General features: G+C 72.5%; 47 protein-coding genes (1 of these 47 cut by a window edge). 26 read left to right on the forward strand and 21 right to left on the reverse strand.

Features of this window, described 5'->3' with window-relative positions:
• Positions 1-68: 68 nt before the first annotated feature.
• Complete coding sequence (locus tag ACFVHO_RS21220) at positions 69-1,532, reverse strand: amino acid permease (protein ID WP_385716653.1); 1,464 nt, start codon at positions 1,530-1,532, stop codon at positions 69-71.
• A gap of 183 nt (positions 1,533-1,715) precedes the next feature.
• Complete coding sequence (locus ACFVHO_RS21225) at positions 1,716-3,536, reverse strand: AMP-dependent synthetase/ligase (protein ID WP_385716655.1); 1,821 nt, start codon at positions 3,534-3,536, stop codon at positions 1,716-1,718.
• Between the two features lie 134 nt (positions 3,537-3,670).
• Here ACFVHO_RS21225 and ACFVHO_RS21230 point away from each other — a divergent pair, with 134 nt between their 5' ends.
• The gene (locus ACFVHO_RS21230; RefSeq protein WP_385716657.1) at positions 3,671-4,453 is read left to right on the forward strand and encodes a MerR family transcriptional regulator; all 783 of its coding nucleotides are present in this window, start codon (positions 3,671-3,673) and stop codon (positions 4,451-4,453) included.
• Positions 4,454-4,483: 30 nt separating this feature from the next.
• On the opposite strand, the gene ACFVHO_RS21235 is transcribed toward ACFVHO_RS21230, so the two are convergent.
• From ACFVHO_RS21235 to ACFVHO_RS21260, 6 genes are all read right to left on the reverse strand, one after another.
• Positions 4,484-6,676 carry a 3-hydroxyacyl-CoA dehydrogenase NAD-binding domain-containing protein gene (locus ACFVHO_RS21235; protein WP_385716660.1) on the reverse strand — a complete coding sequence of 731 codons (2,193 nt, stop codon included), beginning with the start codon at positions 6,674-6,676 and terminating at the stop codon, positions 4,484-4,486.
• A 257-nt stretch (positions 6,677-6,933) separates the two neighbouring features.
• Positions 6,934-8,154: an acetyl-CoA C-acetyltransferase gene (locus ACFVHO_RS21240; RefSeq protein WP_385716663.1), complete on the reverse strand. Its 1,221-nt coding sequence runs from the start codon at positions 8,152-8,154 to the stop codon at positions 6,934-6,936.
• Between the two features lie 100 nt (positions 8,155-8,254).
• Positions 8,255-9,397, reverse strand: coding sequence for an acyl-CoA dehydrogenase family protein (locus ACFVHO_RS21245; protein ID WP_385716666.1), 1,143 nt, complete (start codon positions 9,395-9,397; stop codon positions 8,255-8,257).
• A 21-nt stretch (positions 9,398-9,418) separates the two neighbouring features.
• Entirely contained in the window at positions 9,419-10,444 is a 1,026-nt protein-coding gene (locus ACFVHO_RS21250) for an LLM class F420-dependent oxidoreductase (RefSeq protein ID WP_385716669.1), read from the reverse strand.
• On the reverse strand, positions 10,444-11,643 hold the full coding sequence (locus ACFVHO_RS21255) for a CaiB/BaiF CoA transferase family protein (protein ID WP_385716672.1): 1,200 nt from the start codon (positions 11,641-11,643) through the stop codon (positions 10,444-10,446). Before ACFVHO_RS21255 ends, ACFVHO_RS21250 begins: the two co-directional genes overlap by 1 nt.
• Before the next feature lie 178 nt (positions 11,644-11,821).
• Complete coding sequence (locus tag ACFVHO_RS21260; protein ID WP_385716675.1) at positions 11,822-12,235, reverse strand: MmcQ/YjbR family DNA-binding protein; 414 nt, start codon at positions 12,233-12,235, stop codon at positions 11,822-11,824.
• Between the two features lie 82 nt (positions 12,236-12,317).
• On the opposite strand from ACFVHO_RS21260, the gene ACFVHO_RS21265 reads away from it, so the two are divergent.
• Positions 12,318-13,505, forward strand: a complete 1,188-nt coding sequence (locus tag ACFVHO_RS21265; RefSeq protein WP_385716678.1) for a saccharopine dehydrogenase family protein — start codon at positions 12,318-12,320, stop codon at positions 13,503-13,505.
• Between the two features lie 104 nt (positions 13,506-13,609).
• Here ACFVHO_RS21265 and ACFVHO_RS21270 read toward each other — a convergent pair whose 3' ends face one another.
• Positions 13,610-14,317 carry an endonuclease V gene (locus ACFVHO_RS21270; protein ID WP_385716681.1) on the reverse strand — a complete coding sequence of 236 codons (708 nt, stop codon included), beginning with the start codon at positions 14,315-14,317 and terminating at the stop codon, positions 13,610-13,612.
• Between the two features lie 118 nt (positions 14,318-14,435).
• Between ACFVHO_RS21270 and ACFVHO_RS21275 the strand changes: the two genes are divergently transcribed.
• A complete protein-coding gene (locus ACFVHO_RS21275) occupies positions 14,436-14,735 on the forward strand; it encodes a YciI family protein (protein WP_385716684.1) in 300 nt (99 codons plus the stop codon).
• 71 nt (positions 14,736-14,806) lie between these two features.
• On the opposite strand, the gene ACFVHO_RS21280 is transcribed toward ACFVHO_RS21275, so the two are convergent.
• Positions 14,807-15,829 carry a WD40/YVTN/BNR-like repeat-containing protein gene (locus ACFVHO_RS21280; protein ID WP_385716948.1) on the reverse strand — a complete coding sequence of 341 codons (1,023 nt, stop codon included), beginning with the start codon at positions 15,827-15,829 and terminating at the stop codon, positions 14,807-14,809.
• 568 nt (positions 15,830-16,397) lie between these two features.
• On the opposite strand from ACFVHO_RS21280, the gene ACFVHO_RS21285 reads away from it, so the two are divergent.
• Positions 16,398-16,814: an SsgA family sporulation/cell division regulator gene (locus tag ACFVHO_RS21285; protein ID WP_385716687.1), complete on the forward strand. Its 417-nt coding sequence runs from the start codon at positions 16,398-16,400 to the stop codon at positions 16,812-16,814.
• A gap of 84 nt (positions 16,815-16,898) precedes the next feature.
• Here ACFVHO_RS21285 and ACFVHO_RS21290 read toward each other — a convergent pair whose 3' ends face one another.
• Positions 16,899-17,732, reverse strand: a complete 834-nt coding sequence (locus ACFVHO_RS21290) for an isocitrate lyase/phosphoenolpyruvate mutase family protein (protein ID WP_385716690.1) — start codon at positions 17,730-17,732, stop codon at positions 16,899-16,901.
• Positions 17,733-18,335: 603 nt separating this feature from the next.
• Between ACFVHO_RS21290 and ACFVHO_RS21295 the strand changes: the two genes are divergently transcribed.
• From ACFVHO_RS21295 to ACFVHO_RS21310, 4 genes are all read left to right on the forward strand, one after another.
• The gene (locus tag ACFVHO_RS21295) at positions 18,336-20,057 is read left to right on the forward strand and encodes an ABC-F family ATP-binding cassette domain-containing protein (RefSeq protein WP_385716693.1); all 1,722 of its coding nucleotides are present in this window, start codon (positions 18,336-18,338) and stop codon (positions 20,055-20,057) included.
• A gap of 43 nt (positions 20,058-20,100) precedes the next feature.
• Positions 20,101-22,437 (forward strand): ATP-binding cassette domain-containing protein, encoded by a 2,337-nt coding sequence (locus ACFVHO_RS21300; protein WP_385716696.1) that lies wholly within the window; start codon positions 20,101-20,103, stop codon positions 22,435-22,437.
• Positions 22,438-22,604: 167 nt separating this feature from the next.
• Entirely contained in the window at positions 22,605-23,573 is a 969-nt protein-coding gene (locus ACFVHO_RS21305; protein WP_385716699.1) for an acyl-ACP desaturase, read from the forward strand.
• A gap of 94 nt (positions 23,574-23,667) precedes the next feature.
• The gene (locus ACFVHO_RS21310) at positions 23,668-26,139 is read left to right on the forward strand and encodes a hypothetical protein (RefSeq protein WP_385716702.1); all 2,472 of its coding nucleotides are present in this window, start codon (positions 23,668-23,670) and stop codon (positions 26,137-26,139) included.
• 20 nt (positions 26,140-26,159) lie between these two features.
• Here ACFVHO_RS21310 and ACFVHO_RS21315 read toward each other — a convergent pair whose 3' ends face one another.
• Positions 26,160-26,408: a WhiB family transcriptional regulator gene (locus ACFVHO_RS21315; protein WP_385716705.1), complete on the reverse strand. Its 249-nt coding sequence runs from the start codon at positions 26,406-26,408 to the stop codon at positions 26,160-26,162.
• 137 nt (positions 26,409-26,545) lie between these two features.
• On the reverse strand, positions 26,546-27,337 hold the full coding sequence (locus ACFVHO_RS21320) for a VOC family protein (protein ID WP_385716708.1): 792 nt from the start codon (positions 27,335-27,337) through the stop codon (positions 26,546-26,548).
• Between the two features lie 323 nt (positions 27,338-27,660).
• Between ACFVHO_RS21320 and ACFVHO_RS21325 the strand changes: the two genes are divergently transcribed.
• Positions 27,661-28,884 carry a glycoside hydrolase family 64 protein gene (locus ACFVHO_RS21325; RefSeq protein WP_385716711.1) on the forward strand — a complete coding sequence of 408 codons (1,224 nt, stop codon included), beginning with the start codon at positions 27,661-27,663 and terminating at the stop codon, positions 28,882-28,884.
• Between the two features lie 54 nt (positions 28,885-28,938).
• Here the strand turns inward: ACFVHO_RS21325 and ACFVHO_RS21330 are convergent, their stop codons facing one another.
• Positions 28,939-30,009 carry a LacI family DNA-binding transcriptional regulator gene (locus ACFVHO_RS21330; protein ID WP_385716714.1) on the reverse strand — a complete coding sequence of 357 codons (1,071 nt, stop codon included), beginning with the start codon at positions 30,007-30,009 and terminating at the stop codon, positions 28,939-28,941.
• 133 nt (positions 30,010-30,142) lie between these two features.
• Here ACFVHO_RS21330 and ACFVHO_RS21335 point away from each other — a divergent pair, with 133 nt between their 5' ends.
• On the forward strand, positions 30,143-30,688 hold the full coding sequence (locus tag ACFVHO_RS21335; protein WP_385716717.1) for a DUF1707 domain-containing protein: 546 nt from the start codon (positions 30,143-30,145) through the stop codon (positions 30,686-30,688).
• A gap of 19 nt (positions 30,689-30,707) precedes the next feature.
• Here ACFVHO_RS21335 and ACFVHO_RS21340 read toward each other — a convergent pair whose 3' ends face one another.
• Positions 30,708-31,790: a multicopper oxidase domain-containing protein gene (locus ACFVHO_RS21340; RefSeq protein ID WP_385716720.1), complete on the reverse strand. Its 1,083-nt coding sequence runs from the start codon at positions 31,788-31,790 to the stop codon at positions 30,708-30,710.
• A gap of 268 nt (positions 31,791-32,058) precedes the next feature.
• Between ACFVHO_RS21340 and ACFVHO_RS21345 the strand changes: the two genes are divergently transcribed.
• Positions 32,059-34,605 (forward strand): ThuA domain-containing protein, encoded by a 2,547-nt coding sequence (locus ACFVHO_RS21345; protein WP_385716723.1) that lies wholly within the window; start codon positions 32,059-32,061, stop codon positions 34,603-34,605.
• Positions 34,602-36,839 (forward strand): OmpL47-type beta-barrel domain-containing protein, encoded by a 2,238-nt coding sequence (locus tag ACFVHO_RS21350; protein ID WP_385716725.1) that lies wholly within the window; start codon positions 34,602-34,604, stop codon positions 36,837-36,839. The genes ACFVHO_RS21345 and ACFVHO_RS21350 overlap by 4 nt, the downstream gene beginning before the upstream one ends.
• Before the next feature lie 56 nt (positions 36,840-36,895).
• Here ACFVHO_RS21350 and ligD read toward each other — a convergent pair whose 3' ends face one another.
• Positions 36,896-37,915, reverse strand: coding sequence for a non-homologous end-joining DNA ligase (gene ligD / locus ACFVHO_RS21355; RefSeq protein ID WP_385716728.1), 1,020 nt, complete (start codon positions 37,913-37,915; stop codon positions 36,896-36,898).
• 74 nt (positions 37,916-37,989) lie between these two features.
• Between ligD and ACFVHO_RS21360 the strand changes: the two genes are divergently transcribed.
• The 3 genes from ACFVHO_RS21360 (at position 37,990) to ACFVHO_RS21370 (ending at position 42,373) form a co-directional block, all read left to right on the forward strand.
• Complete coding sequence (locus tag ACFVHO_RS21360) at positions 37,990-39,063, forward strand: ATP-dependent DNA ligase (RefSeq protein ID WP_385716731.1); 1,074 nt, start codon at positions 37,990-37,992, stop codon at positions 39,061-39,063.
• Positions 39,064-39,568: 505 nt separating this feature from the next.
• Positions 39,569-41,389 carry an FAD-dependent oxidoreductase gene (locus ACFVHO_RS21365; protein WP_385716734.1) on the forward strand — a complete coding sequence of 607 codons (1,821 nt, stop codon included), beginning with the start codon at positions 39,569-39,571 and terminating at the stop codon, positions 41,387-41,389.
• A gap of 30 nt (positions 41,390-41,419) precedes the next feature.
• Positions 41,420-42,373, forward strand: a complete 954-nt coding sequence (locus ACFVHO_RS21370) for a DUF3048 domain-containing protein (RefSeq protein WP_385716736.1) — start codon at positions 41,420-41,422, stop codon at positions 42,371-42,373.
• Here the strand turns inward: ACFVHO_RS21370 and ACFVHO_RS21375 are convergent.
• Positions 42,360-42,824 carry a MarR family winged helix-turn-helix transcriptional regulator gene (locus ACFVHO_RS21375; RefSeq protein ID WP_385716738.1) on the reverse strand — a complete coding sequence of 155 codons (465 nt, stop codon included), beginning with the start codon at positions 42,822-42,824 and terminating at the stop codon, positions 42,360-42,362. The genes ACFVHO_RS21370 and ACFVHO_RS21375 overlap by 14 nt on opposite strands.
• 193 nt (positions 42,825-43,017) lie before the next feature.
• Here ACFVHO_RS21375 and ACFVHO_RS21380 point away from each other — a divergent pair, with 193 nt between their 5' ends.
• The 5 genes from ACFVHO_RS21380 to pcaB all read left to right on the forward strand — a co-directional run bounded on the left by ACFVHO_RS21380 (position 43,018) and on the right by pcaB (position 47,393).
• Positions 43,018-43,773 carry a CoA transferase subunit A gene (locus ACFVHO_RS21380; RefSeq protein ID WP_385716741.1) on the forward strand — a complete coding sequence of 252 codons (756 nt, stop codon included), beginning with the start codon at positions 43,018-43,020 and terminating at the stop codon, positions 43,771-43,773.
• Entirely contained in the window at positions 43,773-44,504 is a 732-nt protein-coding gene (locus ACFVHO_RS21385; protein WP_385716744.1) for a CoA transferase subunit B, read from the forward strand. The genes ACFVHO_RS21380 and ACFVHO_RS21385 overlap by 1 nt, the downstream gene beginning before the upstream one ends.
• A complete protein-coding gene (gene pcaH, locus ACFVHO_RS21390) occupies positions 44,501-45,181 on the forward strand; it encodes a protocatechuate 3,4-dioxygenase subunit beta (protein WP_385716747.1) in 681 nt (226 codons plus the stop codon). The genes ACFVHO_RS21385 and pcaH overlap by 4 nt, the downstream gene beginning before the upstream one ends.
• Before the next feature lie 77 nt (positions 45,182-45,258).
• Positions 45,259-45,819 (forward strand): protocatechuate 3,4-dioxygenase subunit alpha, encoded by a 561-nt coding sequence (gene pcaG, locus ACFVHO_RS21395; protein ID WP_385716750.1) that lies wholly within the window; start codon positions 45,259-45,261, stop codon positions 45,817-45,819.
• A gap of 143 nt (positions 45,820-45,962) precedes the next feature.
• The gene (gene pcaB, locus ACFVHO_RS21400; RefSeq protein WP_385716951.1) at positions 45,963-47,393 is read left to right on the forward strand and encodes a 3-carboxy-cis,cis-muconate cycloisomerase; all 1,431 of its coding nucleotides are present in this window, start codon (positions 45,963-45,965) and stop codon (positions 47,391-47,393) included.
• Between the two features lie 13 nt (positions 47,394-47,406).
• Here the strand turns inward: pcaB and ACFVHO_RS21405 are convergent, their stop codons facing one another.
• Positions 47,407-47,787: a hypothetical protein gene (locus ACFVHO_RS21405; protein WP_385716753.1), complete on the reverse strand. Its 381-nt coding sequence runs from the start codon at positions 47,785-47,787 to the stop codon at positions 47,407-47,409.
• A 213-nt stretch (positions 47,788-48,000) separates the two neighbouring features.
• Between ACFVHO_RS21405 and ACFVHO_RS21410 the strand changes: the two genes are divergently transcribed.
• Positions 48,001-48,366, forward strand: a complete 366-nt coding sequence (locus tag ACFVHO_RS21410; RefSeq protein WP_385716756.1) for a hypothetical protein — start codon at positions 48,001-48,003, stop codon at positions 48,364-48,366.
• 118 nt (positions 48,367-48,484) lie between these two features.
• Positions 48,485-49,987, forward strand: coding sequence for a SulP family inorganic anion transporter (locus tag ACFVHO_RS21415; RefSeq protein WP_385716759.1), 1,503 nt, complete (start codon positions 48,485-48,487; stop codon positions 49,985-49,987).
• 159 nt (positions 49,988-50,146) lie between these two features.
• On the opposite strand, the gene ACFVHO_RS21420 is transcribed toward ACFVHO_RS21415, so the two are convergent.
• Entirely contained in the window at positions 50,147-51,091 is a 945-nt protein-coding gene (locus ACFVHO_RS21420; protein ID WP_385716762.1) for an SDR family oxidoreductase, read from the reverse strand.
• 67 nt (positions 51,092-51,158) lie between these two features.
• The gene (locus ACFVHO_RS21425) at positions 51,159-51,923 is read right to left on the reverse strand and encodes an SDR family oxidoreductase (RefSeq protein ID WP_385716765.1); all 765 of its coding nucleotides are present in this window, start codon (positions 51,921-51,923) and stop codon (positions 51,159-51,161) included.
• 72 nt (positions 51,924-51,995) lie between these two features.
• Here ACFVHO_RS21425 and ACFVHO_RS21430 point away from each other — a divergent pair, with 72 nt between their 5' ends.
• From ACFVHO_RS21430 to ACFVHO_RS21445, 4 genes are all read left to right on the forward strand, one after another.
• Positions 51,996-52,823 carry an enoyl-CoA hydratase family protein gene (locus ACFVHO_RS21430; protein ID WP_385716768.1) on the forward strand — a complete coding sequence of 276 codons (828 nt, stop codon included), beginning with the start codon at positions 51,996-51,998 and terminating at the stop codon, positions 52,821-52,823.
• Positions 52,820-53,686 (forward strand): CoA transferase subunit A, encoded by an 867-nt coding sequence (locus ACFVHO_RS21435; RefSeq protein WP_385716771.1) that lies wholly within the window; start codon positions 52,820-52,822, stop codon positions 53,684-53,686. Before ACFVHO_RS21430 ends, ACFVHO_RS21435 begins: the two co-directional genes overlap by 4 nt.
• On the forward strand, positions 53,683-54,459 hold the full coding sequence (locus ACFVHO_RS21440) for a CoA-transferase subunit beta (protein ID WP_385716774.1): 777 nt from the start codon (positions 53,683-53,685) through the stop codon (positions 54,457-54,459). The genes ACFVHO_RS21435 and ACFVHO_RS21440 overlap by 4 nt, the downstream gene beginning before the upstream one ends.
• Before the next feature lie 68 nt (positions 54,460-54,527).
• On the forward strand, positions 54,528-55,541 hold the full coding sequence (locus ACFVHO_RS21445; RefSeq protein WP_385716954.1) for an NAD(P)H-dependent flavin oxidoreductase: 1,014 nt from the start codon (positions 54,528-54,530) through the stop codon (positions 55,539-55,541).
• Positions 55,542-55,826: 285 nt separating this feature from the next.
• Here ACFVHO_RS21445 and ACFVHO_RS21450 read toward each other — a convergent pair whose 3' ends face one another.
• Positions 55,827-56,647 carry the 3' end of an ATP-binding protein gene (locus ACFVHO_RS21450; protein WP_385716777.1) on the reverse strand. It continues 1,831 nt past the right edge of the window, so the window shows 821 of its 2,652 coding nt (coding positions 1,832-2,652); its start codon lies off the right edge, out of view; it ends in the stop codon at positions 55,827-55,829.

Genomic DNA, 56,647 nt, shown 5'->3' on the forward strand with positions numbered 1-56,647 from the left:
GTGCCCCGAAGGACACCGCCCGCCGCCGGGGCCACGCGCGAAGGCTCTCGCCGCGCGCGCCGCCGGTGCTACTTGCCGAGCTCGGCCGCCTCGCGGTCCGTGTCGCGGTCCTGCTTGCGGCGGATCGCGTACCAGCCGACGGTGAGCGCGGCCGCCACGATCGGGATGAGGAAGAGCGTCTTGCGGCCCACCTCGGCGTCCTTCCACATCAGGCCGAGCACGGCCAGGAGGAAGGCGATGGTGACGTACTGCGTGACGCCACTGCCCGGCAGCCGGAAGTTCGGCCTGGTCAGGTGGCCCTCCTTGGCCCTGCGGACGAAGGCCAGGTGGCAGACCATGATGCTGATCCAGGTGCCGATGATGCCGAGCGACGCCACGTTCAGGACGATCTCGAACGCCTTGTCCGGCACCACGCGGTTGAGGGCGACGCCGAGGACGCCCACCGAGGCGGTGAGCAGGATGCCGCCGTAGGGCACCTGGTTGCGGTTCATCTTCGCCGTGAACTTGGGCGCCGAGCCCGCCATGGCCATGGAGCGCAGGATGCGGCCGGTGGAGTACAGGCCGGAGTTCAGCGAGGACATGGCGGCGGTGAGGACGACGAAGTTCATCACGTCGCCCGCGCCCGAGACGCCGATCTTGGAGAGCACCGTGACGAACGGGCTCTCGTCGGCGGAGTAGACCGAACCGGGGAGCAGCAGCGCGAGCAGCACGACCGAGCCGACGTAGAACACACCCACGCGCCACATGATCGAGTTCACCGCGCGCGGGACGACCTTCTGCGGGTCCTTGGTCTCACCCGCGGCGACACCGACCAGCTCCAGCGAGGCGTACGCGAAGACGACACCCTGCAGGACGATCACGACCGGCATCAGGCCGTTCGGCAGGAAGCCGCCGTGGTCGGTGATCATGTTCAGGCCCGGGGTCTCGCCGCCCACCTTGTGCTGGGTGGAGACCAGGAAGATGCCGACGAACATGAAGGCGACGAGCGCCGCGACCTTGATGATCGCGAACCAGAACTCCATCTCGCCGAACCACTTCACGGAGATCAGGTTCACGGCGAGGACCACAGCGAGCGCGGCGAGCGCGAGCAGCCACTGCGGGATGTCCGTGAAGAAGCTCCAGTAGTGCGTGTAGAGCGCGATGGCCGTGATGTCGGCGATGCACGTGGTCGACCAGTTGAGGAAGTACATCCAGCCGGCGACGTAGGCGCCCTTCTCGCCGAGGAACTCACGGGCGTAGCTGACGAAGGAGCCGGACGAGGGCCGGTAGAGGACCATCTCGCCGAGGGCGCGTACGACGAAGAAGGCGATGATGCCGCACACGAGGTACGCGACGGCGAGCGCGGGGCCCGCCGAGTGGAGGCGGCCACCCGCCCCGAGGAACAGGCCGGTGCCGATCGCGCCACCGATCGCGATCATGTTGACGTGGCGGCCCTTGAGGTCCTTGCTGTAACCGGCGTCGCCCGCGTCCGCGGGGGCGGCCTGGGACGCAGTGCGGGCGTCCGCGGCCGTGTCTACGGCGTCGTTGCTCACGTGGAAGGTCCACTCTGTGGTGCCCGGAAGAGGTTCCGGGGTCCGGATGTGCTGCGGGCCCGCGGCACCCCTGACGTGCGCGGACCAACGCGACACCTTCCCTCAAGGACGGTTCCGGATGCGGTGGTGCACGTCACATAGCGGCACTTCTCACATGGTGGGCGGAGCCTGTACAGCCCTACGTCACCCGGTGTACAGACCGTCGATGACGTCGGCGTACTTCTCTCTGATGACCCTGCGGCGCAGCTTCAGGGACGGCGTCAGCTCCCCGGACTCCGGGCTCCACTCCTGGTCGAGCAGCCGGTACCTCTTGATCTGCTCGGTGCGGTTGAGGCGCGCGTTGGCCGCCTCGACGGCACGCGCGATCTCGGCGCGCACGGCGGGGTGGTCGGCGAGCACGGCCCCGGCGGTGGTGTCGATGCCGTGTGCGGCGGCCCACGCGGGCGCCATCTCCGCGTCCAGGACGAGCAGCGCCACCAGGTACGAGCGGCCGTCGCCGTGGACGAGGGCCTGGCCGACGAGCGGGTGCTCCTTGAGGGCGTTCTCGACGAGCGCGGGCGCCACGTTCTTGCCCGTGGACGTCACGATCAGCTCCTTCTTGCGGTCGGTGATCCACAGGAAGCCGTCGTCGTCGAGGTGCCCGATGTCGCCGGTCGCGAACCAGCCGTCCGCGTCGCACACGCCGTCCACACCGCTGCCGTCGCCCCGCAGATAGCCCTCGAAGACGTACGGGCCGCGCACCATGACCTCGCCGTCGTCGGCCACGCGCACCTCCATGCCCGCGAGCGGCTTGCCCACGGAGCCCAGCCGGAAGGCCGCGGGGCTGTTGATGGTGACCACGCCCGTCGTCTCGGTCAGCCCCCACGCGTCCATCACGACGAGGCCGAAGCCCGCCCAGAACCGGACCACGTCCACCGGCATCGGCGCCGCCGCGCTGGCCGTCCACAGCAGCCGGTCGAACCCGGCGAGCGCGAGCAGCGGGTCGAGCACCCGCTCCTTGGCCTCGCGGTACGCGGCCGCCAGCTCGGCGGACGGCTCCTCGCCGCGTTCGCGGCAGGCGACGTGGGCGCGGGCCGTCTCGTTCGCGGCGGCCACGGCCCGGCGCCGCTCCTCGGGCAGCCCGGCGAGCGCCGCCCGCACGGCCGCGGCGAGCTTCTCCCACACCCTCGGCACGCCGAAGAACTGGTGGGGGCGCAACTCGCGCACGGTGGCGGCGACCTGGGTCGGCTCGGCGCACAGATAGACGTGGGCGGCGCGGAGCAGCGGCAGATAGATCCCGAGCATGCGCTCGGCGATGTGCGCGAACGGCAGGTAGCAGATGTGGCCGACGTGTTCGGGGAACTCGATCACGGAGTCCAGGGCGATGCCGTTGCCCACGACCATGCCGTGCGTCAGGCGCACGCCCTTGGGGTCGCCGGTGGTGCCCGAGGTGTAGACGACGGTCAGCGGGTCCGTGGCCCGGATCTCGCGCCAGGTCTTGTCGAAGGTGTCCGGGCCGAACAGCCGGGCGCCGGTGGCGTGCAGCGAGCCGTAGGTGCGGTGCGGGCCCGCGGCGGCCGGGTCGACGACCACGAGGCGCTCCAGGGGGACCGCCGGGTCGTCGAGCAGGGGCTCCCAGCGGGGCAGCTCGCGCGCGCCCCCGACGATCGCGACGCGGGCGCCGCTGCACCGGGCGATGTGCGCGATCTGTTCGGGCGCCGACGTGCCGTAGACGGTGACGGGGACCGCGCCCAGGTGGACCAGGGCGAGATCGCTCAGCCAGTGCTCGGGGGTGTTGCCCATCATCATCAGGACCTGCTCGCCGCGTCCCACACCGAGCGCGGCGTACCCGGCGGCGAGGACGGCGGTCTTGCGGCGCACCTCGCTCCAGGTGAGCGTCGTCCAGCCGGTGCCCTCGCGCCAGGAGAGCGCGGGGAGTTCGGGGTGGTCCTCGGCGTTGCGCAGCAGCAGGGCCGGGAAGGTGATGCGGGCCGGGTCTGCGGGAAGCCGCAGGATCGTGGTCATGAAACCGCCTCCTGGCACCGTGGGTCCGTCATCGGCTACGTGGCGTGACTGGCCCGGAGACTTTCACAACAGTGGTGGCACAGCAATACTGTTGCACCGCATTGATGCAGCAGCCGGGGAGGTGAGGAGCCGCGATGACGACGGACACGGGGCGGTCCGCGGCGACGGACGAGCCTTCGGCGGCGGAGGAGTCCTCGACGGCGGAGTCGACGTTCACCGTCGACGAGTTGGCCGCCCGCGCGGGCGTCACCGTCCGCACGATCCGCTTCTACAGCACCAAGGGGCTGTTGCCGCCGCCCGTGATCGGGCCGCGCCGCGTCGGCCACTACGGCCCCGGGCACCTCTCGCGCCTCGCCCTCATCGAGGAGTTGCAGCACCAGGGCATGACGCTCGCCGCGATCGAGCGGTACCTGGAGCAGCTTCCGCCCGACCTGAGCGCCCACGACCTGGCCATTCACCGTGCGGTCGTGGCCTCGTGGGCGCCGGACGCGGCGGAGGACATGGCGCGTGCCGAGCTGGAGCGGCGGGCGGGCCGGGCCCTGTCGGAGGAGGACCTGGACCGGCTCGCGGCGATGGGCGTGGTGGGCCGCGCGGCGGACGCCGAGGACCGGCTGCGGGTGGACACCGGGCTGCTGCGGCTCGGGGTGCAGCTCCTCGACGTGCCGATCGCGCACGAGACGATCCTGGCCTCGCGCACGGTCCTGATGGAGCACGCGCGCTCGGCGGCGCACGAACTGTCGCGGCTCTTCCGGGACGAGGTGGGGGACGCCTGCCGCGAGCGGGAGTCGGACCCCGAGCACGTCGCGGCGATGCGGTCCCTGTCGGCCCACATGCAGCCGATGGTGGTGCAGGCGCTGGTGACGGCGTTCCAGCGGTCGCTAAAGGAAGAGCTGAGGGAGTGGCTCAAGGAGACCTGAGCCACTCCCCCCGCCCGCGTGCGGCGCCGGTCAGGCGTCGCTGAACCTCTCGCCCCGCCCGGCCTTCTCCACGAGCAGCGCGGGCGGCGCGAACCGCTCGCCGTAGCGCTCGGCGAGCTCCCGCGCGCGGGCCACGAACGCGGGCAGCCCGGCGCCGTCGTCGTAGCCGTTGATGTACTGCAGGACGCCGCCCGTCCAGCCGGGGAAGCCGATGCCGAAGATCGAGCCGATGTTGGCGTCGGCGACCGACGTCAGGACGCCTTCCTCCAGGAGGCGCACGGTGTCGAGCGCCTCGGAGAACAGCATCCGCTCCTGCATGTCGCGCAACGGGATCTCGTGCCCCGGCTTGGTGAAGTGCTCCCGCAGGCCGGGCCACAGGCAGGTGCGCTTGCCGTCCTCGCCGTATTCGTAGAAGCCGCCGCCACCGCTGCGGCCGGTGCGCCCGAACTCGTCGATCATGCGGTCGATGACGGTCTCGGAGGGGTGGCCGGGCCAGGTGCCGCCCGCCTCCTCGACGGCCCGCTTGGACTCGTTGCGGATCTTGCGGGGCAGTGTGAGGGTCAGCTCGTCCATGAGGGAGAGGACCTTGGCGGGGTAGCTGGCCTGGGCCGCGGCCTGCTCCACCGACGCGGGCTCGACGCCCTCGCCGACCATCGCGACGCCCTCGTTGATGAAGTGCCCGATGACGCGCGAGGTGAAGAAGCCGCGCGAGTCGTTGACGACGATCGGCGTCTTGTTGATCTGGCGCACCAGGTCGAAGGCGCGGGCCAGGGCCTCGTCGCCGGTGCGCTCGCCCTTGATGATCTCCACGAGCGGCATCTTGTCGACGGGCGAGAAGAAGTGCAGGCCGATGAAGTCGACCGGCCTGGCGACGCCCTCGGCGAGCGCGGTGATGGGCAGCGTGGAGGTGTTGGAGCACAGCAGCGCGTCCGGCTCGACGACGTCCTGGATCTCCTGGAACACCTTGTGCTTGAGCGCCGGGTCCTCGAAGACGGCCTCGATCACGGCGTCGCAGCCCGCCACGTCCCGCGGGTCGGCGGTCGGCGTGATGAGGGCCAGGAGCGCGTCCGCCTTGTCCTGGGTGGTGCGGCCCCGGGAGACGGCCTTGGCGCACAGCTTCTCCGAGTAGCCCTTGCCCTTCTGCGCGGCCTCGGCGGAGACGTCCTTGAGGACGACCTCGATGCCCGCGCGGGCACAGGAGTAGGCGATGCCCGCGCCCATCATCCCGGCGCCGAGCACGGCGACCTTGCGGACGGTCCTCGGCTCGACGCCCTGGGGCCGGTTGGCGCCGGAGTTGACGGCCTGGAGGTCGAAGAAGAACGCCTGGATCATGTTCTTCGCGACCTGGCCGGTGACCAGCTCGGTGAAGTACCGGGCCTCGATGGTCACGGCGGTCTCGAAGTCGACCTGGGAGCCCTCGACGGCGGCCGCGAGGATGTTGCGCGGCGCCGGGTAGGGGGCGCCCGCCAGCTGCTTCTTCAGGTTGGCGGGGAACGCGGGCAGGTTGGCGGCGAACTTCGGGTTCGCCGGGGTGCCGCCGGGGATGCGGTAGCCGGGGACGTCCCAGGGCTGCTGCGACTCGGGGTGGGCGTCGATGAAGGCGCGGGCCTTCTCGATCATCTCCTCGGGGGTGGCGGCCAGTTCGTGCACGAGGCCGTTGTCCAGGGCGCGCTTCGGGTCGTACTGGGTGCCCTGGAGCAGCACCTTCAGGAGCGCGTCGGCGATGCCCATGAGGCGTACGGTGCGGGTGACGCCGCCGCCCGCGGGGAGCAGGCCGAGGGTGACCTCGGGCAGGCCGATCTTGGAGCGGGGCGCGTCGAGCGCGACGCGGTGGTGACTGGCGAGGGCGATCTCGTAACCGCCGCCGAGCGCCGAGCCGTTGATGGCGGCGACGACGGGCTTGCCGAGGGTCTCGATGCGGCGCAGCGCGTTCTTGATGCCGAGGCCCGCCTCGAACGCCTGGCGGGCGTTCTCGGGGCCGACCTGGATCATCTCCTTGAGGTCTCCGCCCGCGAAGAAGGTCTTCTTGGCGGAGGTGTAGATGAACCCGCGGATGGCGTCCTTGTCCGCCTGCACGGCGGCCTCGGCGCGGTCGGCGATCGCGGCGATGGATTCCTTGAACGCCTCGTTCATGGTGTTCGCGGACTGGTTGGGGTCGTCGAGGACGAGGGTGACGACGCCGGTGTCGTCCTGTTCCCAGCGGATGGTGGTGCTCTCGGTCATGTCTCTTGTCTCCGTGAAGTCTGTGGTGGCGGGGAGGCGGAATCCGGGGCGGGCGGCTGGGGATCGTGGCCGACTGACCGCCGGTGGGGGCTGGTCGCGCAGTTCCCCGCGCCCCTGAAAGGCGCACTGCGTGCGCCTTTCAGGGGCGCATGTCGGGGAAGGCTGCGGCGAAGCCGCATGCCTTCAGGGGCGCGGGGAACTGCGCGACCAGCCACAGCCCACCCGCGGTCGGCGACGGACACCAGCCCCACCGGCGCTCAGCCGGAGACCCGTTCCACGATCGTGGCGATGCCCATCCCGCCGCCCACGCACAGCGTGGCCAACCCGTACCGGAGGTCCCTGCGCTCGAGTTCGTCGACGAGCGTGCCCAGGATCATCGCCCCGGTCGCCCCAAGGGGATGCCCCAACGCAATCGCGCCGCCGTTGACGTTGACCTTGTCCAGGGACAGGCCCATGTCCTTGACGAAGCGCAGGACGACGGCCGCGAAGGCCTCGTTGATCTCGACGAGGTCGATGTCGTCGATGCTCAGGCCGGCCTTGGCGAGCGCCTTGCGGGTGGCGGGCGCGGGACCGGTGAGCATGATCAGCGGCTCGGACCCGGAGACGGCCACGGAGACGACGCGGGCGCGGGGGGTGAGGTCGTAGCGCTCGCCGACCTCCTTGGTGCCGATGGCGACGAGCGAGGCGCCGTCGACGATGCCGGAGGAGTTGCCCGCGTGGTGGACGTGGTCGATCTCCTCGATCCAGTGGTACTTCTGCAGCGCGACCGCGTCGAAGCCGCCCAGGTCGCCGATGTCCTTGAAGGACGGCTTCAGCTTGGCGAGCGAGTCGGCCGTGGTGCCGGGGCGCAGGTGCTCGTCGTGGTCGAGGACGACCAGGCCGCTGCGGTCCTTGACCGGGACGACGGACCTCTCGAAGCGGCCTTCCTTCCACGCCGCGGCGGCCCGCTCCTGGGAGAGGGCGGCGTACTCGTCGACGTCGCGGCGGCTGAAGCCCTCGATCGTGGCGATCAGGTCGGCGCCGATGCCCTGGGGCGCGAAGTTCGTGTCCCAGTTGGTCATCGGGTCGGCGAACCAGGCACCGCCGTCGGAGGCCATCGGCACCCGCGACATCGACTCGACGCCGCCCGCGAGCACCAGGTCCTCCCAGCCCGAACGGACCTTCATCGCCGCCAGGTTGACCGCTTCCAGGCCCGAGGCGCAGAAGCGGTTCTCCTGGACACCGGCGACCGTGTCGGGCAGTCCGGCGGCGATGGCGGCGATCCGCGCGATGTCGGAGCCCTGGTCGCCGACGGGGCCGACCACACCGAGCACGATGTCGTCGATGGCGGCCGGGTCGAGGCCGGGGAAGCGGGCCTGGATCTCGTGGATGAGACCGACGACGAGGTCGATCGGCTTGGTGCCGTGCAGGGCACCGTTCGCCTTGCCGCGTCCGCGCGGGGTGCGGATCGCGTCGTACACATACGCTTCGGTGGTCACGCCAGAGCCTTTCGGGGAAGTCGGTCCGGGGAGGTCCGGGGAGGTCGGGAGGGGTGCACGGGGGTGCGCCCGGAGGGGGTGTGCGGGGTGGTGCGGGAGGTCAGCCGAGCAGTGAGCGGCCGATGATCTCCTTCATGATCTCGGTGGTGCCGCCGTAGATGGTCTGGATCCGGCCGTCGGTGAACGCCTTCGCGACGCGGTACTCCGTCATGTAGCCGTAGCCGCCGTGCAGTTGCAGGCAGCGGTCGGCGACCCGCTTCTGCAGCTCGGTGGCCCACCACTTGGCCATGGAGGCGTGCACGGCGTCCAGCGTGCCGGCGGAGTGGTCGGCGATGCACCGGTCCAGGAAGGAGCGGGTGACGGCGCACTCGGTGGCCATCTCCGCTATCTCGAAGCGGATGTGCTGGAGCTTGGCCAGCGGGCGCCCGAAGGCCTCGCGCTCCTTGACGTACGCGGTGGTGATCTCCAGGAGGTACTCGGCGGCGGCGATCCCGGCGACGGCGATGCCCATGCGTTCCTGCGCGAGGTTCGTCATCAGGTGCACGAACGCGCCGTCGAGCTCGCCGAGCAGGTTCTCCTTGGGCACCCGCACGTCGTTGAAGAACAGCTCGGCGGTGTCCTGGGCCTTCTGGCCGATCTTGTCGAGGTTGCGGCCGCGCTCGAAGCCCGTCATGCCGCGCTCGACGACCAGCAGCGACAGGCCGTGCGCGCCGCCCTCGGGGGTGGTCTTGGCGACGACGATGACGAGGTCGGCCAGGATGCCGTTCGAGATGAACGTCTTGGAGCCGTTGAGCAGCCAGTGGTCGCCCTTGTCCTCGGCGGTCGTGCGGATGCCCTGCAGGTCGGAGCCCGCGCCGGGTTCGGTCATGGCGATCGCGGTGATGGTCTCGCCGCTGCAGAAGCCGGGCAGCCAGCGGCGCTTCTGCTCGTCGGTGGCGAGGCCGGTCAGATACGGCCCGATGATGTCGTTGTGCAGGCCGACCGCGAGGCCCGCGGCGCCCGCGCGCGTGAACTCCTCGGCGAGGACGGCCGCGTAGCGGAAGTCGGGGTTGCCGCCGCCTCCGTACTCCTCCGGCACGGCGAGGCCGAGCAGGCCCTGGCGCCCGGCGGCGAGCCAGGCCTCGCGGGACACGACGCCGTCCTTCTCCCACTGCTCGTAGTGCGGAAGGACCTCCTTGGCGAGGAAGGTGCGGACCGTCTCGCGGAAAGCGTCGTGCTCGGCGTCGAAGAGCTGCCGTTCCATGTGTCTGTGACCTCCCGGGCCCTAGAGCCATCCCTTGACGGTTTCGATGAGCCCGGCCGGGTCGGGGCCGACCGGTACGACGTTGAGCATGGTGACGCCCGCGGCGCGGAACACCTCGACGCGTTCGCGGACGTAGCTCGCGGGGCCGCACAGCGACATGAGTTCGCAGAACTCGTCGGGCACGGCGGCCTCGGCCTCCTTCTTGTGCCCGGCCAGGTACAGCTCCTGGATGCGCGCGGCCTCCTTCTCGTAGCCGTATGCGACCGCCAGGTCGTTGTAGAAGTTCTTGCCGACGGCGCCCATGCCGCCGACGTAGAGGGCGATCTGCGGCCGGGCGAGGTCGCGTGCGGCCGCCGCGTCCTCGCCGATGGCGAGCAGTCCGCCCGCGACGACCTGGAGCGGGCCGAGCGCCGGATCGCGCCGGGCGCGGCCCTCGGCGAGGGGCGCGCCCCAGACCTCGTGCGCCTTCTCCGGCAGGAAGAGCGTGGGCAGCCAGCCGTCGGCGATCTCGGCGGTCATGCGGACGTTCGCGGGCCCCAGGGATGCGACGTACAGCGGCACTTCCGGGCGGACGGGCCTGGTGAGGATCTTCAGGGGCTTGCCGAGGCCGCTGCCCTTCTCCGGGGGGAGCGGCATGTCCGTGATGCCGTGGTGGTCGATGACCTCCCGGCGCAGGATCCTGCGGGTCAGCTCGATGGTCTCGCGGGTGCGGCCGAGCGGCTTGTCGTACGCCTTGCCGTGCCAGCCCTCGACCACCTGCGGCCCCGAAGCGCCGAGGCCGACGATCGCGCGGCCGCCGGAGATCGCGTCGAGCCCGGCGGCGGTCTGGGCGATGAGCGCGGGCGTGCGCGAGTAGACGTTGAGGATCCCGGCGCCGATGCGCACGCGCTCGGTGCGGGCGGCCAGATAGCCCATGATCGTGGGCGAGTCGAAGCCGTACGCCTCGGCGACCCAGACGGCGTCGAGGCCCGCCCGTTCCAGGGCCGCGACGGCGTCGGCGCCCGCGCGCGGGTCGCCCGCGTAGGCGAGCGGGGTGGAGATCTCCATCAGGCGCCTTCCTGGGTGGCGTGGTGCGGGGCGGGTGCGTCGTCGGCGGCCGGGTCCTGGCCGCGTGCGTCCGGGGCGAGCAGGTCGGGGACGTCCCAGTCGTGGGCCACGGCCGCCGTGTCGGCGCCGGGATGCGCGGGTCCCGAGCGCACGGACGTGGGCGTCGCGGAGAAGCGCGGCGCGGGCGCGGGCTGGGTGATGCCGCCGTGGTCGGTGAAGGTGCCGCGGGCGGCGAGGTGCGGGTGGTGCGGGGCCTCCCCCAGCGAGAGCACGGGGGCCACGCAGGCGTCGGAGCCCTCGAAGACGGCCGTCCACTCCGCGCGCGTCCGCGTACGGAACTTGGCGGCCACCGCCTCGCGCAGCTCGCCCCAGCGCGCGAGGTCCTTGCGGGCGGGGGCGACGTCGCCGAGGCCCATGAGCGCGACGAACTCGTCGTAGAACTGCTGCTCCAGGGCGCCGACGGCCATGTACTCGCCGTCGGCGGTCGCGTAGGTGCCGTAGAACGGGCAGCCGCCGTCGAGGAGGTTCGCGCCCCTGCGGTCCTGCCAGCCGCCCGCCGCGACCATGCCGCGGATCATCGAGGACAGATGGGACGCGCCGTCGACGATGGCGGCGTCCACGACCTGCCCGGCGCCGGTGGACCGCGCGTGGTGCAGGGCGGCGAGGACGCCGACGACCAGGTACAGCGAGCCGCCCGCGTAGTCCCCGAGGAGGTTCGCGGGGACGGTGGGCGGCTCCCCCGGGGCGCCGATCATGCCGAGCGTGCCGGTGAGGGCGATGTACGCGATGTCGTGCCCGGCGCGCGGGGCGAGCGGGCCGTCCTGCCCCCAGCCGGTCATGCGGCCGTAGACGAGCTTCGGGTTGCGGGCGTGGCAGGGCTCGGGGCCGACGCCGAGGCGCTCGGCGACGCCCGGGCGGTAGCCCTCGATCAGCACGTCCGCACGGGCGACCAGATCGAGGACGCGGGCCGGTCCTTCGGGTGCCTTGAGGTCGACGAGGACGCTGCGCTTGTTGCGGTTGGTGATGTCGTACGCGGGGTCGATGGCGAGTCCACCGCCGCCCGGCCGGTCGACGCGCACGACGTCGGCGCCGAGGTCGGCGAGCAGCATGGCGGCGAACGGGCCGGGACCGATGCCCGCCAGCTCGACCACGCGCACCCCGGCAAGCGGTCCGTGAACGCCCTTGTCCGGCACTGCCATTGAGCCCCCAGCGCTGTGACACAACCGATGTAACACCAGTGATGCTAAGAACGCGTTCCACTCCGCACAAGCCCCTGACGAGCAAGCGCTTAGCCAAGGGGCCGGTCGGCGCCCGTCCGGACGGGGCGCGGCGCCGCCGTCCGCGCGGGGTGCGCGGGGCGTGTGGGGGCGCGCAGCCTCATGTGCCGCGCTCCTCCAGTTCCGCCACGCGCTTCTTCGGCGCGATCGTGCGGTAGCTCTCCTCGACCCAGTCGCACAGGAGGTCCGCGGCCGGGGCGCCCTTGGGCTCCAGCGGGATCGACACCCAGCCGGACCTGCCGAGGCCGTACCCCGCCGGTTCGGCGCCGGGGGCGGTCAGTGCGTGGGCGTGCGCGGCCTCGTCGGTGAGCTTGACGGTGACGCCCATCGGATGGCTGCCGTCGTCGACGCCGAGGAAGACGAACACTTTCTTGTGAACCTTCGCGACGGTCTCGCCCCAGGGGAACTCCTCGGTGGCACCCGGAAGGCCGAGCGCGAACCCGCGCACCCGCTCCCACTTGGCCAGCGCGGCCTTCGACGGTTTCCTCGGCCGCGGTCCTGTCGTGTCCGCCATGGCACCTCCTCGTTCGGGGCCCGCTCGTTCACGCTAGCCTCAGCCACCGACAACGGCGCGGGACACACGGCTGAGAGGTGCCATGACCAGTCATGACAAGGACCGTCCCTACGACATCGTGCTCTTCGGAGCCACGAGTTTCGTGGGGGCGCTGACCGCCGAGTACCTCTCCGCGCACGCCCCCGACACCCTGCGGTGGGCCATCGCCGGGCGGGACGCGGGCAAGCTGCGGCGGCTGCGGGAGCGGCTCGCGGAGGACCGCCCCGGCTGCGCGGAGCTGCCCGTCCTGCACGCGGACGCCACCGATCCGGCGGCCCTGCGGGAGCTGGCCGCGCAGGCGCGCGTGGTGGCGAGCACCGTCGGCCCCTACCTCAGCCACGGGCAGGACCTGGTGGCCGCGTGCGCGGAGTCCGGGACGGACTACGTCGATCTGTGCGGCGAGCCCGAGTTCGTGGACCTCGTGTACGTGCGGCACGACGCCCGCGCGCGGGAGACCGGCGCGCGCCTGGTGCACGCCTGCGGCTTCGACTCGGTACCGCACGACCTGGGCGCGTACTTCACCGTGCGTCAGCTCCCGGAGGACGTGCCGCTGCGCGTCGACGGGTTCATCAGCGCCGACGCGCGCTTCTCCGGCGGTACGTTCTCGTCCGTACTGCAGCAGTTCGCGCGCGGGCCGCAGATGCTGGCCGCCGCGCGGGACCGGCGACGGCACGAGCCGCGGCTCGTGGAGCGCCGCGCGTCCACCCCGGCGAGCGCCCCTCGCTACGCCGGGGAGGTCGGCGCCTGGGCGCTGCCGCTGCCGACCATCGACCCGCAGATCGTGGCGCGGTCCGCGCGGGCGCTGCCGCGCTACGGACCCGACTTCCGCTACCGCCACTACGCCGCCGTGAAGTCCCTCCCCGTCGCCCTCGGCGGAGTGGCGGCCGCGGGCGCGCTGTTCACCGCGGCCCAGGTGCCGCAGGCGCGGCGCTGGCTCTCCGGCCTCCTCAAGCCCGGCGAGGGGCCCGACGCGGCCCGCCGTGCGACCAGTTGGTTCTCCATGCGCTTCGTCGGCGAGGGCGGCGGCAAGCGCGTGTTCACCGAGGTGTGGGGCGGCGACCCCGGCTACGGCGAGACCGCGAAGATCCTCGCCGAGGGCGCGATGTCCCTGGCCCTGGACGAACTGCCCGCCGTCGCGGGCCAGGTGACCACGGCCGTGGCGATGGGCGACGCGCTGACCGAGCGGCTCATCGCCGCGGGGATCGGGTTCCGGGTGGCCGCGGTGCGGTGAGGTGTGCGCGGGGCGGACTGCGCGGCGGATGGTACGTGGCCGGTGCCGCGAAGCCGCAGCGCACCGCACGCCGTGCTCGGCGCGCTGCCCGGTGCCCCGCCCCGTCAGCCGCCCGTCGCCTCCCGCAGGGCCGCCCTGCACAGCGCGTCCGCCCGGCGGGTGGTCTCGGGGAGGCGGTAGCGCGGGGTGAGGTGGAGGGTGTAGGCGCGGGCGTCGGCGAGGGTCACGCGGTGGCCCACCGAGACGAACACCGGCTTGACGCCCTCGCGGGTGCGCAGCGCGCTGCCGACCTCCTCCGCGCCGTCGAGCAGCGGCGCCGCGCTGCCCCGTGCGGCGCCGGGCGCCTCGTACGCGAACGTGAACGGGTTCTTGGCGACGCCGATCGTGGGCCGCCCGGTCAGCACGCCGAGGTGGCTCGCGAGCCCGAAGCGGCGCGGGTGCGCGATGCCGTACCCGTCGCACACGACGAGCCCCGGGTCGGCCGTCAGCGCGTCCAGGGCCGCGCGGACCGCCGGGAGCTCCCGGAACGCCAACAGGCCCGGCACATAGGGAAAGGCGACCCGGCCGACCGCCGTCGCCTCCTCGACGACCTCCAGGCTCGCCCCGTCGAGAACCACGACGGCCGCGGCGACCACGTCCCGCTCGTCGTCGTAGGCGACGTCCACGCCCGTGACGTGTCCGGTGCCGGGCCGGGGCCCGGGCTCGTCGCGCACGACCCGCTCGCGCAGGGCGTCCTGGACGGCGCGGGCCGCGGCCTCGTCAGCGGGCCAGTCGGCGGGCAGGGGCGGGATCGTGGTGGTGGTCGTGTTCATGGTGGGCCGAGCTTAAGGGGTCGGCCCAGGGGTGGCGGCGGGCGGTGGTGGGCGGCGCCGAGCGGGGGCAGGCGGTCCGGGGCCGGTCCTGACGCCGGGCCCGGGTAGCCTCACGATCATGTTTGTCATGGAGCTGACCTACACCGCCCCCGTCGACCGCGTCGACGCCCTGCTCGCGGACCATGTCGCCTGGCTGGACGCGCAGTACGCGGCCGGCGTCTTCATCGCGTCGGGGCGCAAGAACCCGCGCGACGGCGGCGTGATCCTGGCCGTGGGCGAGAGCCGGGAGGAGATCGAGAAGCTGGCGGCGAGCGACCCGTTCACCGTCGGCGGCGTGTGCGCGTACCGCGTCACGGAGTTCCTGGCGACGAAGACGGCACCCGAGCTGGCCCGCTACCGGCAGCAGTTGCCGGGCTGAACCCGGCAACGCCCGCCACGCCTCGTTCCCGCCGCGCCTCGTTCATCCTCCCCCCGGTTCTCCCCCGGTCCTCACCCCCGTTCGAGCCGCGCCACCCGCCCCTTCTCCCCGGCCGCCCAGCAGCCCAGGTCCCGCGCGCAGTCGACGGTGTCGTACGAACCCCCGTCGACCGTCCGCCAGCTGCGGCCGCCGTCCGTCGTGAGGTCCGTGCCCGTGGGCCCGACCGCGAGGGCCGAGCGGCGGGTGTGCGGGAGCCAGGTGACGCCCGAGCGGTACGCGGGGACGGGCTTCGCGGCGGGCCGCCAGGTGCGGCCGCCGTCGGTGGTCGTCGCGGAGGCCCGGGGCGACTGCTGGTCGGCGCGGTAGTCGCCGCCGACCGCGATGCCGTGCGCGCGGTCGCGGAAGGCCAGGCCGAAGACGCCGCGCGCCGGGTCGCCGCCCGGGATCGGGGCGTCCGTGACGGTCCACGTCAGGCCCCGGTCGGCGGAGTGCAGCACCCGCGCGCGGGCCGCGCCGCCGGTCGCCAGCCACACGTCGCGCGGGCCCGAGCTGACCAGGCACTGGCCGCTCGCGGCGAACCCCGACTCGCCCCCCTGCGCCTTCGGCATGCCCTTGTCGGGCAGGACCTTCCAGGAGCGGCCGCCGTCCGCGGTCGACAGGATGCGGTACTTGCCGTTCACGGGGTCGCTCATCGCCAGGCCGTGGCGGCGGTCGAAGAACGTCATGCAGTCGTAGAACGCCTTGGGGTCGGTGTTGTGGAAGGACTCCGTCCAGGTCGCGCCGCCGTCGTCGGTGCGAAGGACCCGGGACGCCTCGCCCTCGCCGATCGCGAGCACCACGGCGCGGCGCCCGTCGAACGCCTCGACGTCCCGGAATTCGAGCGCCGAGGCCCCGGGCGGTGACACGTCGCGCCAGCTCGCGCCGCCGTCGGTCGTGCGCAGCACGGTGCCCTTCGTCCCCGCGGTCCACGCGGTGCTGCGGCTGACGGCGGCGAGACCGCGGAAGCGGGCGTCGGTGCCGGTGGGCTTGAGCGACCAGGCGGGTCGGGCCGGGTGCTGCGCGTCGCCGGTCACGGGTGCGGAAGGTGCGGCGATCCGTTCGCCGGTCGCGGGTGTGGCCGGTCCGGCGATCCGTTCGCCGGTCGAGAGCGCGGCTGATGCGCCGGTCCGCCCGTCGGCCGCGGCCGGGGCGGTGCCCGGCTCGCCCTGCGCGGGCGGCACCGCCGCGACGGACGTCAGGGCGAGCGCCGCCGCGCCGAGACCGGCCCACACCCCACGGCTCGCCCACCGGGACCGCGCCGGGCCCGTCGCCCGCCCCGGACCTTCCGCTCTCCCCGTCCGTGCCGCCCGCCCCGCACGCATTCCACGTACCTCACGCATCGCACGCCCCTCCCGTTCCAGCCGCCCCGTGGCCCTCATGGCGGGCCGAAGCTAACCCACGCCCGGGGCCTCGTCCAGATGGCCGTACTGGGCCTTTCGGCGGTCGCCCGGGTGGGGGTCGGCGGGAACCGGTCGGGGTCCCCGGGTGTCGCGGTGACAGAGGTCACTCGCTCCGGCGGGGTCCTCGCGTGCACGGATCCTCCGTTTCCGACGTCTATTCAAGTGTCCGACCCCGGTCGTGCACACCCAGGTCGTCCAGCCGTCAGAGTTGAGGGAGCAGGCGTTGTCCACTGTCATCGAGCAAGCCGTTGAGGCCCGCCTGGTCGCCGCCGCGCCCCGGATGCCCACCATTCCCGCCACCCTGCACTACGACGGGCGCGACCCCTTCGCCGTACGCATGAGCTTCCCCGCCCCGGCGACGCTGGAGGGCGTGGAGGTCTACTGGACGTTCGCCCGCGAACTGCTCACGCACGGCGTGGAGAACGCGGTGGGCGACGGGGACGTGCGCGTGCGGCCGTACGGCTTCGACCGCACGGTCCTGGAGTTCCACGCCCCCGAGGGCACGGCCATCGTGCATGTGCAGACCGGCGACCTGCGCCGTTTCCTCCAGCGCACGACGGCCCTCGTCCCGGCGGGCCAGGAGCACCTGCACGTCGACCTGGACCAGGACCTGGCCGACCTGATGCGCGACGCGTGCTGAGCCGGGGCCCCGGCCCCGGTCCCGCCCGCGGCGCCTTCGCCGCCCGCCGTACTCCCGCCGTCCCCGCCGCTCCCGCGGCCCGCCTCAGCGGCCGAGAAGGCCGTTGAGCTCCCCGTAGTCGAGCCCGCCCGCGAGCGACGCGTACGTCCCCTCGGTCAGCAGTTCCCGCGCGGCCCCGCGGACCAGGGCGTGCACCGCCTGCGCGATGCCCGAGCCGACGCTGACGCGCGCGACGCCGAGACCGGCGAGCTCCGCGACCGTCGGGGCGCCCGGACCCGCCATCACGTTCAGCGGCCCGTCGACGCCCTCGACCAGTGCCTTGACCGTGTCCGGAGCCACCGCGCCGGGCACGAAGACCCCGTCCGCGCCCGCGGCGAGGAACGCGGCGGCCCGCTCCAGGGTCAGCGCGAGCCGGGCATCGGGACCTTCGCCGACGCCCCTCAGATAGGTGTCGACGCGCGCGTTCACGAACAGCGGCACGCCCGCCGCGTCGGCGCCCTCGCGCGCGGCCGCGATCCGCTCCGCCTGCTCGGCGAGGGGCCGCAGCGGCTCGGCCGCCCCGTACAGCGCGTCCTCGATGTTCACGCCCACCACCCCGGCGGCGAGGGCGGCGCGCACGGTGTCCGCGACGCCCGCCGCGTCCTCGGCGTAGCCGCTCTCGATGTCGGCGGTCACCGGCACGTCGACCCCGGCCGTGATGGCGGCGACGGCGGCGAGCGCCCGGTCCCGGGGCAGCCGGTCGCCGTCGGCGGCGCCGAGGGACCAGGCGAGGCCCGCGCTGGTGGTGGCGATGGCCGCGGCGCCGGCCGACTCGACGACGCGGGCGCTCGCGAGGTCCCAGGCGTTGGGCAGGACGAGCGGGGTGCCGGGGGTGTGCAGGGCGCGGAAGGCGATCGCGGTGGCGTGCTGGTTCGTCATGGGCGGTACTCAAGCAGGGGCGCGGGGCGAGGTCTGGCGGAAATCCGACATGACCGGCGCCCGCTCCGTCGGCCCCACCGGCGGCCGCTCCGCCGACCGCACCGCCGACCCCAGCGGCGTGCCCCCACCGTCGGCGCCCAGGACGGCCACCGCGCGAAAACTCTTTGCGCGGCGGCCGTCCGGCCCGGCACGCTGGTGACGGAAGCCGCCCGGAGCAGGAACTCAACAGCACCGGTGCGGCCCGCTCGCCGAAAAGCCCGTTGACAGACCCCCGCACCGCTTCTACGGTGTATAGCGGTTCTGTTGCCGTCGAATGGAGAAGGACGTTGCTCGTCTGAGGTCTTGAGACACCGCGTCGCAGCTGACGACGGACTCACCGCTTGTCGTGAGTTCCCCGCTGCGCACGATGTGTGCGACCTCGGCGTACGAGCCGTCCGTTCCGGCACCGGGCCTTCTTCCTTTCCGGCCCCCGGCGTGACCGCCTCCCGACGTCCGGCCCGGCATCCCCGGCGCCCCGGCCGCGGGCCGACGCACACACGACCCTCGCGGTGTCCCGCACGAGTTGCCCACACCCGCCGCACCACAAGCAACCGCGAGGCCCGTATGTCCGCGTCCCCCAAGTCCCCCACCACCTCCATCACCTGCACGTCGCTCGCCTTCGCCTGGCCCGACGGCACCGGCGTCTTCGACGGCTTCCAGGCCGCGTTCGGCCCCGGCAGGACCGGTCTGATCGGCCGCAACGGCTCGGGCAAGTCGACCCTCCTGAAGCTGGTCGCGGGCGAACTGACGCCCGGAGACGGCACCGTCCGCACCGCGGGCGACGTCGGCTACCTGCCGCAGAACGTCACCCTGGACACCACCCTGCGCGTGGACGAGGTGCTCGGCATCGCCGCGACCCGCGCCGCCCTGCACGCCATCGAGGCGGGCGACGCGAGCGAGCGGCACTTCACCGCCGTCGGCGACGACTGGGACGTCGAGGAGCGCGCCGCGGCGACCCTCGACCAGCTCGGCCTCGGCCACATCGGCCTCGACCGCACCACGGGCGAGGTGTCCGGCGGCGAGTCGGTGCTGCTCCGCCTGGCCGCGCTGCTCCTGCAGAGGCCCGACATCCTGCTGCTCGACGAGCCCACCAACAACCTCGACCTGCACGCCCGCCGGCGCCTGTACGCGGCTGTCGACGCCTGGTCCGGTGTGCTCGTCGTGGTCAGCCACGACCGGGAGCTGCTCGACCGCGTCGACCAGATCGCCGACCTGCGCGACGGCGAAGTCACCTGGTTCGGAGGCAACTTCAGCGCGTACGAGGAGGCGCTCGCCGTCGAACAGGAGGCGGCCGAGCGCATGGTGCGCGTCGCCGAGTCCGACCTGCGCAAGCAGAAGCGCGAACTGGTCGACGCCCAGGTCAAGTTGGCCCGCCGCAAGCGGTACGGCCAGAAGATGAACGATCAGAAGCGCGAGCCGAAGATCGTGATGGGAGCCCGCAAGCGCGCCGCCCAGGTGTCCGCGGGCAAGCACCGCATCATGCACGAGGAGAAGCTGAGCGAGGCCAAGGAGCGCCTGGACGACGCCGTCGAGGCGGTGCGGGACGACGACGAGATCCGCGTCGACCTGCCGTACACCGCGGTCCCGCCGGGTCGCACCGTCCTGACGCTCCTGGACCTGACGCTCCGTTACGGAGCGCGCGTGAAGGGCGGGTTCGATCTGCGCGGACCCGAGCGGATCGCGCTCGTCGGCCGCAACGGCGCGGGCAAGACGACGCTGCTCAGGACGATCAGCGGCGAACTCGAACCGCTCGGCGGGGAGGCGCGGGCGCACGTCCCGCTGCGTTTCCTGCCGCAGCGTCTCGACGTACTCGACGAAGAGCTGACCGTCGCCGAGAACGTCGCCCGGTTCGCGCCGGACGCCACGAACAACCGGGTCCGGGCGCGCCTGGCCCGCTTCCTTTTCAAGGGCGCGAAGGCCGACCAGCGGGCCGCGACCCTCTCCGGGGGCGAGCGGTTCCGGGCGGCGCTCGCCGCGCTGCTGCTCGCCGAGCCCGCGCCACAGCTCCTGATGCTCGACGAGCCGACGAACAACCTCGACATGGCGAGCGTCCGGCAGCTCTCGACGGCTCTGGAGAGCTACGAGGGGGCGCTGATCGTCGCCAGCCACGACCTGCCGTTCCTGGAGTCGATCGGCATCACACGCTGGCTGGTGCTCGACGGCGAGCTGAAGGAGGTGAACGGAATCGACGCGATCGCGGACGTCATCACCAACGGGTTCGCCGACGAGCCCGACGGGACCGGCGGAACCGGCGGAACCGGCGGAACGTCCGAAGACGCCGCGTAAAACACGACAGAGGCTGTCGGGTATCCCGGCTAGCTTCGCGTGTATGCGAGCAGCCAGTCACCCACCGCACCCGGCGTCGGACCACCAGCACATCACCATCAGCAAAGGCCGTGAGAACAATCTGAAGGAGGTGGACCTGCGCATCCCGAAGGGCCGTCTGACGGTCTTCACCGGGGTGTCCGGGTCCGGGAAGTCGTCGGTCGTCTTCGACACGATCGCCGTCGAGTCGCAGCGCCAGCTCAACGAGACGTTCACCTGGTTCATCCGCAACCGGCTGCCGAAGTACGAGCGGCCGCACGCGGACGCCATCGAGGACCTCGCGCCCGCGATCGTCGTCGACCAGAAGCCGATCGGCGGCCACTCCCGCTCCACCGTCGGCACGATGACCGACATCTACTCGGTGATGCGGGTCCTGTTCTCGCGGCACGGCACCCCGAGCGCGGGCCCGGCCACCGCGTACTCGTTCAACGACCCCAGCGGCATGTGCCCCGAGTGCGCCGGACTCGGCCGCACGGTGCGGCCCGACTACGACCGCATCCTGGACCCCACCAAGTCCCTTGCGGGCGGCGCGGTCCTGTTCCCGCCGTTCGCCGCCGGGACCTGGCAGGGCCAGACGTACACCAACACCACCGACCTCGACACGCACAAGCCGGTCGGTGAATTCACCGCGGCGGAACGGCAGTTCCTGATGCGCGGCGGCGGACGCGGCGCGCAGGCCGCCAAGGTCACCGTCGACACCGCCGGCGGCTCCCACCCCACCGTCTACGAAGGCCTCGCCGACCGCTTCGAGCGGCTGTATCTGCACCGCGACCTGTCGGCGATGTCCCAGAAGACCCGCGACACGGTGCAGCCCTTCCTCGTCGAGGGCCACTGCCCGGCCTGCGACGGCGCCCGCCTGAACCGGGCCGCGCTCGCCACCCGCATCGGCGCCCTGTCCATCGCCGACTGCACGCGCATGGAGGTCACCGACCTGATCGCGGCGCTCGGCCGGATCCACGACCCGGTGGCCGGACCGATCGCCGGGGCCGCCGTCGCCGCGCTCGAACGGATCGAGGCGATCGGCCTCGGCTATCTGAGCCTGGACCGCGAGACGTCCACGCTCTCCGGCGGCGAGGGCCAGCGCCTGAAGATGGTGCGCCACCTGGGCTCCAGCCTCACCGGCATGACGTACATCTTCGACGAGCCGAGCGTCGGCCTGCACCCGCGGGACGTGGGGCGCCTCGGCGACCTGCTGCTTCGGCTGCGCGACAAGGGCAACACCGTGCTCGTCGTCGAGCACGACCCGGACGTGATCGCCCTCGCCGACCACGTCGTCGACATGGGCCCGGCCGCGGGCAGCGACGGCGGCCTCGTCGTGTTCGAGGGCACCCCCGAGGAGCTGCGGGCCGCCGACACCCTCACGGGCCGCTGTCTGCGCCGCACCAGCGGCGTCAAGGAGCACCCGCGCGATCCGGTCGGGGACGAGTGGATCAAGGGGGCCGATCTGCACAACCTCAAGGACGTGAGCGTGCGGGTGCCCACCGGGGTGCTCACGGCCGTCACCGGGGTCGCGGGCTCCGGCAAGAGCACGCTGGTGTCCCGCGCCTTCATCGAGCAGCACCCCGACGCCGTGGCCGTCGACCAGTCGTCCATCGGCATCTCGGGGCGGTCGACGCCGGCGACGTATCTGGGGATCATGGACCGGATCCGGGCGCTCTTCGCGAAGCGGACGGGCACCGAGCCCGGTCTGTTCAGCTTCAACTCCCGGGGCGCGTGCGAGAGTTGCCAGGGCCGTGGGATCATCTACAGCGACCTGGCCTTCATGGACCCGGTCACCACGACGTGCGAGTCCTGCGAGGGGAGGCGCTTCAAGGACGAGGTGCTGCGGCTGACCGTGGGCGGGCGCTCCGTCGTCGATCTCCTGGACATGACCGCCGAGCAGGCACTCGCCTTCTTCGCGGACTTCCCCGACGCGGCGGTACGGCGCCGGCTGCACGCCCTGCGCGACGTCGGCCTGACCTACCTCACCCTCGGGCAGCCCCTGTCCACGCTGTCCGGCGGCGAGCGCCAGCGCATCAAGCTCGCCACCCAGCTGCACCGGACCGGCACCACCTACGTCCTCGACGAACCGACGACCGGTCTGCACATGGCCGACGTGGACGGACTGCTCGCCATGCTGGACCGGCTCGTCGACGCCGGGAACACCGTGCTCGTCGTCGAGCACAACCTGGACGTCGTCAAGCGCGCGGACTGGGTGATCGACCTGGGGCCCGACGGCGGCAAGCACGGCGGGCGGGTCGTCTTCGAGGGGACGCCGCGGGAGCTGCTCGGGGCGCGGGGATCGCACACGGCGGAGCATCTGCGGCGGTCGGTGGGGGCGCCCGGGAACGCGGTGCGCTGACACCGGACCCGGGGGTTCCGCCCGACCCCGGTTTGGGGGGCTCTTTACGGAGGGCTTAACCTACGGGAACGTAACCTACGATGCCGTAGGTAAACCGCTCGCGGTGCCGTGGCTCCCCCCGCGCACCGCACCCCTCCCCCCTCCGCCTCCCGTCCCCAGGAGCCCCCGTGACGATCACCCCTTCCCACCTCGGCAGCACGGACACCTGGACCGACGCCCGGCTCCTGTACGCCCTGGAAGAAGTGGTCGAGAAGGAGCTCAACCGGCACCTGGCCGTCGCCAAGGACTGGATGCCCCACGAGTACGTGCCGTTCTCCGACGCCCGGAACTTCCCCGGCTTCTTCGAGGACGGCGAGGCCTGGGACAAAGGGCAGTCGCCCGTCACGGACATCGGCCGCATCGCCCTCGTGGTGAACCTGCTCACCGAGGACAACCTCCCGAGCTACCACCACGAGATCGCCTCGCTCTTCGGCCGCGACGGCGCCTGGGGCACCTGGGTGCACCGCTGGACCGCCGAGGAAGGCCGTCACGGCATCGTGATGCGTGACTACCTCCTCGCGTCCCGCGCCGTCGACCCCGACCAGCTCGAGCAGTTCCGCATGGCGCACATGAGCGAGGGCTTCGAGTCGGACAACCGGCACTCGATGCTGCACTCCGTGGCGTACGTGGCCTTCCAGGAGCTGGCCACGCGGATCTCCCACCGCAACACCGGCCACCAGTCCGGCGACCCCGTCTGCGACCGGATGCTGGCGCGCATCGCGACCGACGAGAACCTGCACATGGTCTTCTACCGCAACCTGCTCCGGGCCGCCTTCGACCTCGCCCCCGACCTCACGATGTGCGCCGTGCGGGACGTCGTCGTCGGCTTCCGCATGCCCGGACACGGCATCCCCGGCTTCGAGCGCGCCGCCGCGCAGATGGCCATCGGTGAGGTCTACAACCTGCGCATCCACCACGACGACGTGCTGCAGCCGGTGCTGCGCTTCCTCAAGGTCATGGAGGTCCCCGGGCTCGGCCCCGAGGGCGCCCGCGCCCAGGAGGAGCTCGGCCTCTTCATGGGCGGTCTGGACGCGGAGGCCTCGAAGTTCGACGAGCGCCTCGCCGCCCGCAAGGCGCGCATGGCCGCGCGGGGCTGAGCCCGGGCCGTTTACGGCCCCTCCCCGCGGTGCCATGTTGGTCGGAGTTGGGCGGACGGACACAGCCGCCGTCGACCGCAGGGGGTGCACGGAAGTGGCACGGACCCATGAGTGGATGTTCTACGAGGTCATGTGGCGCAGCTGGGCGGACCGGGCACGGGTGCCGTACCCCGTGCCCTGGTGGGCGCAGACCGCCTTCCGGCGCTGGAGCGACGACTTCGACTCGGGCACGTACGAGTCGCGGGAGGCCGCCTTCTCCTCGAACGCGCTCTACCGCTACTGGCACATGGTGGGCGTCAAGGACCACCGCCAGGAGTCCCTGATCGGGCAGGCCGGGGAGATCGAGCCGGTGTACGACAAGTACTGCCTGGCGTTCTTCCTGTACGACCCGGCGACGGGCACCGTCGGTGTGCCGCAGCTCGCGGAGTGCGGCACGGTCACGCAGCGCATGGAGGCGCCGCATGTGCCGGAGGTCGTGACCACGTTCCGCGCGAAGGACGGCCTCGGTTTCACACAGCGGACGTTCGCGGTGCCGGTCGGGGCGCGGCAGCGGGACCTCACGGTGACCCGGCTGAGCGTCACGGGTCCCGGCGGGACGCCGCGCGAGGGCTGGCTGTGCGCCGCCGTGCTGCCCGCGGGGCCGAGCGGTTTCCAGCGGCACGACCGCCGCGACCCCTCCGGCACCGACCGGAGGCTGACGTTCCTGCGGTACCTGCCCGACGAGGCGCGGGTGGAGACGAACAGCGGCTGGGGTCCGGCGTTCGACACGGCACCCGCGTACCACGGGGTGTACGGAAACCCGGACTTCTCGCTCGACCCGGCCACGTATCTGGCGCGCAGCCCGTTCCACGACCTGGCCGTCAGCGGCAAGCTGAACGCCGCGACGCAGGCGCAGGACCAGGTGGCCGGGTTGTGCAGCGCCGCGTTCGCGTGGCCGTTCCGGATCGCGGGCGACGAGACGTTCGAGGTGGACGTGCGCCTCCCCGTCGACCTGTACAGCGGGGCGGGCGACCTCGCCGAGCTCCGGGCCACGCCCGCCGCCGACCTCGCGGAGGCCAACCGGGCGTTCTGGGCGGCGAAGCTCATCGGGCAGGGCGTGCAGCCCCTCCTGCCCGGCCCGGTGGGCCACTTGACGGACCTGTTCCGGCAGGCGCGCTCGCAGCTGCTCGTCCTCTCCGACCACGGGGAGATCCACCCGGGTCCGACGGTGTACGACTCGTTCTGGATCCGTGACTCCTCGGTGGAGGCGACGGCGTGTTCCCTGGTGGGGGACGCGGCGCTCGCGGAGCACCAGTTGGGCACGCACTATCCGGGGCGGTTCAACCGCGGCACGGGCCGGATCGGTCCGTGCGCGGAGTACGGCTTCTACGGCGGGCCGCACGAGCGGGACGACCACGAGTGGGACAGCAACGGCCAGGCGCTGTGGGCGATCGGCCGCTACGACCGCACGGCGGGCCGCGCCGCCGCGTTCGGCGCGAAGCTGTACACGCCGTACGTCATCGACGGCGCCCGCTGGCTGCGCGACAACCGGGACGGCAACGGCCTGCTGCACAGCGGCTGGAGCGCCGAGCACCTGGGCGAGCGCGACAAGCCGCACTACTGGGACGACCTGTGGGGCCTCGCGGGCCTGTACGAGGCGGCGCGTCTCGCCGAGCGCCTCGGCACCCCGGACGTACGGGAACTCTGGGCCGCCTTCGACGACTTGAAGCAGGCCACGGCGGCGTCGATCCGCTGGGTCCTCGCGGAGCAGCGGCGGCGCGGCGAGTGGGAGACGTACATCCCGACCGGGCCCGGCGACGTCGGGCGGCGCGACTCGACGATGATCGGCGCGGCGGCGTACTTCCATCCGCTGCGCCTGCACATGGGCAACAAGCTCGGTGACGACGTCGACCGGGCGGCGCGCTGGACCCTCGACACCATGTACGGGCGGTTCGTGACGGGCGGCTTCCGGCACGAGGCGGCCTGGAACGCCTACGGCCCCTATCTGACCACGCAGTTGGCGCACGCGTATCTGCTCGCCGGGGACCCGGCGCGGATGGACGCGCTGCTCGGCTGGGCCGTGGCCGCCTCCATGGTGCGCCTCGACGACCGGGCGGTGGCGCTCGGCGCGTGGAACGAGCAGCACGCGTTCCCCGTGGCGTCGGGCTTCACCGAAGTCCCCCACCGGCACTGGTACATGGGGGACATCCCGCACGGCTGGGCCGCCGCGGAGTATCTGCTGCTGCTCCGCGACATCCTGTTCTTCGAGGCCGACGAGGACCGCGACCCGCATGTGTACATCGCCCCGGGCGTGCGTCCGCACTGGGTGCCGGACGGCGAGTCGGTGACCGTCGAGGACGCGCCGACGCTGTTCGGCGCGCCCTTCGGCTACCGGCTCACCCACGACGCGGGCGCGCGCACGGTGACCGTGGAGATCACCCGGGCCCCGGAGCGGGTCCGGTACGTCTACCCGTGCCGCTTCGGCAACGTGCGGTCGGCGTCGGCGGACGGCCGCGACCTGCCGGTGAGCGGCGACGACGTCCATGTCCCCGAGGGCACGCGGCGGGTCGAGGTGAGCTACGCCTAGCGCCGGGACGCGCCGCGGTCTCAGGCCTGGTCGCGGCGGAGGCTCTGCCGTTCCTTCTCGGAGAGCCCGCCCCAGACCCCGAACCGCTCGTCGTTGTCGAGCGCGTACGTGAGGCAGGTCTCGCGCATGTCGCACAGGAGGCAGATGCGCTTGGCCTCGCGCACCGAGCTGCCCGGCTCGGGGAAGAAGAAGTCGGGCCCGGTCTGCGCGCACAGCGCCTGCTCCTGCCAGGCGAGTTCGGGCTCGGTCAAAGCGGTGTCATAGTGCATGCCTTGATCGTGCTGGACGGCGCGAAACAAGCGATCAACGTTCGCTCAACGCGGCGCGCCGAGCGCCCCGGGACCGGCTGCCACCGGCCCCGCGACCCGCGCCCGAAGGCGCCCTGAGGCTCCGCTCCCGGTCTGCCTCAGCCCTGCTGCGGCTCCGGCTGCATCAGCGCGAACCGCGCGCCGTACGGATCGGCGAGCTTCGCGAAGGCGCCCACCCCCGCGAGGTCCATCCGCTCGGCCCGGACCGTGCCGCCGCTCGTCCGCGCCTTCGCCACGACCGCGTCGATGTCGGCCACCTGGAAGTACGGCATCCAGTACACCCCGGCCTCCTGCTCGACCGGGTCCTGGTCCAGCGGCCACAGGCCGCCGAACAGGTCGTCCGGGGTGCCGTCGGCGGGATACACCATGGTGTACGACCCGCCCTCGAAGGGCTGGGTGACGGTCTTCCAGCCGAAGACGGTGCCGTAGAACGCGGCGCCCGCCTCGATGTCCGGGGTGTACAGCTCGGTCCAGATCAGTCCGCCGGGCTCGTTCGCCAGCTCCAGGCCCTTGTTCCGGCCCGGCTGCCAGACGGAGAAGGCGACGCCGCCCGAGTCGGCGAAGCCCGCCATGCGGCCGAGGTCGAGGACGTCCGTGGGCTCCCAGAGGGTGCGGCCGCCGGCCTGCTCGACCTGCTTGGCGGTGGCGTCCGCGTCGGGCGTGCAGAAGTACAGCGACCAGGCGGGGGCGCCCGTCTCGGGGGTGACCGTCATGCCGCCCGCGGTGGTCCTGCCGCCGAGCCGGAACGTGCCGTACCCGCCGACGTCCTCGCCGCCCTTCTCGAAGTCCCAGCCGAAGACCGCGCGGTAGAAGGCGGCCGCGCCGTCGATGTCCGTGGTGCCCAGGTCGACCCAGACCGGGGCACCGGTGAGCGTGAGATCACTGAGCATGATCGACTCCTTCGTCGTGCCTGTCGTCTCACCGAACCTTCGCCTCCGAGTCTTCCACCGGGCACTGACAATCCGCGCGCGGCGGCCGGGCCCCGGCACGCACCGTCACCGCCCGCCGCGCCACCGGGGCGCTTTCCGTCACCCTCTGCACCCGCCCGTCATCACCTTGTGAACCCGGACAAGATTCTGAGAGCGCTCTCAGCCACACCTCTTGACGCCGCGTTTTCACCGCGGCAACAGTGGGGGCACGTCGACGCACCACCCCGCGCCCGGGCCCCACTCCTGCTCAACTCCCCCCACATTCCAGCCAGGAGAGAATTTCCGTGATCTCGCGCAGAGTGTTCCTGACGTCGTCCGCGGCCGCCGCGGGCGCCCTCACCTACCCCGCCTGGGGCAGCGCGCTCAGCCCGCGCGCCGACGCCGCGCCCGCTACCTGCGAACTCGCCCTGCAGAACAAGTCCCTGCCGGGCCAGGTCCGCGCGTACGTCACCGGGCACGAGCCGGGCACCGACCGCTGGCTGCTGCTCAAGCCGGACGGCGGGGTCTACCGCCCCGAGTCGCCGTCGGCCCCGCAGACGCCGCTGCCGGTGGACTGCGCCATCCCCCTCGGCGCGGCGGGCTCGGCCCCCAAGGTTCTGACGTTGCCTCAGATGTACGGCGCCCGCGTCTACTTCGTCCGCGACGACAAGCTGGACTTCTTCCTCAATCCGGGCCCGAGCCTCGTCGAGCCCGCCTTCGCCACCAAGGAGGACCCGAACTACGGCCGCACGTGGTCGTTCTGCGAGTTCACCTTCAACAGCACCCAGCTGTACGCGAACATCAGCTACGTCGACCTGGTGACCGCGCTGCCCATCGGCCTGACCCTGGCGGGCGACGCCACGCACACCGTCGCGCCGCTGCCGAACGGCGCCGTCGACAAGATCGCCGCCGATCTGGTGGCGCAGGCGGGCAAGGACGGGCAGCCCTGGGACAAGCTGGTGATCCGCGGTGACGGCGGCGTGCTGCGGGTCATCTCGCCGCAGAACCTCATGGCCCCGTACTTCGACCGCCCCGACCAGATGCCCTTCCGCGACCTCTTCAAGGGCTACGTCGACCAGGTCTGGGACAAGTACCGGTCCACCGACCTGCGGATCGACCTCCAGGGCGGCCGGGGCGTGCGCGTCGGCCGGGTCAGCGGGGACACCCTCACCTTCGAAGGGGGCCACACCTTCGCGAAGCCCTCCTCCAAGGACATCTTCACCTGCAACCACGGCCCGTTCACCAACAACCCGAACGACTCCGACGACAAGAAGGGCCTCCTCGCCCGCCTCGCCGCCGGCTTCAACCGCAGCATCATGCTGACCCACCCCTCGCAGCCCAACGGCACGACGTCCGGTGACTACTACCGCGGCGACGTCACCAACCACTGGGCCCGCGTCGTGCACGCCAACTCGCCCATCGGGTACGCCTTCCCCTACGACGACGTCCGTCCGGACGGCCAGCCGGACGTGTCGGGGGCGGCGCACGACGGGAACCCACGGAGGTTCACGGTGTCGGTCGGCGCGTAGCGGCCGCCAGGCGCGCTTCAGGGGGCGGGCAGTTCCTTCCGGTGCCCGCCCCCGCTAGGCGGATTCCCGGCGTACGAGTGCCGTGGGCAGCACCACGCGCGCGGCCTCCCCCGGAGTCGCCGCGCCGCCCGGGGTGTCCGAGGCCCCGGCCTGCGGCTGCCCCTGGCCCTGCCCTTGGCCGCGCAGCAGCATCGCCGCCATCAGGCGCCCCATCTCCTCGATGTCCTGGCGCACCGTCGTCAGGGGCGGGTCCGCCTGCTCGGCCAGCGGCAGCATGTCGTCGAAGCCGACGACCGCCACGTCCTCGGGCACCCGCCGCCCGGACTCACGCAGCACGCGCAACGCCCCGGCCGCCGACAGGTCGTTCGCGGCGAAGACCGCGTCCACGTCGGGGCATTGGTCCAGGAGCACGCGCATCGCGCGTTCGCCGCCCGCGGGGGTGAAGTCGCCCTCGGCGACCAGCCGTGGATCGCCTTCGGGTACGACGTCGTGGTAGCCGTCGAGGCGGTCGACGGCGGAGGTCTGGTCGAGGGGTCCTGTGATGTGGGCGACGCGGCCGCGGCCGAGGCCGGTGAGGTGGCGTACGGCCTGGCGGGCACCGCCGCGGTTGTCGCAGTCGACGTAGCGGACGCTGCCCGCGCCGCCCGTCCAGCCCGGCCGCCCGCCGAACACCGTGGGCAGTCCCGCGCTGTGGATGATGCCGGGCAGCGGGTCGTCCAGGTGCAGCGAGAAGACGAGGGCGCCGTCGACGTGGCCGCCCGCGAGATAGCGTCCGACGCGTTCGTGATCGTCCCTGCCCTCCGTCAGGAGCAGCACCAACTGGACATCACGTGCCGTCAGTTCCTTGCTGATGCCGCGCAGTTGGCGCGCGAAGAACGGGTCTGCGAACACCCTGGTCTCGGGCTCGGCGATGACCACGGCGACGGCGTCGTGGCGCCGGGTGACGAGACTGCGGGCGGCGCGGTTGGGGACGTAGCCGAGTTCCCGCACCGCGCGCCGGACCTTCTCCGCGAGCGCCTCGCGCACCCCGGCGTCGCCGTTCACCACGCGCGACACCGTCGCCCGCGACACCCCGGCCCGCGCGGCCACGGCCTCCAGCGTGGGACGCGCTGCTGCCTGGGGCACCTCGGAACTCCTCGTCGACGGTTGCCGATCAGGATAGCCCCGGGCCTGGCGGGTCGCTCGCCGCCTGTGACGCGGGAGACCGCCGCCGACAGCGGCTGAGCACGCCGTACGTCGCGGGCACTAGAGTGCGACGGTGACCTCCGAACGTGAGAACCCGTCCGCCCGCGTCCGCGAGGACGACCGTGACACGGCCGTGCGGCGCCTGCAGGAGGCGTACGCCGAAGGGCACATCTCGCACGAGGAGATGGACGCACACCTTCAGCGGGTGCTCACCGCCGAGACGCCCGACGACATCGCGTCGGCCCTGGGCTCGCTCCCCGCGGAGGACCCGGGCACCACCTCCACGATCGCCGCCGCCACCGGACGGATCCGGCGGCGCGGCGCCTGGCGGGTGCCGCGCACCCTCAAGGTCCACTCCGCGCTCGGCCGGGTGCGCCTGGACCTGTCCCAGGCGGTCTTCGAGCACTCCGTGGTCGACATCGAGCTGAACCTCGGCACGGGCGGGGCCAGGATCACGGTGCCGCGCGACGCCGTCGTGGACCTTGAGGGACTGAGCTCCGTCTGGAAGGACACGCTGTACAAGGCCGGTCCCGGCGCCCGCCCCGGTGGCGGACCGACGATCCGGATCACCGGGACCATGGGGATGGGACGGCTGAAGATCCGCCACGCGCGGCGTTGAGACGCCCGCGGCACCGGCGTCAGTGGTGCGAGTGGTCCGCGCTTCCCCCACCGGGCTCGGCGGCGCCGGACTTGGCCCCGTCGGCCTTCTTCCCATCGGCCTTGTCCCCGCCCGACTTCTTCTCCGCCTTCGCGTGCGGATGGTGCGGCTCGTAGTCCGGAATCGTGCCGTCCGGCTTCTTCACCAGGAACAGCCCGACCATCCCCATGTCGGAGTGGCTCTGCACATGGCAGTGGTACATCCAGGCCCCGGCGCCCACCCCCTCGCCCGCGATCACCTGGAAGCCGAAGGAGTCGCCGGGGCCTGTGATCTTGTCGTCGAGGATCTGGCTGGGGTCGTCGGGGCCGGTGAGCAGGCCGGTGCGGTTGTCGGCCCAGCGGTGACCGTGGATGTGGAACGTGTGGTAGTACTCGCCGTGGGTGATCGACACGAACTCGACCCGATCGCCCACCGTGGCCTCGAAGTTGGGCCCGGAGTGTGCGGGCTTGTTGTTGATCAGCATGTCGTTGAAGACGACGACGCAGGTCTGGTCGGGCAGGATGTCGCCCTTGCGGCGCACGATCACCGCGCCGTAGAGACCCTTGCGCACCCCGACCGTGCCGTGCTCGGTGCCGACCACGTGGTCGTGGTAGTGCCAGTAACCGGCGGTGCCCGGGCGCCAGGTGCCGTCCTTGCGGCGGCCCGGGGCGTGGGTGCGCCAGGTGTAGGTGCGTTTGCCGCCGGGCGCCACCTGGGACTTGGTGTGTTTCGTGCCGTCGCTGGAGATCTCGTAGTCCATGCCGTGGACGTGCAGGCTGACGTCGACGTCCGTGGTGTTCTCGAACTCGACGTGCAGGGTGTCGCCCTCGTTGAGTTCGAGCAGCGGGCCGGGGATGGTGGCCTTGCCCTTCTCCAGGCCGTAGCCCATCTGCCCGTCGGGAAGCTTCTCGGCGTACATCTTGATGCGGCGCACCTCGCCGCCCGCGGGGGCCGTCTTCGGCGGATCGACGGCGCGCGGGGCGTCGGCCGCGGAGTCCGCGGCCATCACCGACAACGATGTCACGCCCACGGTGGCCGCCGCTCCCCCGGCCAGCATCCGGCGGTTGAAGCTCCGTCTGTCCATGGCGAACTCCCCACTCATATACGGAAACTGACGCTACGTACGGACACGGTCGGGGCACCCGAGGCACCGGATTCCGGCCACACGCTAGCGGCAGCGCTCCGGTTTATCCACACGCAGGACAAAGGTCGCACGAAGTGATGTCGTAGCTATTGGCTAGCCGTCAAAAGAGGGCTAGCTTCGTCGGCGCCAGCCATCGATGGAGGGCTGGCCTCCTCCGCGCAGTTGAGGTATACGCCGTAGCCGTGACCGACGATGGGTGGGTGTACTCATGCGGATGACACCGCATCAAACGCCGCCAACCGTACGAGGGTTGGGCAGAACCAGACACAGATCCAAGCGCCGCGCCTGGGCGGCCGTCCTGGCCGCGGGAGCCGTCGCCGCCGGCCTCCTCACGGGCCCCGCCGCGACCGCGCGGCCCTTTCCCGAACCGCCTCCCGACGCGGAGGCGATGAAGACAACGATGTCACGCGCGCTGCCCGCTCCCCCGGGCAGCGCCACTGTGCGTGTGCTCGCCTTCTACGGCTCGGCCGCCGGTGGCGACGAGTCCCCGGTCGTCGACGCGGCCATCGCCGCCATCGAGAAGATCGGCCAATCCGGCCCGGCCGACCAGCGGTTCACGGTGACGGCCACCGACGACCCGGCCGTGTTCACCAACGCCAAGAAGCTCGGCAAGTTCAACGCGGTGACGTTCGTGACCGGCGGCGGCGACGTCCTCGACGCCGAGCAGGAGGCGGGCCTCGAGGCCTACATGGAGGCCGGCGGCGGCTTCCTCGGGCTGCACGACGCGGCCCGCGCGGAGCCCTACTCGTCCTGGTTCACCGGACTCGTCGGCGCCCGCCCCAAGGACGCGAGCCCCGCCGCCGTCCAGCGCGCCACCGTCGAGGTCGGCGACCGCGAGAACCCCGCCACCAAGGACCTGCCCCTGGAGTGGAAGCGCCCCGACAAGTGGCTCAACTGGGAGACCCACCCCTCAGGCAACGTGCACACAGTAGCCCGCGTCCGCGAGGCGACGTACAAGCCGGGCGAGGGCGCGAACGGCGCGGACCACCCGGTGTCCTGGTGCCGTGACTACGACGGCGGCCGGTCCTTCTACACCGGCATGGGCGGCACGGCGGACGCCTACGACGAGGCGGACTTCCGCGGCCATCTGCGCGGCGCCCTGCTGTGGACGACCCGCATCGCCCGCGCCGACTGCAAGGCGACCATCAACGCCAACTACAAGGCCGAGCGCCTGACCCAGCCCAACAAGCCGGGCCAGAACGACCAGATCGGCGAGCCGCACGGCCTGGTCACGGCCCCCGACGGCCGGGTGTTCTACATCGGCCGCGGCGGCGCCGACTCCTCGCAGCCGGTCGTCACCGACTGGAACAACCCCGACATCGGCAAGGGCAAGGGCGAGATCCACGTCTACGACCCGAAGACCAAGAAGTCGACCCTGGCCGGGGCGCTCACCGTCTTCGGCAACAAGGGCGGCGGCGGTGAGCTGATCAAGGTCGAGGAAGGGCTGCTCGGCATCGAGCTGGACCCGAGGTTCGAGCAGAACGGCTGGGTGTACCTGCACTACACACCGCACTCGCAGCTCAACCGCGACACGCACATGGCCGAGCGGTACGTCTCCCGCTTCACCTTCGACCGGGCCACCGAGAAGCTGGACATGGGCAGCGAGAAGGTGCTCCTCAAGTGGCCGGTACAGGTGCACAGTTGCTGCCACTCGGGCGGCGGGATGTCCTGGGACTCCAAGGGCAACCTGTACATCGCGACGGGTGACAACAACTCCTCCGGCTTCAGCGACGGCTACTCGGGCAACAACCCGCAGCCCAACTTCAAGGGCGTCTCCTTCGCCGACGCCCGCCGCACCGCGGGCAACACCAACAACCTCAACGGCAAGATCCTGCGCATCCACCCCGAGCCCGACGGCACGTACACCCTGCCCGAGGGCAACCTCTTCACCGGCAAGGAGCCGGACGAGGGCGGCGGCAAGACGCGCGGCGAGATCTATGTGATGGGCGTGCGCAACCCCGCCCGCATCTTCGTCGACAAGAAGACCGACACCCTGTACGCCGGGTGGGTCGGCCCCGACGCCGGTCAGCCGTCGACGACCTGGGGCCCGGCGAAGTACGACACGTTCGCGGCCATCACGCACGCCTCCAACCGCGGCTGGCCGTACTGCATGGGCAACAACCAGCCCTACCGCGACCGCAATCTGCCCGACCCGAGCAAGCCGCTCGGCTGGTACGACTGCAAGAACCTGCGCAACGAGTCGCCCAACAACGACGGCCTGGTGAAGATCCCGCCGGCCGAGCCCAACACCATCTGGTATTCGCCGCAGGGCGGCGGCATCGACTACCCGCGCGACGCGAACGGCGTCCCCAGCTACAAGCCGGAGGAGCAGAAGCAGCTCCTGCCGTGGCTCAAGGGCGGCGGCCAGGCCACGATGAACGGCCCGGTCTACCGCTACGACGCACAGAGCACGAGCGCGGACAAGTGGCCGTCGTACTGGGACGGCAAGTGGTTCGTCGGGGACTTCTACGACGGCGACCAGCCGCGGCACGCGGTGCTCACCGACCCCAAGACCGTCGGCAAGGGCGGTCTGCCGGTGCACGCCGAATCGCTCAAGAAGATCATTCCGGTGGGCAACGACAACATCAAGAACCTCATGGACTGGAAGTTCGCGCCGGACGGCTCGCTGTACGTCCTGGACTACGGGCGCGGCTTCTTCACCTCGGACGCCAAGTCGGCGCTGTGGCGCGTGACGTACAAGGGCGGCGCGGCCACTCCGGCCGCCTCCGACCTGGCGAGGAAGGCGAGCCGATGAGATCCGTGCGATCCGTGAGATCCGTGCACCAGGGCCGCGGCCGCGGCAGACTTTGGACGGCGCTGCTCGCCGCGTTCCTGATGGCGGTCGGCCTGACATCGGCGGCCAGCGCGCGCCCCGACGACACCGGGCTCGCCGCGGAGCAGCAGACCCTCACCTGGACGGCCGACAACGACATCTCCAAGTACAAGTCCGCGCCGACGACGGCGGTCGCGGGCAAGACGACGATCGTCTTCGAGAACAGCGTGGCCACCGGCAACACCACCGGCATGCCGCACACGCTGACGTTCGACGTCTCCGACCCGGAGTACAACAACGACGTCCCGCTGAACATCCTCGCCAACCCGGGCGACGACAAGGGCGGCAAGCACACGGCCGAGGTCACCCTCAAGCCGGGCCGCTACCGCTACTACTGCACCATCCCCGGCCACGGCGCGATGCAGGGCATCCTGATCGTGACCGAGGGCGGCGGCGAGGACACCACCGCGCCGGAGACTAAGGCGAAGGTGGACGGGGCGACCAACTCCGACGGCGCGTACGTCGGTTCGGCGACGGTCACGGTGACGGCGACCGACGAGAGCGGCGGCTCGGGCGTCGAGAAGGTCGAGTACGCGGTCGGGGCCGACGGCCCCTGGCAGCCGTACACCGCGCCCGTGGTCGTGAACACGGTCGGCACGCACAAGATCCGCTATCGGGCGTCCGACAAGGCGGGCAACGTGGCGGCGGAGAAGGCGGTCGACTTCAAGGTCGTCGCGCCGCCGACCGACGACAAGACCCCGCCGGAGACGTCGGCGACGGTCAGCGGTGAGCAGAACGGCCAGGGCCAGTACCTGGGCATGGCGACGGTCACGGTGACGGCGTCCGACGCGGGCTCGGGCCTGAACAAGGTCGAGTACGCGATCGGTGCGGGCGACTGGCAGCCGTACACGACACCGGTGATGGTCCATGAGGTGGGCAGCCACAAGGTGCGCTACCGCGCCTCGGACAAGGCCGGGAACGTGGCTGCGGAGAAGGCGGTCGAGTTCACAGTGGTGGCGCCGCCGACCGAGGACAAGACGCCGCCGGAGACCTCCGCGAAGGTCGAGGGCGACAAGAACTCGGACGGCGCCTACATCGGCAGGGCCAAGGTGACGGTCACCGCGACCGACTCCGGCTCGGGCGTGGACAAGGTCGAGTACTCCCTCGACGGCGGCCCCTACGTGGCGTACGCGGCGCCGGTGGTCGTGGACCGCGTCGGGCGGCACACCGTGGCGTACCGGGCGAGCGACAAGGCGGGCAACACCGCGCCCGCGAAGTCGGTGGCGTTCACGGTCGACGAGGGCGGCGGGGTTCCAGGCCCCAACTGCCCTGAGTACGACGAGCGACTGACGGTCTTCGTCGGCACCGTCGACACAGGGATCCCGAACCGCGTCACCAACAACCGTTGCCGCATAGGCGAGTTGGTCGAGGATGAGAAGGACTGGTCGTCGCACGCGCTGTTCCTCAAGCACGTCAAGACCGTCACGGACCGGCTCAAGAAGACCGCCGAGATCGACCAGCGCGAGTACAACAAGATCAACAAGGCGGCGAAGCAGTCGGGCATCGGCAAGCCGGGCCAGACCGAGGGCTACCGTCACCTCTTCGACGGCACGCAGAAGTCCTTCGCCAAGTGGAGCCACGTGGGCGGCGGTTCGTTCGGCCTGAACGCCGACGGGTCGATGACCTCGGGCACCACGAAGAACGGCCTCGGCATGCTGTGGTTCCCCGAGCGCAAGTACGGGGACTTCTCGCTGAAGCTCCAGTGGCGCGACGACGCCCCGGCCGCCGGGAACGCCAACTCCGGTGTGTTCGTACGCTTCCCGCAGGTCCACGACCACCCGGAGGAGTCACGTCCGGAGTGGGTCGCCATCAAGTACGGCCACGAGGTGCAGGTGCTCGACCGTCCTGACGGCGACATGTACAAGACCGGCTCGGTGTACGGCTTCGACCGCGTCGGTCTCGCGGGCGCGGGCGTGACGCCCAAGGGCACCTGGAACGACTACGAGATCCGCGTGGTCGACCAGAAGTACTCGGTGTTCCGCAACGGCGTCCTGCTGAACGAGTTCGACAACACCGGCGGCCAGCTCTTCGAGCCGCCGCGCGGCGACGACCCCGGCACGGACGGCCGCCGCTTCGCTTCCGGGTACATCGGGCTCCAGGTCCACGGCGTCACGGACGTGGTGTCGTACCGGGACATCCGGATCAAGGAGCTGTAACAGCGCGTGAGTCGAGCGCGGGGCCCTCTTCGTACGCGGAGAGGGCCCCGCGTGCGTCAGTCGTCGTCGTGCCGGGCGCGGCTCGGCTGGACGCGCTTCGGCTCGCCGGGCATCTTCGGGTACTCCGGCGGATAGGGCAGGTCCCCGAGGCCGTGGTCCCGCTCGTCGCGGTCGGCCTGTTCGAGGAGGCCCTCCAGGGAGAAGGCGTGCTCGTCCATGTCCCGGTGCACGTCGCCGACCTCGGCGAAGCGGCCGGGCATGGAGCCGAGGTCGAAGTCGCGCGGCACCGCGTCGTCGATCTCGTCCCAGCGCAGCGGCGCCGAGACCGGGGCGTGCGGGCGGGCCCGCACCGAGTAGGCGGAGGCGATGGTGCGGTCGCGGGCGGTCTGGTTGAAGTCGACGAAGATGCGCTCGCCGCGCTCCTCCTTCCACCACGCGGTGGTCACCGCGTCCGGATTGCGGCGCTCCAGCTCCCGGCCGCAGGCGATGGCGGCGCGCCGCACCTCGACGAAGGTCCAGCGCGGCGCGATGGGCACGAAGACGTGGATGCCGCGCCCGCCGGAGGTCTTGGGCCAGCCGCGCAGACCGAAGTCGTCCAGGACCGCCTTGAGTTCATGGGCGGCGCGGACGGCGTCGGCGTAGTCGGTACCGGGCTGCGGGTCGAGGTCGATGCGCAGTTCGTCGGGGTGGTCGGGTTCGGTGCGGCGGACCGGCCACGGGTGGAAGGTGAACGTGCCGAACTGGGCGGCCCAGACGACGGCGGCGACCTCGGTCGGGCAGATCTCGTCGGCGGTGCGGCCGCTGGGGAAGGTGATGGTGCCGGTGGGGATCCAGTCGGGCAGGTTCTTCGGGGCTCGCTTCTGGTAGAAGTGCTCGCCGTCGATGCCTTCCGGGTAGCGCTCCAGGGTGGTCGGCCGGTCGCGCAACGCCCGCAGGATGCCGTCGCCGACGGCGATGAAGTACTCGGCGAGGTCCCGCTTGGTGAAGCCGCGCTCGGGGAACAGCACGCGGTCGGGGCTGGAGAGCCGCACCTGCCGCTCTCCAGCGTTAAGCTCCACCGCCGCTCCGGCGCCCATGCGAGCCACGGTAGTCGCGTGCGGCATTTGCCGCATACTGGGCAATATCACCCTTCGCGCCGCAGAATCGGACCATGGATCTCCCGGTGATGCCGCCCGTGAAGCCCATGCTCGCCAAGTCCGTGGCGCGGATTCCGCCCGGGATGCAGTACGAGGCGAAGTGGGACGGGTTCCGGGCCGTCGTCTTCCGGGACGGGCCTGAGGTCGAGATCGGGAGCCGGGGCACGAAGTCCCTGACGCGGTACTTTCCCGAGCTGGTCGAGGCGCTGCGGGAGCGGTTGCCGGAGCGGTGTGTGGTCGACGGGGAGATCGTCATCGCGCGCGGGGGGCGGCTCGAATTCGACGCCCTCACCGAGCGCATCCATCCCGCGGAGTCCCGGGTGCGGATGCTCGCCGAGCGCACACCGGCGTCCTTCGTCGCCTTCGACCTGCTCGCCCTCTTCGACGAGTCGCTGCTCGACGTCGCCCTCAGCGACCGCCGCGCGCTCCTGGCCAGGGCCCTTGAAGGTGTGAGCGCGCCCGTGCACCTGGCTCCCGCCACCCTCGACCGGGAGGTGGCCGAGCGGTGGTTCGAGGAGTTCGAGGGCGCCGGGCTCGACGGGGTCGTCGCCAAGCCGCTCGACCTGCGGTACCGGCCGAACGAACGCCTCATGTACAAGATCAAGCACGAGCGGACCGCGGACTGCGTCGTCGCGGGCTTCCGCTTCCACAAGAGCGGGCCCGTGGTGGGGTCGCTGCTGCTCGGCCTGTACGACGACGGGGGGACGTTGCAGCACGTCGGGGTGTGCGCGGCCTTCGCCATGAAGCGGCGGGCCGAGCTGGTGGCGGAGCTGGAGCCGCTGCGGATGGAGTCCGTGGCGGGGCATCCGTGGGCGGCGTGGACCGAGGAGGCCGCCCACGAGGGTGCGCGGCTGCCGGGGGCGGTGAGTCGGTGGACCGGGAAGAAGGATCTGTCGTGGGTGCCGTTGCGGCCGGAGCGGGTGTGTGAGGTCGCCTACGACCACATGGAGAACGGGGCCCGCTTCCGGCACACCGCCCAGTTCCGGGCCTGGCGGCCCGACCGCTCCCCCGACTCCTGCACGTACGCCCAGCTGGAGGAGCCCGCCGGATACGACCTCACCGAGGTCCTCGGCTCACCCCCGGCCTGACCCCACCCGGCTGCCACCGCCCCACCGCTACCGCGGCGGGTTCCCCACCCGCCCACCCGTCCCCCTCGAACCAGCCGCACCGCCCCCTGCACCCCGGCGCGCCCGCCCCCTCGAACCAGTCGCACCCTGCTGCCCACCCACCCCGCCGCTCCGCGGCGGCGTCTCCCACCCACCCGCCCATTTCTCTCGGACCAGTCGCACCGCAATCAGCCCTCGCACGCACCCGCACCCGCCACCACAGGCCCACCCACCCGAGCCACTCCCCCAACCCGACGCCCTCGCGCAGCCCTCACCCAACGCCCAGCCCCGGTGCACCCCGCGTCCCAGAGTCACGGGTGGGCGGGTGGGAGAGAAACCCGCCGCGGTAGCGGTGGGCACCCCCACACCCCCGCAGACGAAATCGCGCCAACGTCCCCCCAACAACCCCACACCGCTTCCGGCGCCCCGCCAGCAACCGTATGCTCCGGCCCCGACGATCGAGTTACCGACGGTAAGGGGGACGGGCATGGGGCAAACGGAACCGCAGGCGGGCGCGCGTGGGGCGAGCACCCGCAGGGCTTTCGTCGCACGGACGGCGACCGTCGGCGGCGCGGCCGCGCTGGGGGTGGGGATGGGCCTGGGGGCACTCCCGACCCCGGCCCACGCCGCCGCAAAGGGCCCAGGGGCCAGCCCCCGCGTCGCCGTGCTCGGCGGCGGCGTCGCGGGCCTGACCGCGGCGCACGAGCTGGTGGAGCGCGGCTTCGCCGTCACCGTGTACGAGCGCCGGGCGCTGGGCGGCAAGGCGCGCAGCATGGACGTACCGAACAGCGCGAAGGGGAACCGCAAACCGCTGCCGGGGGAGCACGGGTTCCGGTTCATTCCGGGGATCTATCACAACCTGCCGGACACCATGCGGCGCATCCCGTTCCCGGGGAACAAGAACGGCGTCTGGGACAACCTCATCAGCCCGCCCGAGATGAGCTTCGCCCGCTCCGGCGGCCGCGAGGACATCCGGCTGCCCATCCCCCAGCACACGGGCGACCCGGCCCACCTCGACAAGGACGACATCGCCCGCGCCCTCACGGCCCTCCTGGACACGGCCACCAGCATCCCCGGCCACGAGGTCGCGTACTTCGTGAACCGCGCCCTGGTCTTCCTGACGAGCTGCGACGAGCGCCGCGACGACGACTGGGAGGCGACGCCGTGGTGGGAGTTCGTGCGCGCCGAGCAGATGTCGAAGGACTACCAGCGGGTCCTCGCGATCGGTGTGACGCGCAACATCGTGGCGACGAAGGCCGAGGAGGCCAGCACCCGCACGGTCGGCACGCTCGGCGAGGCGTTCGTGTTCAACGCGCTGGGGCGGGGCGGGGACGGCCCGCCGGACCGCATCCTGAACGCGCCGACCAACGAGGCGTGGATCGACCCGTGGGTGGCGCATCTGAAGGCGCTGGGCGTGGAGTTCCGCATCGGCTGGACGGTCCGCGAGCTGGCGTACGGCGGCGGCCGGATCACGAAGACGGTCGTGGAGAACCCCGACGGCAAGCGCGAGGACGTCGTCGCCGACCACTACGTACAGGCCATGCCGGTCGAGCATGCGCGCAGGACGTGGAGCCGTGAACTCAAGGCGGCGGACCCGCAGTTGGCGCGCTGCGACAAGCTCAAGACGGACTGGATGACGGGCATTCAGTTCTATCTGACGGAGCGGCCCGACGTCGTCGAGGGGCATTTCAACTGCATCGACTCGCCCTGGTCCCTGACCGGCATCGCGCAGGCCGCGCACTGGAAGGGCCGTGACTTCCCCGCGGACTACGGCGACGGCACGGCGGTGGACTGTCTGTCGGTGGACATCTCCGAGTGGGACAAGCCGGGGATCCTGTACGGCAAGACGGCCAAGCAGTGCACGCGCGACGAGGTGGCACGCGAGGTGTGGGCGCAGCTGAAGGCGTCCCTGAACGACACCGGCAAGGCGTCCCTGAGCGACTCCAAGCTGCACTCGTGGTTCCTCGATCCGGGCGTCGACGGCATCGGCGGCCCGAACCCGACCAACGAGGACGAGCTGCTCATCCATCCGGTGGGCACCCTGCACAACCGGCCGTCGGCCGCGACGAGGATCCCGAACCTGTTCCTCGCGGGCGACTACGTGGCCGTCGACATCGACCTGGCCACCATGGAGGGCGCCAACGCCGCGGCCCGCCAGGCCGTGAACGCGCTGCTCGACCGGGTGGGCTCGGACCACAAGCGGTGCGAGGTGACGCCGATGTACCGCGCCCCGGAGATCGAGGGCCTCAGGCGCCACGACCTCTTCCGGTACCGGCTCGGTCTGCCCAATCTTCTCGATCTGGGCTGAGAAGGCGCCGGTTCGGGGTACATCCCCGGCATGACACGGCAAGCACAGGGGCGCGTGCGGGAGCGGGTACGGGTGGGGCGCGCGGCGACGGCGGTGGCGGTCGTCGCCGCGCTCGCCGCGGGCTGCACGTTCGAGCGGGACGACTCCAAGGGGTCCCGCTCCGGGGACGGCGGCCGCGTGCTCGCCGTGAAGATCGACAACGTGGGTCCGGCGCGCCCGCAGACGGGCCTGGACGCGGCGGACGTCGTGTACGTCGAGCAGGTGGAGGCGGGCCTGAGCCGGCTGATGGCGGTGTACGCGCGCAAGCTGCCGCCCGTCGTCGGCCCGGTGCGCAGTGCCCGCGAGACGGACCTGGAGCTGCTGCGCCAGTTCGACGATCCGGCGCTCGCCTTCTCCGGCGCGCAGTCCAAGCTGCTTCCGCTGATCGACCGGGCGCCGCTGCGCCCGCTGCCGCCGGGCAAGGCCCCCGGCCGTGCGTACCACCGCGGCGGCGGCAAGCCCGCCCCGCACAACCTCTATCTGCGGCCCGCCGCCCTCGGCGTCAGGACCGAGGCGCGCGGCCTGGAGAGCACCGGCTTCACGTTCGGCCCGCGCCCGGCGGGCGGCACGCCGGAGACGCGGCACACGGTCCGCTTCCCGTCGGCGCGCTTCGCCTTCACCTGGGTCGAGTACGAGGGGCGCTGGCACATCGCGATGGACGGCACCCCGGCCCGTACCTCCGCGGGCAAGGCGCTGACCGCGGCGACGGTGGTGGTCCAGCGCGTCGACATCCGCGACTCGCGCTTCCACGACCGCTCGGGCAACACCTCGCCGCTGACCGACTCCGTCGGCGAGGGCACGGCCCGGGTGCTGCGCGACGGCCGCTCCTACGAGGCGCGCTGGGAGCGCCGGACGGCGGACGACGGGACGGAGTTCACCACGCCCGGGGGCAAGCCGCTGCGGTTCGCGAAGGGGCCGGTGTGGGTGGTGTTCACGAAGGCGTGACGGTTTCGGCCAGCGGGTCGCGCAGGCGCTCCGCCGCGTCGGCGACCCGCTGGATCAGGCCGAGGAACAGCGTCCGTTCCTCGTCGGCCAGCGGCGCGAGGAGGACTTCGTTCATCCGGGCGGCGCGCACCGTGAGGCGGCGGTGGACGCGCTTGCCCTCGGCCGTGGGGCGCAGCAGGGCGCGGCGGCCGTCCTGCGGGTCGCGGACCTTGTCGAGCAGGTCCTTGCGGGTGAGCCTGGCGACGACGTCGGCGACGGTGGAGCGGTCCAGGCGCACCCGCTCGCCCACGCCGCGCTGGTCGAGTCCCGGTTCGGCGATCAGGGCGTTCAGGACCGCGAACTGCGGTGAGGTGATCTCCTCGGACACCATCGCGTTCCACAGCAGATGGTGCGCCTGCTGCAGGCGCCGGGCCAGGTGCCCCGGGTGGGTGCTCAGGTCCACCGCGGCCATGGCTGCTCCTCACACGCCGGAATGTTTTCGTCGGTGCACTGAACGATATCGCCAAGTCGAGTCGTCCGACGGCGTCTTGACGGCTCCAGGCAGCGGTGGCAGCGTGAGTCCGAGCCCTACAGAAATAGTCAGTGCGCTGATGAAATCTCAGTGTGCCGATGAAATCTCGGCGAGAGAGACGAGGTCGGCCCGGATGGACAAGGTGGTCGCTTCGGCCGCGGACGCGGTGGCCGACGTGGCGGACGGTGCGTCCCTCGCCGTCGGCGGGTTCGGCCTCAGCGGCGTGCCGACCGTGCTGATCGAGGCGCTGCACGCCCGCGGCGTCACGGGTCTGCACGTCGTCTCGAACAACTGCGGCGCCCTGGACACGGGGCTCGCCGTGCTCCTCGCGGCGGGCCGCATCGCGCGCGTCACGGGCTCGTACATCGGCGCCAACAAGGAGTTCGCGCGCCAGTACCTGGCCGGTGAGCTGGACGTCGAGCTGATCCCGCAGGGCACGCTCGCGGAGCGGCTGCGGGCCGGGGGCTCGGGCATCCCCGCGTTCTACACCCCGGCCGGGGTCGGCACGCAGGTCGCCGAGGGCGGCCTGCCGGTGCGGTACGACGGCCGGGGCGGGGTCGCGGTGGCGTCACCGCCGAAGGAGGTCCGGGAGTTCGACGGCGTCCCGTACGTCCTGGAGCACGCCATCCGCACCGACTTCGCGCTGGTACGGGCGGCGCGGGGCGACCGGCACGGGAACCTGGTGTTCGCCAGGGCGAGCCGGAACTTCAACCCCCTCGCCGCGATGGCCGGGCGGGTGACGGTCGCGGAGGTGGAGGAACTGGTGGAGCCCGGCGCGCTCGACCCGGACGCCGTGCACCTGCCGGGCGTCTTCGTCCGGCGGGTGGTGGAGCTGAGCCCGGCCGAGGCCGCCGCCAAGCGCGTCGAGAACCGGACGGTGAGCTCCTGATGCCCTGGACCCGTGAGCAGATGGCGGCACGCGCGGCACGCGAGCTGCGCGACGGCCAGTACGTGAACCTGGGCATCGGCCTGCCCACCCTCATCCCCAACCATCTCCCGCCCGGCGTGCGGGTGATGCTCCACTCCGAGAACGGGATCCTCGGCGTCGGTCCCTATCCGGCGCCCGACGCGGTGGACCCCGATCTGATTAACGCGAGCAAGGAGACGGTCACCGTCCTCCCGGGGGCCGCGTACTTCGACTCCGCGCTGTCGTTCGGGATGATCCGCGGCGGGCACATCGACGTGGCGGTGCTCGGCGCGATGCAGGTGTCCGCGCGCGGGGACCTCGCCAACTGGGCCGTGCCCGGCAGGCTGGTCACCGGCATCGGCGGCGCGATGGATCTCGTGCACGGTGCCCGCACGGTCATCGTGACGATGGCGCACACCGCCAAGGACGGCTCCCCGAAGGTCGTCGAGGAGTGCGACCTGCCGCTGACGGGCCGGGCCTGCGTGCACCGGATCATCACCGACCTCGCCGTCCTCGACGTCACCGAGGACGGCCTCGAACTCACCGAGTGCGCGCCGGGCGTCGACGTCGCGGAGGTCGTCGCGCGGACGGCGGCGGAGGTGCGGGTCCCCGGGACGCGCACCGACCGCCCGCGGCCTCCGGCCCCGCACGCGCCCGACCGGGCCGAGCCCGCGCACCCCGCACACCGCTCAGGGAGGAGCACCCGGACATGACCATCGCCCCCTCTCCCCCGCCCTACCGCAGCCTCGAACTCCGCACCCCGCACGGCCCGCCCGTCCCGGTCCGCGACCCCGAGGCCGTGGAACTGACCGGCCCCGTCTTCGGCGTCACCGACGTCACGGCGCTGGACGCCGATCTGACCCGGCAGCACAGGGGCGAGCCGATCGGGGAGCGGATCACGGTCACCGGACGGGTGACGGACCGTCAAGGTCGTCCGGTGCGCCGCCAGTTGGTCGAGCTGTGGCAGACCAACGCGGCCGGCAGGTACGCCCACCGGCGCGATCAGCACGCGGCGCCCCTCGACCCGAACTTCACCGGCTGCGGCCGCTGCCTCACCGACGACGACGGCACGTACACCTTCACCACGATCAGGCCCGGTGCCTACGCCTGGCGCAACCACGACAACGCCTGGCGCCCCGCCCACCTGCACTTCTCCTTCTTCGGCACGGCGTTCACGCAGCGCCTGGTGACGCAGATGTACTTCCCCGGCGACCCGCTCCTCGCCCTCGACCCGGTGCTGCACTCGGTCACCGACGAGGCGGCGCGGGCCCGGCTCGTGGCCGCGTACGACCATGACCTGTCGGTCCCCGAGTGGTCGCTCGGCTACCGCTGGGACGTCGTCCTGGACGGCCCGTCGGCGACGCTCTTCGAGGAGGGCGAGGCCCGGTGACGACGCAAGGACGGCGAGGTCCCGTGCCGACGCAGGGGCGGCGAGGCCCCGTGCCGACACAAGGGCGGCGGGGCCCGGTGGCGGCACCCCACGCTCCCACCCCCTCGCAGACCGTCGGCCCCTTCTTCGGCCACGCGCTGCCCGCCCCCGGCGGCCCCGAGATCGCACCCCTCGCCCACCCCGACACGATCACCCTCCACGGATACGTGTACGACGGCGCCGGGGAGCCCGTCCATGACGCCCTCCTCGAGATCTGGCAGCCCGCGCCGGACGGCTCCCGCGCGGGCGCGCCCGGCTCACTGCGCCGCGACCCCGTGACGGGCCGCCCGGCGGGCCGCGACGGCGTCACGTTCACGGGTTTCGGCCGCGTGCCCACGGACGCGGACGGCCACTGGGCGATCCACACCCTCCCGCCCGGCGGCGCCCCCTACCTGTCGGTCGCCCTCTTCGCCCGCGGCCTCCTGAACCACCTGTTCACCCGCGCGTACCTGCGCGACGAACCCGACGACGCCCTGCTCACGGCCTTGGCCGCGGACCGCCGCGCGACGCTTCTCGCCCGGGCGGAGCCGCACGGCATCTACCGCTTCGACATACACCTCCAAGGGGAGGGCGAGACGGTGTTCCTGGAGTTCGCGTGAGCGGTGGGGCGTACGAAGTGGGTGGTGCGGCACAGGACGTGAGTGGCACGGCGCACGAAGTGAGTGGCGTGGCGCAGGACGTGGGTGGCGAGGCGTACCAAGTGGGTGGTGCGACGCGGAACGTGAGTGGCGCGACGCACGACGTGAGTGGCGAGGCGCATGCTTCGGGGGACTGCCCCGCCCTCGACGTCGGCCTGCTGGCCCCGGGGCGCGCGGACTCGCCCGCGGAGCGCGCCACGAGCGACCGGGCCTTCCTCCAGGCCATGCTGGACGCGGAGGCGGCCCTGACGCGGGCGCAGGCGGCGGTGGGCACGGCACCGGCCGAGGCGGCGGCCGCGGTCACCGCTGCCGCCGACGCCGCCCGGTTCGACGCGCGCGCTCTCGCGGTGCGGGCCCGCGCGGGCGGCAACCCGGTGATCCCGCTGGTGGCGGACCTGACGGCGGCGGTGCCTCCGGAAGCGGCGGCGTACGCCCACCGGGGCGCGACCAGCCAGGACATCCTGGACACGGCGGCGATGCTGGTGGCCGCGCGGACGCTGGACCTGCTCCTGGTCGATCTCGCCTCCCTGGAAGGGGAGTTGGCCCGCCTCGCCCGGGCCCACCGGGACACGGTGATGGCGGGCCGCACGCTCACCCAGCACGCGGCGCCGACGACGTTCGGCCTGAAGGCGGCCGGGTGGCGGGCGCTGGCGCTGGACGCGCGGGACCGTGTGGTGCGGGTGCGCGGAGGGCTGCCGGTGCAGCTGGGCGGGGCGGTGGGCACGCTGGCGGTGGCCGGAGCGCACGGGGCCGACGACTCCCGGAACCCGGACCTGACACTCCGTCTGATCTTCGCCTATGCGGCCGAGTTGAACCTCACCGCACCCGACCTCCCCTGGCACACGCTCCGAACCCCTGTGGCGGACCTCGCCGCGGCGCTCGCCCTCACCGCCGGGGCGCTCGGCAAGCTCGCCGCCGACGTCCTCACCCTCTCCCGTACGGAGATCGGCGAACTCTCCGAAGGCGCGGCGGGCGGCTCCTCCGCGATGCCGCACAAGGCGAACCCGGTCCGCGCCACCCTGATCGCCGCCGCGGCCCACCGCGCCCCCGCGCTCGCGGCCACGCTGTACGCCTCGCTGCCCGCCGCCGACGAACGCCCGCCCGGGGCCTGGCACGCCGAGTGGGAGCCCCTGCGGGACCTCCTGCGCCTCGTCGGCGGCGCGGCCCGCGACGCGGTCGACCTGTGCACCCACCTCCAGGTCCACCCCCACGCGATGCGCGCCCACCTCGACCTCACGGCGGGCCTCCTCACCTCCGAACGCCTCGTCGTGGAACTGACCCCGCACCTGGGCCGCACCCACGCCACGGAACTGGTGTCCGCGGCGGCGAAAAAGGTCAGGGCGGGCGAGGGAACCCTGGCGGATGCGGTATCAGCAGAACTCAAGGCACTCCCACCCCACGCCCCCAAGCCCGACACCCCCACACCCCCCGCCCCCGACCTCACCGAACTCACCGAACTCACCGAACTCACCGACCCCACCCACTGGACGGGCTCCGCAGGCTCCCTCACCGACCGCGCGCTGAAACGCCGTTGAGCAAGCCGCGGCCTCAGCCGGACGCGACGCCGCGGAACTCTCGGAGCAGCTCACGCGCGGGCACGCTCGCCGGATCGAAGGGCTCGATCCCCTCCTGGTCGGCCGGGACTCCCGGCCCCCACAGTCGTACTCCATGGCACTCAAAGCAGAACGCCAGCCGGAAGAGCAGGTCGGTGGCGCTGTGGACACGGACTCCCCAGCCCGGGAAGAAGCAGCGGTGCAGCTCGCTGCCCCGCAGGTCGCCGATCAGCGCCAGGGCTCGGCTCGCCCGGGGGCCATCCCAGATGGCGACCTCGTCACCGGCCAAGTGCTCCGCACGGAGATGCGTCTCCGGAGCCGTGATGCGGACGACCTCGATCAGTTCGGCTTTCTCGTGGGTGAGGGGAAGCAGCATGGGCCCAGAGTCGCCGATCGCGTCACCGCGATCCAGCGCTTTCCGGGCCCCGGCACCCACCGCCATGTGTGCCCCGCGCACGTAGCCACCGTCCGTGACCAGGAGTGTCACGCACGTGAGAAGCAGCACACGTCACCGTCAAGTCACCCGGGTGACACATCCGTGCCTTAAGTTTCGAGATGATCGTGGAACTTCATGCACGGAGGTGAGCACGTGCTCCGACTCGGCGGACGCCCCTGGGTGTTCACCGCGCTCGCCGCCGTGCTGCTGGTCGTCCTCCAGTGCTTCGGGCCCGGCCCGGGCGGAGGTGCGGGCGAGGGGCTCGCCGTGGAGGCCAGGGAGACCGTCGTCTCCTCGGCCTGTGACGGTCCGGCGGGAGCCGGGGCCGCCACCGAGCACATGCGGGTCCGGGCCAGGCCGCACGCGTGCCCCGTGACCGACGGGCACGTGGCCGCCGCCGTCCAGGTGCCCTCGGACGCCCCCGCCGCGCGGCCGTCGCTGCCGCGCCTCGTCGCGTACGACGAGAGCAGACCCGCAGGCAGTGAACTGCCGTCCCTGTTGCAGGTCTTCCGCTGCTGATCGGTGCCACCGCACCGGCACCCGCGACCCCCACAACCGTCGCCGTGCCGGTCCGTACCGATCCCATGTCACACCGAGCACCTACACGCCCCCCGTGGCGCTCAGGAGTCATTCCCCCATGCAGCCCTTCCTTGACCGTTCCCTTCTCCGTGCCCGTTCGCTGTTAAAGGTCTCCGGAGACCGACGGCACGATCTCACCGCCTCCGTAGTGGTCTTCCTCGTCGCACTCCCCCTGTGCGTGGGTGTCGCCGTCGCGTCCGGCGTACCCGCCGAACTCGGCCTGATCACGGGCATCGTCGGAGGCATCGTCACCGGGCTCCTTCCCGGCAGCAGCCTCCAGGTCAGCGGCCCGGCCGCCGGCATGACCGTCCTCGTGTACGAGGCCGTGCAGGAGTTCGGGCTCCCCGCGCTCGGCGCACTCGTGCTCGCCGCCGGACTCCTCCAACTGGCCATGGGCGCACTGCGGCTCGGCCGGTTCTTCCGCGCGATATCCGTCGCCGTCGTCGAGGGCATGCTCGCCGGGATCGGGCTCGTCCTGATCGCCGGACAGCTGTACGCGATGGCGGACCAGAAGGCCCCCTCGAGCGGGCTCGCGAAGATCGGGGGTCTGCCGGAACTGATCACCGACACCGTAGGCTCCGGCCGCGCGCTCGCCGCGTTCGCACTCGGCTCAGGCACCGTCGCGGTGCTGCTGCTGTGGCGCAGGCTGCCGGGCGTGTTCCGCACGGTTCCCGCGCCGCTCGCCGCCGTCGCCCTGGCGACCGGTGTGTCGCTGCTGTTCTCGATGCCCGTCGCGACCGTCGAGGTGCAGGGCCTGATCGAGGCCGTGCAGCCGCCCGGCACCGGCGCCTTCGGTGAACTCCTCGGGATCGGCGCGATCGGGACGGTCCTCGCGTTCGCGCTGATCGCGTCCGCGGAGAGCCTGTTCAGCGCGGCCGCCGTGGACCGGCTGCACGACGGTCCGCGCACCGACTACGACAAGGAGCTGGTCGCGCAGGGAGCGGGCAACACGGTGTGCGGGCTCCTCGGCGCGCTCCCGATGACCGCGGTGATCGTCCGCAGCGCCGCCAACGTGCAGGCCGGTGCCCGTACGAAGGCCTCCCGCGTCCTGCACGGCGTGTGGCTGCTGCTGTTCGCGGCGCTGCTGCCCGCCGCGCTGGGCCTCATCCCGGTCGCCGCGCTCGCGGGCGTCCTGGTGCACGCGGGCTGCAAGCTGGTGCCCGTGCGGCAGTTGGGCGGGCTGTGGCGCGAGCACCGGGGCGAGGCGGTCGTGCTGGTGGTGACGGCCGTCGCGATCGTGTCGGTGAGCATGTTCGAGGGCGTGCTCATCGGCCTCGCGCTCGCGATCGTCAAGACGGCGTGGGAGACGTCCCACGTGCACGTCGAGGTCGTCGACAAGGGCGCGGGCCCCATCCGCGCCCACCTGTCGGGCAACGCCACCTTCCTGCGGCTGCCGAAGATCCTCGACGCCCTGGAGGCGCTCCCCCAGGACCGCCCGATCGAGCTGGACCTGACGGACCTGCGCCACCTCGACCACGCCTGCCGCACCTCCCTGGAGAACTGGGCGGCGCGGCACAGCGCGGAGGGCACGGAGCCGGTGCGGGTGGCTTCGGGGGTGTGAGTCCGGGCGGGCTGCCCCCGGGGCGGCGCCCCGGGCCGGTCCCGGCCTCCCGGGCCGGGGCCGGTCACCCGGGCCGGGGCCTGCCACCCGGGCGCGTGCCCCGCGGGGTCAGCCCGCACATGACGACGGCGCGCCTCGACGCCAGCTCGCCCCCGGGGGTCAGCGCGCCCCGTACACCGGCTGTGGCGTCTCGGCCCTGGAGAGCAGCTTCAGGGCCGCTTCGCCCGCCTCCGCGGCGCTCCAGCGGGCGCCCTTGTCGGCGCTGGGTCCTGGCCGCCAGCCCTCCATGACGGTGATGCGGCCCGCCTCGGCCTCGAAGACGCGGCCGGTGACCCCGGCGGCGGCGTCCGAGCCGAGCCAGACGACCAGCGGGGACACGTTCTCCGGGGCCATGGCGTCGAAACCGCCGTCCACGGGGGCGGCCATCGTCTCGGCGAACGTCTGCTCGGTCATCCGGGTCCGCGCGGCGGGCGCGATGGCGTTGACCCGCACTCCGTAGGCGGCGAGTTCCGCGGCGGCGACCAGGGTGAGCCCGAGGATCCCGGCCTTGGCGGCGCTGTAGCCGACCTGCCCGACGCTGCCCAACAGGCCCGCTCCGGAGGAGGTGTTGATGACACACGCGCGCGGTGCGCGCCCCGCCTTGGACTCGCTGCGCCAGTGCGCGGCCGCGTGCTTCAGGGGCAGGAAATGCCCCTTCAGGTGAACGCGTACGACGGCGTCCCAGTCGTCCTCGTCGAGGTTCACGAGCATCCGGTCGCGCAGGAAACCCGCGTTGTTCACGAGGGTGTCCAGGCGTCCGTACGTCTCCAGGGCGGCGCCGACGAGGGAGGACGCGCCGTCCGGGGTGGCGATGTCCCCGTGGTGCGCGACCGCCTCGCCACCCGCAGCGCGGATCTCCTCGACGACCCCGCGCGCGGGGTCCCCGGAGGAGCCGGAGCCGTCGAGGCCCGCCCCCAGGTCGTTGACGACGACCCGCGCGCCCTCGGCGGCGTACGCGCGTGCGTGCGCGCGGCCCAGTCCCCGCCCCGCGCCGGTGACGATCACGACGCGCCCCGCGCAGATGCCGTTCGTGGGCCCGGGGCCGGGCCCGGTGGCAGCGTTCATGCGGAACTCCCTCTCGTTGGCCATGCACCCTCGTCAGTGGCTCACGCTCGTCAGTGCTTCACGCTCGTCAGTGGTTCACGGAGGCCGCGTCGAGGAACGCGGGCCGCTCGCCGCCGCCGTGCAGGTGCAGCGCCGCACCGCTCACGTACCGGGCGGCGTCGGAGGCGAGGAAGACGCAGGCGTCCCCGACGTCGGCCGGGTCGGCGAGGCGGCCGAGGGGAACCGTGCGGCCGACCGCCGCGACGCCCTCCTCGTCGCCGTAGTGCAGGTGCGAGCTCTCGGTGCGGGTCAGGCCGAGGACGACCGTGTTCACGCGCACGTGCGGCGCCCACTCGACGGCCATGGTGCGCGCCAGGTTCTCCAGGCCCGCCTTGGCGGCGCCGTAGGCACCGGAGCCGGGTGAGGGGCGGGTGCCGCTGACGCTGCCGATCATCACGATGGTGCCGCCGGTCTCCTGACGGCGCATCACCTCGTACGCGGCGAGGGAGGCGTAGAGCGGCGACAGCAGGTTCAGCTCGACGATCTTCGTCTGGCGGGCCGCGGGCGTCTCGGCGAGCAGCCCGAACGGCGTGCCGCCCGCGTTGTTCACCAGGACGTCGATCCCGCCGTGGTCGGCCGCGACCCCGGCGAAGAAGTCGGTGGCCGCCGCGGCGTCGCGCACATCGAGGGGGCGGAACTCGGCGGCGATGCCCGCCACTTCGACGGGCGCGGCGGGCGGCCTGCGGGCGCAGATCACGACGCGCGCCCCGGCGGCCAGGAAGCGCCGGGCGATCCCGGCGCCGACGCCGCGGGTGCCGCCGGTGACCACGACCATCTGTCCCTTGTCAGTCATGGCTGCTACCTTTCGAAGGCAACTAACAAATGTTTGGTTGATGGCTCTGGTTGAAAGGTAGCGGATCCTCTGATGCCTGTCTCCACCTCGGCTCCGGACGGGGGCGTCGCTGTCGTCACCGTCGACTACGCACCGGTCAACGCCCTGCCGGTGCGGGGTTGGTACGACCTCGCGGACGCGCTGCGCGCCGCGGGCCGCGACCCCGGCGTGCGCTGCGTCGTGCTCGCCGCGGCGGGCCGGGGGTTCAACGCGGGCGTGGACATCAAGGAGATGCAGCGCGACCCGGGCCACGACACCCTGCTCGGCGCCAACCACGGGTGCTACGAGGCGTTCTCGGCGGTGTACGCCTGCGAGGTCCCGGTCGTCGCCGCCGTGCAGGGCTTCTGCCTGGGCGGCGGCATCGGCCTGGTGGGCAACGCGGACGCGATCGTGGCGAGCGACGACGCCACCTTCGGGCTGCCGGAGCTGGACCGCGGCGCGCTCGGCGCCGCGACGCATCTGGCCCGCCTGGTGCCCCAGCACCTGATGCGCGCGCTGTACTACACCTCGTGCACGGCGACCGCCGCCGAACTGCACGCCCACGGCTCGGTGTGGCGGGTGGTCCCGCGCGCGGAGCTGCACGCCGCGGCCCTGGAGCTGGCGCACGAGATCGCCCGCAAGGACGGCACGCTGCTGCGCCTGGCCAAGGCCGCGATCAACGGCATCGACCCGGTCGACGTGCACCGCAGCTACCGCTTCGAGCAGGGCTTCACCTTCGAGGCGAACCTGAGCGGCCTCGCCGACCGGATCCGCGCCGACTTCGGCGGCAGGCACGTCGACGGCCGGGGCAACGGCAGCGCGGGCCACGGCAGCAAGGGCGCGGACGACGACGTCCGCGGCGAGAAGGGGGGACGGCCATGAGCGGCAAGGTGATGACGCCCGACGCGATCGTGGGGCGCCTGGAGAGCGGCATGACGCTCGGCATCGGCGGCTGGGGCTCGCGCCGCAAGCCGATGGCGCTGGTGCGGGCGCTACTGCGCTCGGACGTCAGGGACCTGACGGTGGTGGCGTACGGCGGGCCCGATGTGGGCCTGCTGGCCGCGGCGGGCCGGATCCGCAAGCTGGTCACGGCGTTCGTGACGCTCGACTCGATCCCGCTGGAGCCGCACTTCCGCGCGGCCCGCGAGCGCGGCGCCTTCGAACTGATGGAGCTGGACGAGGCGATGTTCATGCAGGGCCTCACGGCGGGCGCCCAGCGGCTGCCGTTCCTGCCGGTCCGCGCGGGCCTCGGCTCGGACGTGCTGCGGGTCAACCCGTCGCTGCGGACGGTCACTTCGCCCTACGCGGACGGGGAGGAGCTCGTGGCGGTGCCCGCCCTGCGCATGGACGCCGCCCTGGTCCATCTGAACCGCGCGGACGCCCTCGGCAACGGCCAGTATCTGGGCCCCGATCCGTACTTCGACGATTTGTTCTGCGAGGCGGCCGACACGGCGTACGTGACGTGCGAGCGGATCGTCGAAACGGCCGAGCTGACCCGGGACGCGGCGCCGCAGACCCTGCTGGTCTCACGGCACGCGGTGACGGGTGTGGCCGAGACGCCCCGGGGCGCGCACTTCACATCGTGCGTGCCGGACTACGACCGCGACGAGGCGTTCCAGAAGGAGTACGCCACCGCGGCGCGCACCCCGGAGACCTGGGGGGACTTCAGCACCCGCTTCCTCGCCGGCACCGGCGAGGAGGACTATCACTCGGCCGTCGAGGCCTGGCACAAGGAGCAGCGATGACGGCGACGACCGGGGCCACGACGGCGACCCGCGCCGAGTACTGCGTGGTGGCCTGCGCCGAGGCCTGGCGCGGCGACGGCGAGGTGCTCGCCTCCCCCATGGGCGCCGTCCCGTCGATCGCGGCGCGCCTGGCGAAGCTGACGTTCGCGCCCGACCTGCTCCTCACGGACGGCGAGGCCCTCCTGATCGGGGACGTCCCGGCGGTCGGGGCGCGGTCCGCGGTGACGGAGGGATGGCTGCCGTACCGCCGCCATCTGACGATGGTGATGGGCGGCCGTCGGCACGTGATGATGGGCGCGAGCCAGATCGACCTCTTCGGCAACCAGAACATCAGCTGCGTCGGCGACTGGCGCCGCCCGGACCGCCAGCTCCTCGGCGTCCGCGGCGCCCCCGTGAACACCCTGAACAACCCGGTGAGTTACTGGATCCCCCGGCACTCCCCGCGCGTGTTCGTCGAGCGCGTCGACATGATCTGCGGGGTCGGGTACGACAGCGCCGCGGCGGCGGGCCCGTCGGCGACGCGCTTCCACGAGCTGCGCCGCGTGGTCTCGGACCTCGGCGTCTTCGACTTCGCGACACCGGACCGCTCGATGCGTGTCGTGAGCCTGCATCCCGGGGTGACCCCCGAGGAGGTCCGCGACGCCACGGGCTTCCCCCTCCCCCTGCCGGACGAGATCCCCCGCACGCGCACCCCGTCCCCCGCCGAACTCCGCCTGATCCGCGACGTGGTGGACCCGTCCCGCCTGCGCGAGCGGGAGGTGCGGGCCCGGTGACGGCACCCGGCCCGGTGACGGCCCTGACCCGGCTCACCGGGGTGCGGCATCCCCTCGTGCAGACCGGCATGGGGTGGGTGGCGGGCCCGCGCCTGGTGTCGGCGGTGGCGAACGCGGGCGCGCTCGGCGTCCTCGCGTCGGCGACGATGACGCCCGAACGGCTGCGGGCGGCGGTCCGTGAGGTCAAGTCCCGCACGGACGAGCCGTTCGGCGTGAACCTGCGGGCCGACGCGGGGGACGCCCGGGAGCGGGTGCGGATCATCGTCGAGGAGGGGGTCCGGGTGGCGTCGTTCGCCCTGGCCCCGTCGAAGGACCTGATGGCCGAGCTGAAGGACGGCGGCGTCGTGGTGATCCCGTCCGTCGGGGCGCGGCGGCACGCGGAGAAGGTCGCCGCGTGGGGCGCTGACGCGGTCCTCGTGCAGGGCGGCGAGGGCGGCGGCCACACCGGTGAGGTCGCCACGACCGTGCTCCTCCCCCAGGTCGTCGACGCCGTGGACATCCCGGTGATCGCCGCGGGCGGCTTCCACGACGGCCGGGGCCTGGTCGCGGCGCTGGCCTACGGAGCGGCGGGCGTCGCGATGGGGACACGGTTCCTCCTCACCGCCGAGTCGACGGTGCCGGACGCGGTGAAGGCCCGCTATCTCGCGGCGACGGTCAAGGACGTCACGGTCACCACGCGCGTGGACGGCCTCCCCCACCGCATGCTCCGCACGGACCTCGTGGCCGCCCTGGAGCGTGCGGGCCCGCTGCGCTCCCTGACCCGCGCCGTGCGCCACGCGGCGGCGTTCCGCCGTGTCTCCGGCACGACGTGGCCGGGCCTGGTCCGCGACGGCCTGGCGATGAAGCGCGGCAAGGACCTGACCTGGAGCCAGGTCCTCCTTGCGGCGAACACCCCCATGATGCTCAAGTCCGCCCTCGTGGACGGCGACCCGGAACGCGGCCTGATGGCGTCGGGCCAGGTGGCGGGCCTGCTCGGGGACGTACCGACGTGCGCGGAACTGGTGGCGAGGGTGATGCGGGAGGCGGAGGAGACGGTGCGGGGGCTGCGGCTCGGCTGGGTGGACGAGGCGGGGGCAGGGTGATCGGACGGCGGCGGGAGGTCCGCGGGACGCGCCCCCGTCTGGCGTCAACCGCCCACGCCCCCGCCTGCTTCGGCTCCGGGGAAGGGGATTCCAGCCCGTCCGGCGTTTGAGGACGAGGCCGTTCAGGCCGATACGGGGGTCCGGGGGCGGAGCCCCCGTGCCCTGGCCCCGGACGACGTCCAGGGCACGTCCAGGGCACGTCCAGGGCACGCCGAGGGCACGTCCAGGGCACGCCAAGGGCACGTCCAGGGCGAAGCCGCGCCCGGCCCCCGCACCGGCCAAGGCCTACAGCACCCCGGCCAACTCCCGCTCGGCCAGGGCGGCCAGCCCATCCGCCCCGCAGGCCCGCGCGAGGGCAAGGCCCCGCTCCAGTTCCTCCGCGGCGCCCGAGGCGATCCCGTACTCGACCCGGGCCACGGCGTGCTCGTACTGGCAGGGCGAGGCCTCCAGATACGTCACGGCCTTGGCGTACAGGGCGATGGCCCGCGCCCCGGTCTCCAGCGCCGCCGCACACCGCACCGCTTCACCGATCGCGGTGTCCGTGCCGAACCGCTCGGCCTGCACGCGCGCGTCCGCGACGAGGTCGCCCGCACGCCGCGGGTCCTCGACGGCGAGCGCGCGGGCGAGGTCGTAGGCCCAGGGAGCGAGCACGGTGTTGTACTGGCCGCGGGCCGTCAACGCCTTGGCGGTGGCCTCCAGTTCGTTCAGTCCTTCCTCGGTGTGGCCGAGCGCGAGGAGGAGCCGTCCGCGTACGGACATGGCGTCGGGGACGTAGATCGTGGACGCGGAGGGCGGCGCGAAGCCGTAGCGGTCGGCGACGGCCTTGGCCTCCAGGGCGTGGCCGCGGGCGAGCAGGGTGTCGATGAGCATGCTGGCGGCCTCCCAGTGCATGGGGAGTCCGCCCTGGCCCACGCGGTCGGCGAGCCGCAGGCTCTCGCGCAGCGACTTCTCGGCGTCCCTGAGCCGTCCGCGCCTGCGGTACACATAGCCGAGGAAGGCGTGCGCGAGCGCGAGGTGACCGCCGCTCCAGCCCGCGGTCTCGTACGCCTTCACGGCCTCGGTGAACAGGCTCTCCGCGCGGTCGAGCCGGTCCGCGAAGGCGTAGG

It is taken from the genome of Streptomyces sp. NPDC127108 (assembly GCF_042677545.1).
Taxonomy (GTDB): domain Bacteria; phylum Actinomycetota; class Actinomycetes; order Streptomycetales; family Streptomycetaceae; genus Streptomyces.

What these genes read in the sequence shown, in the direction of transcription:
- ACFVHO_RS21360 (WP_385716731.1), top strand. Translation starts at nt 37,990, where the DNA reads ATGGATCTCCCGGTGATGCCGCCCGTGAAGCCCATGCTCGCCAAGTCC.
- ACFVHO_RS21415 (WP_385716759.1), top strand. Translation starts at nt 48,485, where the DNA reads ATGCAGCCCTTCCTTGACCGTTCCCTTCTCCGTGCCCGTTCGCTGTTA.
- ACFVHO_RS21430 (WP_385716768.1), top strand. Translation starts at nt 51,996, where the DNA reads ATGCCTGTCTCCACCTCGGCTCCGGACGGGGGCGTCGCTGTCGTCACC.
- ACFVHO_RS21445 (WP_385716954.1), top strand. Translation starts at nt 54,528, where the DNA reads ATGGGGTGGGTGGCGGGCCCGCGCCTGGTGTCGGCGGTGGCGAACGCG.
- ACFVHO_RS21250 (WP_385716669.1), bottom strand. Translation starts at nt 10,444, where the DNA reads ATGGAGATCTCCACCCCGCTCGCCTACGCGGGCGACCCGCGCGCGGGC.
- ACFVHO_RS21275 (WP_385716684.1), top strand. Translation starts at nt 14,436, where the DNA reads ATGTTTGTCATGGAGCTGACCTACACCGCCCCCGTCGACCGCGTCGAC.
- ACFVHO_RS21350 (WP_385716725.1), top strand. Translation starts at nt 34,602, where the DNA reads ATGAGATCCGTGCGATCCGTGAGATCCGTGCACCAGGGCCGCGGCCGC.
- ACFVHO_RS21290 (WP_385716690.1), bottom strand. Translation starts at nt 17,732, where the DNA reads ATGACGAACCAGCACGCCACCGCGATCGCCTTCCGCGCCCTGCACACC.
- ACFVHO_RS21320 (WP_385716708.1), bottom strand. Translation starts at nt 27,337, where the DNA reads ATGCTCAGTGATCTCACGCTCACCGGTGCCCCGGTCTGGGTCGACCTG.
- ACFVHO_RS21295 (WP_385716693.1), top strand. Translation starts at nt 18,336, where the DNA reads ATGTCCGCGTCCCCCAAGTCCCCCACCACCTCCATCACCTGCACGTCG.
- ACFVHO_RS21405 (WP_385716753.1), bottom strand. Translation starts at nt 47,787, where the DNA reads ATGCTGCTTCCCCTCACCCACGAGAAAGCCGAACTGATCGAGGTCGTC.
- ACFVHO_RS21255 (WP_385716672.1), bottom strand. Translation starts at nt 11,643, where the DNA reads ATGGCAGTGCCGGACAAGGGCGTTCACGGACCGCTTGCCGGGGTGCGC.
- ACFVHO_RS21235 (WP_385716660.1), bottom strand. Translation starts at nt 6,676, where the DNA reads ATGACCGAGAGCACCACCATCCGCTGGGAACAGGACGACACCGGCGTC.
- ACFVHO_RS21365 (WP_385716734.1), top strand. Translation starts at nt 39,569, where the DNA reads ATGGGGCAAACGGAACCGCAGGCGGGCGCGCGTGGGGCGAGCACCCGC.
- ACFVHO_RS21315 (WP_385716705.1), bottom strand. Translation starts at nt 26,408, where the DNA reads ATGCACTATGACACCGCTTTGACCGAGCCCGAACTCGCCTGGCAGGAG.
- ACFVHO_RS21230 (WP_385716657.1), top strand. Translation starts at nt 3,671, where the DNA reads ATGACGACGGACACGGGGCGGTCCGCGGCGACGGACGAGCCTTCGGCG.
- ACFVHO_RS21370 (WP_385716736.1), top strand. Translation starts at nt 41,420, where the DNA reads ATGACACGGCAAGCACAGGGGCGCGTGCGGGAGCGGGTACGGGTGGGG.
- ACFVHO_RS21345 (WP_385716723.1), top strand. Translation starts at nt 32,059, where the DNA reads ATGCGGATGACACCGCATCAAACGCCGCCAACCGTACGAGGGTTGGGC.
- ACFVHO_RS21260 (WP_385716675.1), bottom strand. Translation starts at nt 12,235, where the DNA reads ATGGCGGACACGACAGGACCGCGGCCGAGGAAACCGTCGAAGGCCGCG.
- ACFVHO_RS21265 (WP_385716678.1), top strand. Translation starts at nt 12,318, where the DNA reads ATGACCAGTCATGACAAGGACCGTCCCTACGACATCGTGCTCTTCGGA.
- ACFVHO_RS21385 (WP_385716744.1), top strand. Translation starts at nt 43,773, where the DNA reads ATGCCCTGGACCCGTGAGCAGATGGCGGCACGCGCGGCACGCGAGCTG.
- ACFVHO_RS21225 (WP_385716655.1), bottom strand. Translation starts at nt 3,536, where the DNA reads ATGACCACGATCCTGCGGCTTCCCGCAGACCCGGCCCGCATCACCTTC.
- pcaH (WP_385716747.1), top strand. Translation starts at nt 44,501, where the DNA reads ATGACCATCGCCCCCTCTCCCCCGCCCTACCGCAGCCTCGAACTCCGC.
- ACFVHO_RS21420 (WP_385716762.1), bottom strand. Translation starts at nt 51,091, where the DNA reads ATGAACGCTGCCACCGGGCCCGGCCCCGGGCCCACGAACGGCATCTGC.
- ACFVHO_RS21300 (WP_385716696.1), top strand. Translation starts at nt 20,101, where the DNA reads ATGCGAGCAGCCAGTCACCCACCGCACCCGGCGTCGGACCACCAGCAC.
- ACFVHO_RS21380 (WP_385716741.1), top strand. Translation starts at nt 43,018, where the DNA reads ATGGACAAGGTGGTCGCTTCGGCCGCGGACGCGGTGGCCGACGTGGCG.
- ACFVHO_RS21270 (WP_385716681.1), bottom strand. Translation starts at nt 14,317, where the DNA reads ATGAACACGACCACCACCACGATCCCGCCCCTGCCCGCCGACTGGCCC.
- ligD (WP_385716728.1), bottom strand. Translation starts at nt 37,915, where the DNA reads ATGGGCGCCGGAGCGGCGGTGGAGCTTAACGCTGGAGAGCGGCAGGTG.
- ACFVHO_RS21340 (WP_385716720.1), bottom strand. Translation starts at nt 31,790, where the DNA reads ATGGACAGACGGAGCTTCAACCGCCGGATGCTGGCCGGGGGAGCGGCG.
- ACFVHO_RS21375 (WP_385716738.1), bottom strand. Translation starts at nt 42,824, where the DNA reads ATGGCCGCGGTGGACCTGAGCACCCACCCGGGGCACCTGGCCCGGCGC.
- ACFVHO_RS21245 (WP_385716666.1), bottom strand. Translation starts at nt 9,397, where the DNA reads ATGGAACGGCAGCTCTTCGACGCCGAGCACGACGCTTTCCGCGAGACG.
- ACFVHO_RS21440 (WP_385716774.1), top strand. Translation starts at nt 53,683, where the DNA reads ATGACGGCGACGACCGGGGCCACGACGGCGACCCGCGCCGAGTACTGC.
- ACFVHO_RS21435 (WP_385716771.1), top strand. Translation starts at nt 52,820, where the DNA reads ATGAGCGGCAAGGTGATGACGCCCGACGCGATCGTGGGGCGCCTGGAG.
- ACFVHO_RS21425 (WP_385716765.1), bottom strand. Translation starts at nt 51,923, where the DNA reads ATGACTGACAAGGGACAGATGGTCGTGGTCACCGGCGGCACCCGCGGC.